General features: G+C 40.2%; 46 protein-coding genes, 1 pseudogene and 1 riboswitch (1 of these 48 only partly in view). Of the genes and pseudogenes, 4 read left to right on the top strand and 43 right to left on the bottom strand.

The genetic code is table 11. From position 1 onward, the window contains the following. Positions 1–124: 124 nt before the first annotated feature. The 7 genes from msrA to parE form a co-directional block, all read right to left on the bottom strand. On the bottom strand, positions 125–655 hold the full coding sequence (gene msrA, locus HUK45_RS04560) for a peptide-methionine (S)-S-oxide reductase MsrA (RefSeq protein WP_191911286.1): 531 nt from the start codon (positions 653–655) through the stop codon (positions 125–127). Positions 656–805: 150 nt separating this feature from the next. Further along, positions 806–1,798, bottom strand: a complete 993-nt coding sequence (locus tag HUK45_RS04555; protein ID WP_191911285.1) for an NAD(P)-dependent oxidoreductase — start codon at positions 1,796–1,798, stop codon at positions 806–808. Between the two features lie 3 nt (positions 1,799–1,801). Continuing rightward, entirely contained in the window at positions 1,802–2,986 is a 1,185-nt protein-coding gene (locus tag HUK45_RS04550) for an aminotransferase class I/II-fold pyridoxal phosphate-dependent enzyme (protein ID WP_191911284.1), read from the bottom strand. A gap of 302 nt (positions 2,987–3,288) precedes the next feature. After that, positions 3,289–3,786, bottom strand: a complete 498-nt coding sequence (locus HUK45_RS04545; protein WP_235971999.1) for a GNAT family N-acetyltransferase — start codon at positions 3,784–3,786, stop codon at positions 3,289–3,291. A 103-nt stretch (positions 3,787–3,889) separates the two neighbouring features. Further along, a complete protein-coding gene (locus HUK45_RS04540) occupies positions 3,890–4,825 on the bottom strand; it encodes a manganese-dependent inorganic pyrophosphatase (protein WP_191911282.1) in 936 nt (311 codons plus the stop codon). A gap of 147 nt (positions 4,826–4,972) precedes the next feature. Further along, a complete protein-coding gene (gene parC, locus HUK45_RS04535) occupies positions 4,973–7,444 on the bottom strand; it encodes a DNA topoisomerase IV subunit A (RefSeq protein ID WP_191911281.1) in 2,472 nt (823 codons plus the stop codon). A gap of 22 nt (positions 7,445–7,466) precedes the next feature. Then, positions 7,467–9,497, bottom strand: a complete 2,031-nt coding sequence (gene parE, locus HUK45_RS04530; RefSeq protein ID WP_191911280.1) for a DNA topoisomerase IV subunit B — start codon at positions 9,495–9,497, stop codon at positions 7,467–7,469. A 220-nt stretch (positions 9,498–9,717) separates the two neighbouring features. Here parE and plsY point away from each other — a divergent pair, with 220 nt between their 5' ends. Next, complete coding sequence (gene plsY / locus HUK45_RS04525) at positions 9,718–10,344, top strand: glycerol-3-phosphate 1-O-acyltransferase PlsY (protein WP_191911279.1); 627 nt, start codon at positions 9,718–9,720, stop codon at positions 10,342–10,344. A 47-nt stretch (positions 10,345–10,391) separates the two neighbouring features. Here plsY and HUK45_RS04520 read toward each other — a convergent pair whose 3' ends face one another. The 9 genes from HUK45_RS04520 to HUK45_RS04480 all read right to left on the bottom strand — a co-directional run bounded on the left by HUK45_RS04520 (position 10,392) and on the right by HUK45_RS04480 (position 18,885). Further along, complete coding sequence (locus tag HUK45_RS04520) at positions 10,392–11,270, bottom strand: aldose 1-epimerase family protein (protein WP_191911278.1); 879 nt, start codon at positions 11,268–11,270, stop codon at positions 10,392–10,394. A 116-nt stretch (positions 11,271–11,386) separates the two neighbouring features. Continuing rightward, positions 11,387–13,513: a type I DNA topoisomerase gene (gene topA, locus HUK45_RS04515; protein WP_191911277.1), complete on the bottom strand. Its 2,127-nt coding sequence runs from the start codon at positions 13,511–13,513 to the stop codon at positions 11,387–11,389. Positions 13,514–13,650: 137 nt separating this feature from the next. Beyond that, a complete protein-coding gene (dprA, locus tag HUK45_RS04510) occupies positions 13,651–14,517 on the bottom strand; it encodes a DNA-processing protein DprA (RefSeq protein WP_191911276.1) in 867 nt (288 codons plus the stop codon). A 46-nt stretch (positions 14,518–14,563) separates the two neighbouring features. Further along, entirely contained in the window at positions 14,564–15,337 is a 774-nt protein-coding gene (locus HUK45_RS04505; RefSeq protein ID WP_191911275.1) for a ribonuclease HII, read from the bottom strand. Further along, on the bottom strand, positions 15,330–16,202 hold the full coding sequence (gene ylqF, locus HUK45_RS04500) for a ribosome biogenesis GTPase YlqF (RefSeq protein WP_191911274.1): 873 nt from the start codon (positions 16,200–16,202) through the stop codon (positions 15,330–15,332). The genes HUK45_RS04505 and ylqF overlap by 8 nt, the downstream gene beginning before the upstream one ends. A gap of 12 nt (positions 16,203–16,214) precedes the next feature. Further along, positions 16,215–16,442 (bottom strand): YozE family protein, encoded by a 228-nt coding sequence (locus HUK45_RS04495; RefSeq protein WP_102168838.1) that lies wholly within the window; start codon positions 16,440–16,442, stop codon positions 16,215–16,217. A gap of 14 nt (positions 16,443–16,456) precedes the next feature. Beyond that, positions 16,457–17,047: a YpmS family protein gene (locus HUK45_RS04490; RefSeq protein WP_191911293.1), complete on the bottom strand. Its 591-nt coding sequence runs from the start codon at positions 17,045–17,047 to the stop codon at positions 16,457–16,459. 3 nt (positions 17,048–17,050) lie between these two features. Beyond that, positions 17,051–17,923, bottom strand: a complete 873-nt coding sequence (locus HUK45_RS04485; RefSeq protein WP_191911292.1) for an SGNH/GDSL hydrolase family protein — start codon at positions 17,921–17,923, stop codon at positions 17,051–17,053. Positions 17,924–18,042: 119 nt separating this feature from the next. After that, on the bottom strand, positions 18,043–18,885 hold the full coding sequence (locus HUK45_RS04480) for a DegV family protein (protein ID WP_191911273.1): 843 nt from the start codon (positions 18,883–18,885) through the stop codon (positions 18,043–18,045). A 182-nt stretch (positions 18,886–19,067) separates the two neighbouring features. Between HUK45_RS04480 and trhA the strand changes: the two genes are divergently transcribed. Further along, positions 19,068–19,706, top strand: a complete 639-nt coding sequence (gene trhA / locus HUK45_RS04475) for a PAQR family membrane homeostasis protein TrhA (RefSeq protein ID WP_191911272.1) — start codon at positions 19,068–19,070, stop codon at positions 19,704–19,706. Here trhA and HUK45_RS04470 read toward each other — a convergent pair. From HUK45_RS04470 to HUK45_RS04455, 4 genes are read right to left on the bottom strand one after another with little or no spacing between them, the layout of a single operon-like run. Next, complete coding sequence (locus tag HUK45_RS04470) at positions 19,695–20,183, bottom strand: dihydrofolate reductase (protein WP_191911271.1); 489 nt, start codon at positions 20,181–20,183, stop codon at positions 19,695–19,697. The two genes, trhA and HUK45_RS04470, sit on opposite strands and share 12 nt — an antisense overlap. 19 nt (positions 20,184–20,202) lie before the next feature. Beyond that, positions 20,203–21,165 carry a thymidylate synthase gene (locus HUK45_RS04465; protein WP_191911270.1) on the bottom strand — a complete coding sequence of 321 codons (963 nt, stop codon included), beginning with the start codon at positions 21,163–21,165 and terminating at the stop codon, positions 20,203–20,205. Positions 21,166–21,180: 15 nt separating this feature from the next. Further along, a complete protein-coding gene (locus tag HUK45_RS04460; RefSeq protein WP_191911269.1) occupies positions 21,181–23,091 on the bottom strand; it encodes an ABC-F family ATP-binding cassette domain-containing protein in 1,911 nt (636 codons plus the stop codon). Beyond that, a complete protein-coding gene (locus HUK45_RS04455) occupies positions 23,072–24,310 on the bottom strand; it encodes a CCA tRNA nucleotidyltransferase (protein WP_191911268.1) in 1,239 nt (412 codons plus the stop codon). Before HUK45_RS04455 ends, HUK45_RS04460 begins: the two co-directional genes overlap by 20 nt. Before the next feature lie 145 nt (positions 24,311–24,455). On the opposite strand from HUK45_RS04455, the gene HUK45_RS04450 reads away from it, so the two are divergent. Next, the gene (locus HUK45_RS04450; RefSeq protein ID WP_235971997.1) at positions 24,456–25,142 is read left to right on the top strand and encodes a phage integrase N-terminal SAM-like domain-containing protein; all 687 of its coding nucleotides are present in this window, start codon (positions 24,456–24,458) and stop codon (positions 25,140–25,142) included. 220 nt (positions 25,143–25,362) lie between these two features. On the opposite strand, the gene HUK45_RS04445 is transcribed toward HUK45_RS04450, so the two are convergent. The 19 genes from HUK45_RS04445 to dnaE all read right to left on the bottom strand — a co-directional run bounded on the left by HUK45_RS04445 (position 25,363) and on the right by dnaE (position 46,174). Further along, positions 25,363–27,282 carry a KxYKxGKxW signal peptide domain-containing protein gene (locus HUK45_RS04445; protein ID WP_191911267.1) on the bottom strand — a complete coding sequence of 640 codons (1,920 nt, stop codon included), beginning with the start codon at positions 27,280–27,282 and terminating at the stop codon, positions 25,363–25,365. Positions 27,283–27,415: 133 nt separating this feature from the next. Next, a complete protein-coding gene (locus tag HUK45_RS04440) occupies positions 27,416–28,681 on the bottom strand; it encodes a tetratricopeptide repeat protein (RefSeq protein WP_191911266.1) in 1,266 nt (421 codons plus the stop codon). Between the two features lie 138 nt (positions 28,682–28,819). After that, on the bottom strand, positions 28,820–29,095 hold the full coding sequence (locus tag HUK45_RS04435; protein WP_003717019.1) for an HU family DNA-binding protein: 276 nt from the start codon (positions 29,093–29,095) through the stop codon (positions 28,820–28,822). 203 nt (positions 29,096–29,298) lie between these two features. Then, a complete protein-coding gene (gene der, locus HUK45_RS04430) occupies positions 29,299–30,612 on the bottom strand; it encodes a ribosome biogenesis GTPase Der (protein ID WP_191911265.1) in 1,314 nt (437 codons plus the stop codon). 84 nt (positions 30,613–30,696) lie between these two features. Beyond that, the gene (gene rpsA, locus HUK45_RS04425) at positions 30,697–31,932 is read right to left on the bottom strand and encodes a 30S ribosomal protein S1 (protein WP_191911264.1); all 1,236 of its coding nucleotides are present in this window, start codon (positions 31,930–31,932) and stop codon (positions 30,697–30,699) included. An 88-nt stretch (positions 31,933–32,020) separates the two neighbouring features. After that, on the bottom strand, positions 32,021–32,692 hold the full coding sequence (gene cmk, locus HUK45_RS04420) for a (d)CMP kinase (RefSeq protein ID WP_191911263.1): 672 nt from the start codon (positions 32,690–32,692) through the stop codon (positions 32,021–32,023). A gap of 16 nt (positions 32,693–32,708) precedes the next feature. Further along, a complete protein-coding gene (locus HUK45_RS04415; protein ID WP_191911262.1) occupies positions 32,709–33,275 on the bottom strand; it encodes an SAG1386/EF1546 family surface-associated protein in 567 nt (188 codons plus the stop codon). 62 nt (positions 33,276–33,337) lie between these two features. After that, positions 33,338–34,804 carry a RecQ family ATP-dependent DNA helicase gene (locus HUK45_RS04410; protein WP_191911261.1) on the bottom strand — a complete coding sequence of 489 codons (1,467 nt, stop codon included), beginning with the start codon at positions 34,802–34,804 and terminating at the stop codon, positions 33,338–33,340. Continuing rightward, on the bottom strand, positions 34,797–35,042 hold the full coding sequence (locus tag HUK45_RS09785) for a hypothetical protein (RefSeq protein WP_413230820.1): 246 nt from the start codon (positions 35,040–35,042) through the stop codon (positions 34,797–34,799). Before HUK45_RS09785 ends, HUK45_RS04410 begins: the two co-directional genes overlap by 8 nt. Further along, positions 35,043–35,834 (bottom strand): YpbB family protein, encoded by a 792-nt coding sequence (locus tag HUK45_RS04405; protein WP_191911260.1) that lies wholly within the window; start codon positions 35,832–35,834, stop codon positions 35,043–35,045. A 149-nt stretch (positions 35,835–35,983) separates the two neighbouring features. After that, on the bottom strand, positions 35,984–36,565 hold the full coding sequence (locus tag HUK45_RS04400) for an ECF transporter S component (RefSeq protein WP_191911259.1): 582 nt from the start codon (positions 36,563–36,565) through the stop codon (positions 35,984–35,986). 118 nt (positions 36,566–36,683) lie between these two features. Further along, positions 36,684–36,801, bottom strand: a riboswitch (FMN riboswitch). A gap of 62 nt (positions 36,802–36,863) precedes the next feature. Further along, the gene (locus HUK45_RS04395; protein ID WP_191911258.1) at positions 36,864–37,586 is read right to left on the bottom strand and encodes a pseudouridine synthase; all 723 of its coding nucleotides are present in this window, start codon (positions 37,584–37,586) and stop codon (positions 36,864–36,866) included. Beyond that, positions 37,558–38,193: an SMC-Scp complex subunit ScpB gene (scpB, locus tag HUK45_RS04390; protein WP_191911257.1), complete on the bottom strand. Its 636-nt coding sequence runs from the start codon at positions 38,191–38,193 to the stop codon at positions 37,558–37,560. The genes HUK45_RS04395 and scpB overlap by 29 nt, the downstream gene beginning before the upstream one ends. Beyond that, positions 38,156–38,953, bottom strand: a complete 798-nt coding sequence (locus HUK45_RS04385) for a segregation and condensation protein A (protein WP_191911256.1) — start codon at positions 38,951–38,953, stop codon at positions 38,156–38,158. Before HUK45_RS04385 ends, scpB begins: the two co-directional genes overlap by 38 nt. Beyond that, the gene (locus HUK45_RS04380; protein WP_191911255.1) at positions 38,943–39,302 is read right to left on the bottom strand and encodes a reductase; all 360 of its coding nucleotides are present in this window, start codon (positions 39,300–39,302) and stop codon (positions 38,943–38,945) included. Before HUK45_RS04380 ends, HUK45_RS04385 begins: the two co-directional genes overlap by 11 nt. A gap of 20 nt (positions 39,303–39,322) precedes the next feature. Next, on the bottom strand, positions 39,323–40,201 hold the full coding sequence (locus tag HUK45_RS04375; RefSeq protein ID WP_191911254.1) for a tyrosine-type recombinase/integrase: 879 nt from the start codon (positions 40,199–40,201) through the stop codon (positions 39,323–39,325). Next, positions 40,185–41,078, bottom strand: a complete 894-nt coding sequence (locus HUK45_RS04370; protein ID WP_191911253.1) for a CvfB family protein — start codon at positions 41,076–41,078, stop codon at positions 40,185–40,187. The genes HUK45_RS04375 and HUK45_RS04370 overlap by 17 nt, the downstream gene beginning before the upstream one ends. Before the next feature lie 153 nt (positions 41,079–41,231). Then, the gene (pyk, locus tag HUK45_RS04365) at positions 41,232–42,653 is read right to left on the bottom strand and encodes a pyruvate kinase (RefSeq protein WP_191911252.1); all 1,422 of its coding nucleotides are present in this window, start codon (positions 42,651–42,653) and stop codon (positions 41,232–41,234) included. Positions 42,654–42,823: 170 nt separating this feature from the next. Further along, complete coding sequence (dnaE, locus tag HUK45_RS04360) at positions 42,824–46,174, bottom strand: DNA polymerase III subunit alpha (RefSeq protein ID WP_191911291.1); 3,351 nt, start codon at positions 46,172–46,174, stop codon at positions 42,824–42,826. 118 nt (positions 46,175–46,292) lie between these two features. Here dnaE and HUK45_RS04355 point away from each other — a divergent pair, with 118 nt between their 5' ends. After that, positions 46,293–46,499, top strand: coding sequence for a DUF2929 family protein (locus HUK45_RS04355; RefSeq protein WP_040531151.1), 207 nt, complete (start codon positions 46,293–46,295; stop codon positions 46,497–46,499). Positions 46,500–46,555: 56 nt separating this feature from the next. Here HUK45_RS04355 and HUK45_RS04350 read toward each other — a convergent pair whose 3' ends face one another. The 4 genes and pseudogenes from HUK45_RS04350 to pepT form a co-directional block, all read right to left on the bottom strand. Next, positions 46,556–47,353 (bottom strand): metal ABC transporter permease, encoded by a 798-nt coding sequence (locus HUK45_RS04350; protein ID WP_191911251.1) that lies wholly within the window; start codon positions 47,351–47,353, stop codon positions 46,556–46,558. Next, positions 47,353–48,021, bottom strand: a complete 669-nt coding sequence (locus HUK45_RS04345) for a metal ABC transporter ATP-binding protein (protein WP_191911250.1) — start codon at positions 48,019–48,021, stop codon at positions 47,353–47,355. Before HUK45_RS04345 ends, HUK45_RS04350 begins: the two co-directional genes overlap by 1 nt. 2 nt (positions 48,022–48,023) lie before the next feature. Beyond that, positions 48,024–48,938 (bottom strand): metal ABC transporter solute-binding protein, encoded by a 915-nt coding sequence (locus HUK45_RS04340; protein WP_191911249.1) that lies wholly within the window; start codon positions 48,936–48,938, stop codon positions 48,024–48,026. A 240-nt stretch (positions 48,939–49,178) separates the two neighbouring features. Continuing rightward, positions 49,179–49,871: pseudogene (gene pepT / locus HUK45_RS04335) on the bottom strand (peptidase T) (it continues 541 nt past the right edge of the window).

Here is a 49,871-nt window from a genome sequence, read left to right as displayed (position 1 = left end):
CGGGCTGGTCGGTGTCTTTTTCTTTTACTAACATATATTTTAAAGGAAAACGGAGTTAAATGAAATCCGAAGATTTCATCTAACTCCGCTTATTATTAGGGACTTATGTCACAGCCCCTTTTTATTAATCCTTGTTATTCCAATGTTGTTGCTTAAATTGTTCTCTACCACCAGCCTCTTGAAGAGCGTACCGTTCTGGATTCTTCTTATAGAAGTCTTGATGGTAATCCTCTGCAGGATAAAAAGGCTTAGCATCTTCAATTTGAGTAACAATCTTATCATTTCCAAATTGCCCACTAGCTTGAAGAGCAGCCTTTGATTTTTCGGCAATCTCACGTTGTTGAGGACTGTTAACAAAAATTACTGGTCGGTAATTGTCCCCACGATCCTGGAATTGCCCCATCGCATCAGTTGGGTCGGTTTGGTGCCAATAAATTGTTACCAGATCATCATACGAAATGACATCAGGATCAAAAGTAATCTTGACTGCTTCAGTATGTCCGGTCTTTCCTGAACAAACTTCTTCATAGGTTGGATTAGGGACCTGTCCTCCAGTATACCCGGAAACAACCGATTTAATTCCCGGATAAGTATCAAACGGCTGAACCATGCACCAAAAACACCCACCCGCAAAGATTGCTGTATCTAAACTCATCTATATCGACCTCTTTCGTAGTCTAGCAATATTTAATATATTAGCCCAGATTATAAATTGTAGGTATTCTAACATATATTTATTAGAATTAAAAACAAATGAGAAAAACAACCCGTCCTATTCTACAAAAGTGGCTATAACTTAATAAGATCAATTTACTTCATGCGGTGATTTTTCTCCTGCAAGAACCGTTAAAACATCTTCAAGAGCAAAATCAACCATATTTTTTACGGCCAAATTAGTAAAGAAAGCAATATGCGGGGTCAGAATTACATTATCCATTGAATGAAGTTCCGCAACCAATGGTACATCACCAAGGCCAGTTTGCTGACGATCAGTCATAACAACCTCATTTTCACCCTCAAAGGTATCTAAGGCAGCTGCGGCAATTTGCTTTGTTTTCAAGGCAACTACTAAATCAGCCATATTCACCACTGGGCCCCGACTAGCATTCACTAACCCAGCACTTGGTTTCATCAAGGCAAAATCCTTCGCAGTTATTAACCCAACCGAGGTCGGGTTCAGATCAACGTGTAATGATACTACATCTGAACGCCGTAAAAGTTCTTCTTCCGTAACGTATTCAACGGTTTCTTTCATTTCTTCTCGCGGTTTAGTATCAACTCCCAGAACCGTTGCCCCTAACGCCTTTAATAGCTTAGCTAACGTTCCGCCAATTCGACCAACACCAATGATTCCGATGGTTGCTGTATGAATTTCCAGTGCTTGCTCATCGCTAAACCACCGGTAATCATTAGCCGCTACCTGAGCATCAAACCGGTAAGCTTTCCGTAATAACCGGAAAATCTGCATTAGCGCATGTTCAGCAACACTTCTTGGTGAGTAAGCCGGAACATTTGTTACCGTTAGATTGTTGGCCCGTGCCTCATCAAGATCAATCATATCAAAACCAGCAGTTCGGGTCGCAATTTGTTTTAAACCATTCTCACGTAATTTAGCGTAGACCGATGTCGGCAGCTTACTTCGTTGTTGGATAACCAGGCCATCAACATCCTTTGTCAGACCAACGGCATCATCAATCAACTTTTCGGTAGTAATAATTTCAACATTATTTTCCTTGGCGAATTCCTTAATTGCTGCTTGTTCATCGTCCCGGACACTTGTCATTAAAATTTTGGTCATTGGTTAGTTCTCCTTTACAAATTGGCTAATTCGTTTAATTGCTTCCTTAATGTCCGTCATACTTGTTGCGTAACTAATCCTTAGGTAGCCACTACCACCAGCCCCGAAGTATGAACCAGGGATTACAGCCACTTTTCCTTGTTCAGCCAGTTCAGTAGCGAATTTTACGTCATCAGTTCCAAAACGTTCCGGTAATTTAGCAAAGACATAGAAAGCACCATTAGGATTAGTAATTTCAAAGCCGAGCTTGCGTAATGCCGGAACTAAGGTATCGCGACGCTGCTTGTAAGCCGTCTTCATTTCGAGGGTCGCTTGTTTTCCAGCTTCATTAGCAAATCCCTTAGCTGCCGCTGCCATCATTGGATCCGCAGCAGCGGTAACCATCATGGCATGAATGGCAGAGACTGGCTTCATTAATTCTTGTGGTCCCGCAATAAAGCCGACCCGGTACCCAGTCATTGCTTGTGACTTCGAAGCCCCATTTAAGACTAAGGTTTGTCCCGGAATAAATTCTGCGATCGAAGTATGCTGACCACTGTAGACTAACTCTGAGTATATTTCATCCGCGATGACAACCAAATCAGTTTGATCAATTGCGGCTGCCAACTGTTGGATTTGCCCACGAGTATAAGTAACACCGGTCGGGTTTGATGGGTAATTTAAGATAATTGCTTTGGCACGAGGATGTTCTGTGATTGCTTGACGAAGCTTTTCAGGTGTTAGAACAAATTGGTCATCACTAGTATCAATTTCAACGGGTTCTCCGCCAAGGATAGTCGTTACCGCCATGTATAGCGGAAAAGTTGGCGTAGTAATTAAAATTTCATCCCCTGGATTGACTAAGGCTGATAATGAAGCATAAATTCCTTCAGTTGCCCCAACCGTAACAGCTATCTCACTTGTTGGATCATAATCTAGTCCATACCGATCAGCCATAAATTTAGCGATTGCTTTCCGTAATTGGATCGATCCGCTACCCGGCGCATAGTGGGAATCATTATTCTCAATACTGTCAATTGCCGCCTTCTTCATCACCTCAGGAACGTTGAAATCAGGCTCCCCAAGCGTTAATTTAATGATCCCGGGAATTGCGCTAGCCTTGTAATCGAACTCCCGAATTCCCACTGGCTTTAATCGACCGAAATTTGTATTCAAGTTATTTAATAATTGTGACTTAGTTGCTGGCATAATTTTCCCTCCAAATAAAAAAGTCCTCGATGGTTACATCCACCCAGGACTATAATGACTAAGTCAGAATTAGTAGAGTCCCGGATGGTTTAAGGTTAACAACTATCCGGGAACGCACAATGAAGAGCACTGCTGGTTAGCGGATAATTAATCGCTAAACCTGAAGGCATACGCTTTAATATTTGATTGAACTAAAGCATTCATCATTATGCTCCTCCTTTAAGTAATTACTAATTATTTTAATCTTATTCTAATATTTGTCAACCTGTATTTCAGGTTAAGTTAGTTTTTTAGCTACTATTCTAGTCGAACCTTCTCCCCATTATTACGAGATCCCGCTGAACACCATCAAGTTCTGCTACTCGAGGCAACCTTCCCCATTCCGTAAAATTAAATGACTTGAATAATCCTAAGCTTGGCAAATTATGACCAAAAATATAGGCTACGATTGCTGTAATTCCCAGTTGAGGTAATTGACTAATCACAAAATTAATTGCTTGTGTTCCAAGCCCATGATGACGAACGGTTTTATCAATATAAATCGCTATTTTGCAGGTATGCTCATAGGCTGGTCGACCATAAAACGGTTCAAGTCCTACCCACCCCTCCACTCTTTGCTCATTATTTTTGATAACCCACAATGGATGAGTCTTGGTAAATGAATGGTACCACACTTCTCGGTCAGCAACGATCACTGGCTCTAAATCAGCTGTAGCAAGACGGGATGGGATGATCTGATTATAAATATCAACAATTCTTGGTAGATCCTCTTCATTTGCAAGTGAAAATTCGAATTCCATAAATAAAACTCCCATAATAAGAATAATTTAATACCTTATTATAGGAGTTTTTCACTTTATTACATTATTAAATTAAATGTTAATGATTAAAGAAATAAAGTCATTATCCTTCAAAAGCGTCTGTCAATGGAGGAACAACTTGCTTCTTCCGGGAAACAACACCTGGCAAGTTCATCCGCTTATTATCAAGCTTCTTCCCAAAGGCCTTTTCAACTGTATCAGTATGGTCACCAACAACAAAGAGGTCAGTATCACTATTTAAAATGTTAGTAACCATTAATACAAAGGTCTCGTAGCCATTTTGATCCATTAAGTTGTGCATTTCCTTTTCAAGATCAGCTTGACGGGAGAAAACGTCATCTAAGTCAACGGTATTAACTTGGCCGATTCGTAACTTAGTACCACCAAGTTCAAATGTCTTTGCATCACCATCGACAATTTCGTTATCCGTCTTCTTAGCAATGTTAGTGCCGGCCTTTAGCATGGCGATTCCATACTTTTCGTAGTCTTCAACACCAGCAACTCTTGCTAAGTACTTAACAGCTTCACGATCATGATCAGTTGTGGTTGGTGACTTCAAAAGCAATGTGTCTGAAATAATTGCTGAAAGCATCATCCCGGCAAGGTCTGCTGGAATATTAATGTGCTTTTCTTGGAATAATTCAGTGATAATAGTACTTACACAACCATATGGACGAGCAGTAATCCAAAGTGGTTGAGCAGTGTTAAAGTTAGCAATTCGGTGGTGATCAACCAAGTGAGTAACAGTAACCTTATCAAGATCGCTAACACTTTGTTGTGGTTCGTTATGGTCAACAAGCATAACCTTGTCAACTTCGTTTGCAACGGTCTTAACTACCCGAGGTGCCTTCATTCCAAAGTGATCTAAGGCATACTTTGTTTCGTCGTTAGGTTCACCAAGAGCAACAGCTTCAGTTTCGTAACCTAATTGATTTTGAAAGTATGAAAAAGCCATTGCAGCTGTAATCGCATCAGTATCTGGATTCTGATGACCAAAAACTAATTCTTTGTTACTCATTTAAAATTCCTCCTGTTTGTTTCGATATTGTCCGTAAGTACTAAGACATGAAACAATCTACAATTTCTATTCTATCATGGAAGCACCAGCTTGGTGAGATAATTATAAAATATCTCACCGAAAATAAAGAAAAGTAGAGAAAGCTTATTAATTCTCCTGACTTACTGGTTCTTCATTTAAGATATTAACTTGTTTACGCTTTAATTTTACAGGTGTTCCTTGGGTATCAGTATCAACAACAAATGTCCCGTTTGATTTAGCAGTTCCAAGGTGGTGATCATCTACTGCAACATCCTGGAAAGCAGGTCGATCAGTAATAATTTCAAGAATATCATGATTACCTGGATCATAAGCAAGAAAGTCAACAATTTTATGAGGATGGTTCTTAATTCTATGAATCACTAATTCTCCACGACGAGCACGAGCTCCGATTTCAATTTCAGAGCTTGCCATTTCCTTAAAGGCCCCACGTTGGGTAATCATTGCCAAGTTTTGCCCTTCAGAAACAAGAGTAAAGTCAGTGGCATAATCAGTATCTTTTAAATTTATTGCCCGAACCCCACCAGTTCGTAAACCAGTAACGGGAACATCAGCAACATCAAATCGAACTGCATACCCTTCATGACTAATCACAAGGAGTGACCGATTTTCATTTGCTGGCTCGTAATAATCAACACTTACTAACCTCGATTCGTCGCTCTTTAACTTAATCCCAGTCGTTGTTCGACTCTTATAACGACTCCCTGGCTTATAATCTGTAAATGCCGACTGTTTGATCTGACCATCGTTTGTTCCCATAATGATGGTTCCTGGTTGATCCAACTTATCAAAGACCATTGCTTTTATGATATGCTCGTTTTCTGCTAAACCAATCGTCTGTGAAATATGCTCTCCAGTATCCTTCCACCGGGCATCGGTAATTTCATGAACAGGTCGGTAAATAACATTTCCAAAATTGGTAAACATAAACAAGTGCGCTAAAGTATTTGTTTCTTGAATTAAAATCGGGTAATCATCTTCACGAAGGCCGTTTTCGTCTATTGGTGATGCCTTAAATGAGCGTACACTTGATCGCTTAATATATCCCGCGTGAGAAACCAAGAGAATAACGTCTTCTTTTGCTACCGTTACCTTAGTATCAACCTTTAACTTCTCTACATGACTTTCAATTTTTGTGCGTCGTGGGTTACCAAATTCCTTCTTAATTGCTAACATTTCTCTCCGGAGGACATTAGCTAATTCTTGATCATTTATTAGGATTAATTGGAATTCTTCAATTTGCTGGTTTAGCTTTTTCTGTTCATCCTTGAGCTCAGTAACATCAGTATTCGTTAACCGATAAAGTTGCAGAGTAACAATTGCTTCTGCTTGTTCTGCGGAGAATGCATACTGGCTAATCAGGTTTTCCTTAGCATCTTTTCGATTTTTACTCCCACGAATAGTCTTAATTACTTGATCTAAGATTGATAAAGCTTTAATCAATCCTTCAACAATGTGGAGACGATGTTGGGCCTTATTTAGGTTGAATTGTGTCCGTCGTCGAATAATTTGCTTCTGAAAGGAAAGATATGAGGTTAAAATTCGTTTTAACCCTACCCGCATTGGTCGCTGCTCATCAATTGCAACCATGTTGAAATTATAGTTAATTTGCAAATCAGTATTTTTAAGAAGGTAATTAAGGATCCCCTGAGCATTAGCACCACGCTTTAACTCGATGGCAATCCGCAAGCCACTACGATCCGTTTCGTCACGTGCTTCGGCAATTCCTTCCACCTTCTTAGCTAGACGAAGATCATTAATCCGCTTGACTAGTTGAGCCTTATTAACCTCATAAGGAATTTCGGTTACGTTAATTTGCTGGCGACCACCGCGAAGTGTTTCAATCTCAGTTCTAGCACGAACAACAATTCGCCCACGACCTGTTTGGTAAGCCTTTCGAATACCATCAATTCCCTGAATAATCCCTCCAGTTGGAAAGTCAGGACCCGGTATAAATTCCATTAGTTTCTCTAAACTAGCATCTGGATTATTTAGAAGGTAAACCAAAGCATCCAGTACTTCACCAAGGTTATGCGTTGGTATTTCTGTTGCGTATCCTGCTGAAATACCGGTAGCACCATTAACAAGAAGATTGGGAATTCGTGCTGGCAAGACTGTCGGTTCCTTTTCAGTGTCGTCAAAGTTTAACGTCATTTCAACGGTATCTTTATCAATGTCCTGAAGCATTAATCCAGCAATTTTGCTTAATCGTGCTTCCGTATACCTCATTGCCGCAGCTGGATCACCATCCATTGAACCATTATTCCCGTGCATTTCAATTAATGGTTCCCGGAGCTTCCAATCTTGACTTAGACGAACTAATGCTTCGTAAATTGAACTGTCTCCGTGGGGGTGGAAATTACCCATGACGTTACCGACAGACTTGGCTGATTTCCGGAATCCCTTATCGTAGGTATTTCCATCCTTATTCATTGCAAATAAGATCCGCCGTTGAACTGGTTTTAAGCCATCCCGAATATCAGGCAATGCCCGTTCTTGAATAATTGACTTTGAATAACGACCAAAACGATCCCCCATCAATTGTTCCAAGGTCATTTTTTCAATTTTACCGTCTCTCACTGTAATGTTCCTTTCTGCTTACCTAAAAAAGTGCCTCTTGGTTAAAAGTTTTTTTAGCTTTTATTGGTTGTCCATTATGACTTGATAAGTGTCCCTTATTCTCCACTAATTCATCCGATTCTTTATCGTCACTAAGAGTAAAGTGAACATTATCTTCAATCCATTCCCGCCGTGGCTCGACCTTATTCCCCATCAAAGTTGTTACCCGACGTTCAGCTAACTCGGCATCCTCAATTCGTACTTGAATCAATGTCCGTGTTTCAGGGTTCATTGTTGTTTCCCATAATTGATCGGCATTCATTTCACCAAGTCCCTTAAACCGTTGCAATTGGGCATTCTTCCCTGCTTTCTTGGTCAGTTCTGTCAATTCATCATTGGTCCATGCATAGGTGATCTTAGTTTTAGCACCCCGCCCTGTTTGTAAACGATATAACGGTGGCAAGGCGATATAAATTTTTCCGGCCTCAATCATTGGTCGCATATACTTGTAAAAGAATGTCAATAGCAAGATTTGAATATGTGCTCCATCATCATCAGCATCTGTCATGATAATAATTTTATCGTAGTTTGAATCGTCAACATTAAACTCAGAGCCAGCACCTGCACCAACTGTATAAATAATTGTGTTTAACTCTTCATTCTTTAACACATCATCAAGCTTAGCCTTTTCAGTATTTAAGACTTTTCCCCGTAACGGTAAAATGGCTTGGTATTTCCGGTCACGTCCCTGTTTAGCAGAGCCACCAGCAGAATCCCCTTCGACCAAGAATAGTTCATTCTTTTTAGCATTCTTTGATTGTGCTGGAGTTAGTTTTCCAGAAAGGTTTCGTTCTTTTCGACTCTTACGTTTGCCGCCACGAGCTTGGTTTCTTGCCTTTCGCGCTGCTTCACGAGCTTCACGGGCCTTGATTGACTTCCGAATCAGCATCTGGGCAAAATCGCCATTCTCCATTAATGCATAACCGAGCTGCTCGCCTACAATGGAATCCACAATTTTCCGTGCTTCTGGAGTTCCTAACTTATCTTTTGTCTGACCTTCAAATTGCAAAATTCGTTCAGGAATTCGAACAGAAACAACAGCAGTCAGTCCCTCACGAACATCACTTCCTTCAAGGTTCTTGTCCTTATCCTTCAGCAATCCAACCTTATGGGCGTACTCATTAAAAGTCTTGGTCCAAGCACTCCTAAACCCAGCCTCATGCGTTCCGCCATCTGGCGTGCGGACATTATTAACAAAGGAAAGCAATGATTCAGAGTAACCATCATTATATTGGGCAGCGACCTCGACCTCAACGCCATCCTGACTACCATCAAAGTATAAGACTTTACCTAAAGTATCTTTACCTTCATTCAAGTAAGTGACAAATTCTTGAATACCATCTTTATATTGAAAAATATCTTGCTTCTCATGATCCTGCCGCTTATCAGTTAGAACAATTTTAATTCCCTTTAACAGAAAGGCAGATTCTCGCAACCTATTTGCTAAGGTATTGTAATCATAAACAGTTGTCGTAAAGATGCTTGGATCAGGCTTGAAGGATACCGTTGTTCCGTTGCCGGCATTTGTATGACCGAGTTTTTTTAAGGTACCAATTGGCTGACCGCCATCCTTAAATTTTTCTTGATAGCGTTCATGATCACGGACAATCGTTAGAGTAAGGTTAGTTGATAAAGCATTAACTACTGAAGCACCAACCCCATGAAGTCCACCAGAAGTCTTATAACCATCTGATTGACCGAACTTACCACCAGCATGAAGAACCGTCATAATTACTTCAGGGGTCGGTTTCCCGGAAGCATGCATTCCGACTGGCATTCCCCGACCATGATCCTGAACCGTAATTGAATTGTCTTTTTCAATCGTAACGTTAATCTCGTCACCGTAACCAGATAATGCTTCATCAACTGCATTATCAACAATTTCGTATACGAGGTGGTGCAGTCCTCGTGAATCGGTAGATCCAATATACATCCCTGGTCGTTTCCGAACGGCCTCAAGTCCTTTTAAAACTTGAATTGACGATGCATCATACGTTTCTTTTTTTGTGGCCACAAAATGACCTCCCTTTTCATTTTGAACGTCTGTTCGATTTATATATTATACCGTAATTCGAACAGGATTGTAATAGTAATACTACAATCTTTAACAATAACGATAATACTTCATTTAATCCTTATTTTGCAAACTACAATTTTAAAATAGGTTCTCTAGTGGTTTCTAACAGGATTTCGTGCTATCTTTAGTGGGTAGCTATTTTTAAGGAGTAAATTGAATGATAATTAAAATAATTGGAATGGTGATTGTTGCCTATCTTTTAGGATCTATTCCATCAGGCTTGTGGATTGGTCAAACTTTTTACCACAAAGATATTCGAAAGCTTGGTAGTGGTAACATTGGAACCACGAATACCTTCCGTGAATTGGGGCCTAAAGCTGGAGTGGTGGTTCTCCTAATGGATGTCCTCAAGGGGACGCTAGCAGCTAGTCAGCCATATCTTTTAGGGGTTTCTCATTCGGTAAACCCGTTATTAATTGGGATTTTTGCCTCATTAGGACATACTTTTTCAATCTTTGACCATTTTCATGGTGGTAAAGCAGTTGCAACTAGTGCAGGGATTCTATTAGCATACAACCCACCACTATTTGCCCTTGCCTGTGCGATTTTTATCATTACTTTGTTGTTAACAAGCATGGCCAGCTGTGCCAGTATCGTTGGAATTACCTCAATATTTATCATTGCGCTTTGCGAGCACGATCTAATTCTTAGCTGCGTTGCTGGAATTTTAACTGCACTGGTTCTTTGGCGACATAAAAGTAATATTATTCGAATCATTACTGGCAAAGAATCCCTGGTAAGTTTTGGGCTTGTTTATTATCTAAAGAAAAAACATCATAAATAAAAAGCAGTTTGAGAACTCAAATTCTCGAACTGCTTTTATTTATAATCTTAAAATGGTTGGATGCTAAATTCGTACTTAGCATTATCTTGCGGTGCTAAACGATGCATCCCCTGTTTATGTAGCAATTTGCCATCTGCATTAACATTGTCCGCAATTCCCCACCATGGTTCTACACACACTAAATTAGCGTTAGTTGGGAATGGTGACCAAACCCCAACATGTTGGGTGCCAAGAGTATGAACATGAACGCCATGATTATTAGTTGGATCCGTTAAGGTTGCGGTAAACTTTGCACCACCCGTTTCAAAAATTACTGCATCGTTGTCAAATAGTTCATGACTAATTGTCATTGGCTTTTGCATGTCAATCATGATTGGGTTCTGTGAATCATTATAAGGTCCATTTAATACAACACGTGAATACTTTTCAGCGGGAGAAACACTAAGTTGAACCTGTTCGAAGGAACCTTGAGCGCTCAGTGGCATATTAAAACCAGGATGAGCACCAATTGCATAAATTAATGAATGATTACTATCAGGGTTAGTAACCGAGTAGCAAACATTTAATTGGTCATCAACTAGTTCATAAATTACACGGAGGTTAAAGGCAAACGGAAAGGCCTTTAATGTTTCTTCACTATCGGTCTGTTCAAGAGTAACCTGAGAAGAAGTCTGGTTGATAATCTTAAACTCACGATCCCGGGCAAAGCCATGTTGGGTTTGGTGGTATATCTTGCCGGCAAATTCATATTGATCATCTTTTAACCGACCGACGAATGGAAAAAGAATTGGTGCTTGACGTTTCCACGAAGCTGAATCTCCCTGCCACAGATATTCAATTCGGTTATCATTCCGCCGAATACTATGTAATTGGGCTCCTAGCTCAGCAATCTCAACAGTTAAATCATTGTTTTCTAGCTTAATCATAGTACCATTTCTCCTTAGTAAAAAGCTCTCTAACCGCATAATAGCAAATTAGAGGGTTCTTTTAAATTAGTAAAATAGTAAAATTTAGTAAAAATTATGAAAACGGTTTTACCATACTACTTTTGTGGTTCTTCTTCGTAGTCTCCATTCGGGCAAACGACCTGAGTACCACCCTTGATTTTCTTTTCGACAAGGAAATGACCATCTTTTGGACAGTTTCGTCCAATTGGCTTATCCCAAGAAACAAAGTCACAATCAGGATATCGTGAACAGCCGTAGAACACACGATTATTTTTCGACTTTCGTTCAACAACCGTTCCTTGACCACATTTTGGACAAGGAATTCCAGTATCCTTAACGATTGCTTTTGTGTTCCGACATTCAGGAAATCGTGAACAAGCATAAAACTTACCGTAGCGCCCCATTTTAACTACCATTGGAGCACCACAAATATCACAATCCATTCCAGCAAGTTCATCTTTCATTTCGATCTTAGAAACTTCACTCTCAGCGGTACTAACTTCCTTGGAGAATGGTTGATAGAAACTATCGACAACCCGAACCCAATTTTGCTTTCCCTCTTCAATTTGATCAAGTTTATCTTCAACATCAGCAGTAAACTTTGCATTAACAATGTCTGGAAACTGTTTTTCGATAATTGTATTGACGATTTCTCCTAATTCCGTTGGCTCAAAATGCCGTGAAACTAAGCGAACATAATAACGGCGCTGAATCGTGTCAAGTGTTGGTGCATAGGTTGAAGGACGACCAACACCGTTTTCTTCAAGTGTCTTAATCAAGGCAGCTTCAGTATACCGTGCAGGAGGTTGCGTGAAGTGCTGGGCAGGATCATCACTGACCATTTGAGCACTATCGCCTTCTTTTAGTTCAGGAAGTAAGTTATCCTTTTCTTTCCCCCGCTTGTAGACCTTCGTAAAGCCAGCAAACTTCACCTTTGAACCTGATGCCCGGAAATCAACGTTATTCTGTTGCAAGTTGACATTCATTGTATCAATAATTTCCGGTGTCATCTGACTAGCGACAAATCGTGACCAGATCAAACTATACAATTTATATTGATCATTAGTCAGATATGGCTTCATTTTGGCAGGCGCACGAAAAACAGACGTTGGACGGATAGCTTCGTGAGCATCTTGGGCCCCCTCAGGTAACTTACCCTTAATTGGCTTAACTGCAGCATATTCCCCGCCATATTCTTCATGAATAAACTTAGAGGCCTCATGCTTAGCAATTGATGCAATCCGAGTGGAATCAGTACGCATATAAGTGATCAAGCCGACAGGTGCTCCTTGCTTAATATCAATTCCTTCGTACAACATTTGAGCAGTCATCATTGTTTTTCGTGTACGGAAATTCAAACGACGGTTAGCATCCTGTTGCATCGTGGAAGTTGTAAACGGTGGCTGTGGTTGACGCTTACGCTCCCGTTTAGTCACCTTAGTAATTGCAAAGTCTTTATTCTTGTCAAGTTTACTTAAAACCTGTTGAACATCATTATTATTTTTTAAGCTAACTTTCTTGCCATTTTCGCCAAAAAATGTTGCCTTAAACTTTTCACGATTATGTTTAAATTCGGCATCAATTGTCCAATACTCTTCAGGCTTAAAATTCCTAATCTCGTTTTCTCGCTGGATAATTAAATTAAGGGCAACTGACTGAACACGACCAGCACTTAACCCCTTCTTAACCTTTTTCCATAAGATTGGACTAATGGAATAACCTACCAACCGATCAAGAACTCGTCGTGCTTGCTGGGCATCAACAAGATCCATGTTAATAGTTCGTGGCTCATTGAAGGCTTCCTTAACCGCATCCTTAGTGATTTCGTTAAATGTTACCCGATTTTTTTCAGAATCATCAAGCTTAAGAATATTTGAAACGTGCCAAGCAATTGCCTCTCCTTCACGATCAGGATCTGATGCAAGGTAGACTGCTTTTGCATTTTTAGCGTCTTTCCGTAATTCCTTAATCACGTCACCCTTACCCCGGATAGAAATATAATCAGGTTGATAGTCATTCTCAATATCAACCCCCATCCGACTCTTAGGTAAATCACGCACGTGACCTAAACTTGCTACTACCTTATAAGAGCGACCCAAAAACTTCCCAATTGTTTTGGCCTTTGATGGTGATTCAACAATCACTAATTTCTTTTTTGGTTTTGCGCGACGAGTTGTTTTTCGTTTACTCGTTGTCTTTTTCTTTGTAGTACTAGTTGCCATTATATTGGCTCCTTACTTCTATACTTTTAAATATCTTGCTTACTGATACTACTATTATTAATGCATTTATATAGTATCTGTCAAACTATATCCAATCGAATGTTGATTTTAATTAAAAAGGAGCCGAAATGCAAGGATTAATTCGTTAAAAGAAATTCGTCAAGGAGATCCTTTGCCGCTGTAATCGGTTTGGCTCCCGCCGCAATTAACTGATTACATCCCAATGATAGCGGAGCATCAATTCGTCCAGGAATTGCACAAACATTCCGATTTTCTTCTAAAGCAATATTTGCGGTAATTAGACTTCCGCTACGTTTCTTTGCTTCTACAACCAAGAGCGTTTCAGCAAGACCAGCGATAATTCTGTTACGTTCAGGGAAGTGCCAGGCTAATGGCTCCTCCCCTAACCCGTACTCAGAAATCACTAGCCCCTGCTCAGCAATCGCTTGCTGAAGATACTGATGATTTCGGGGATATACTTGATCTAATCCTGAACCAATAACACCAATTGTCTTTCCCTGATTTTTTAATGTAATCTCATGACTTAGACCGTCAACCCCTGCCGCTAGACCGCTTATGATTGTAATTCCCCGTTTTATAATCACTGGAAGAATCCCCTTTAACGCTGCTTCACCATAACTCGTCATCTGGCGAGCACCAACGACCGCTAAACCTTGTGTATTCAGAAGGCTAAGATCACCTTGATAAAATAGCACTAGTGGTGGACAGAAGATTTCATTTAGTTGTCGTGGATATTCACTATCCACAATCGTAATATATGACTGCTTCATATTTAATTGAATTTTCTCACGTAACTCAATACTGTCCCATTTTGTTAAAAGAGCATTTTGTGCACGAATACTAATACCAGCACGTTCAATTAACAAACTAAGATTATTAAATGACCGTGCTTTTTCCGCTGTTTGCCATAGTCGCCACCGGGAAACTGGGCTTAATCCCGGACAAAGGCTTAGTTTTAATAAAAATTCTCGAACTTGTAACATAAAAATTCCCCCTACTATTACAGTACGGAGAATTTTCAATTTACTATTATTTTAAATATTCCGGAACTGGATTAAATGAACGGCGGTGAATTGGGGTCGCCCCTAATTTACGTAAACCAGCTAAATGCTTTTTTGTCCCGTATCCCATATTTTCAGCAAAGTCATACCCAGGATAAACCTGATCATAATCGCGCATCAGATGATCTCGATACTCCTTAGCTACAATACTAGCTGCTGCTACACTAATTGATTTTTGATCTCCCTTAATTAAAGTTGTTTGGGGAATATCAAGTGCCGGTAAAGGAACAGCATCAACAATTAAGTGTTCGGGCTGATGATGTAATTGACGAACGCTTGTCATCATCGCGTCTTGCGTTGCTGCATAGATATTTAACTGATCGATTTTTGGCGAATCATTAACCGCAATGCTAACTTCAACTGCTTCGTTAACAATTTGCAGGTAAAGGTTTTCTCGCTCATGGCGGGTTAACTGTTTCGAGTCAGTGACCCCGATCAAATCAAAGTCTGGACTTAAAATAACAGCACACGTTACAACCGGCCCTGCTAATGGACCACGACCGACTTCATCCATTCCAGCAACATATTGGCATCCTTGCTGCCAATACTGTTTTTCAAATTTAAACCGGTGATGAAATGCAGCTAATGCTTTTTGATGGCGTTCTTCTCGTCGCTGCCACTGCTGAAGGGCATTTTGGACTCCCTTTCGCGGATCCTGAGCTAGTTCTAGTAATAATGGCGAATTCGAATCATGCACTGTTTGAAGGGCTTGTTTGACCTCCGCAATCGTTTGCTTACTCATTAATGCCATCCTCATTTAAATCAGCTGGAACCTCCATCGTAATGGGGCCTAACTTTCCCTTCCGTAATTCAAAGATTAACCGTTCACTAGCTCGATCATAGTCATCACGAAAGCCCATCTTTTCCGTAATTCTTAATAATAAATCTGGATTAGAAACACTTTCATCTAAGTCGGCATCCGTTAATCGGTACCGTTTCTTTAATTCTTCAGGTTGTTGGCAACGAAGATAGTCAAGGGCAAATAAGGCAACATCGTCTTTAGCGTAAAGACTATCTTTAATTGCCCCTGACAAAGCAAGCATTGTTCCTTGCTTCTGACTGGCAAATTTATGCCAAAGAACTCCGGGTGTATCTAGCAATTCCAACTCAGCTGATGAACGTAGCCACTGTTGACCAGTTGTAACTCCTGGACGGTTTCCTGTTACAGCAACGTTCTTTTTGACCAGGTGGTTTAATAGGGTTGATTTTCCAACATTGGGAACCCCCACGCACATTGCCCGAATAGGCCGCTTTTTTAATCCCTTGGCTGCCTCTTCTGCTAGCTTATCATGAAGGATCTCCTTACTCTTAGCGGTAACAATTTTACTAACATTTTGTTGACGAGAATCAAGTGCTACTACTGGCTGGTTATGTTCCTTAAAGTAAGTTAGCCATTCACCTAACCGTTTAGGATCCGCAAGATCCGTTTTAGTCATAATTAATAAACGCGGCTTATCACCTGCTGCTAACGCTATTTCTGGATTCTGTGAGGAATAAGGAACCCGGGCATCAACTAGTTCAAAGACAATATCAACTAAGGACATTTGTTCACGAATTTGCCGAAGCGCCTTCGCCATATGTCCAGGGAACCATTGAATTGTAACCATTTACCTTACCTCCTAATTCATTGCATCGCGATATTGTTGCCATGCGGTATCAAAGATTGTCATTGACGGTAAATAATCCGCATTTTCTTCTAGGTACTTTGAAATTTCGTCAAAATCTGTTGACTGCTTTGGAAAAGCTGAATCATAGAATGCATTATTAGCAAACTGTTCAACTTCATCCGCATCCGTAGGCTTTCTCTGAGTCATTAAATAGTGATAAAAGCTTTCACGAACTGCCATCTAATCCCCTCCTTTTATTTTTCAGGAACAGTAATTAGAAATTTAAACTGACCATCCTGCATATTAATTTCTTGCGCCGAATACTTTAATTGCCGATTCCTACTATAACGATTTAAATCTAGTAAAACAGTCTTTTTCTTTGGATTAATAGAAACCCACTTAGGAATATTATAATTTTTGGCAATATATCCCATCACAAATTTAATCGGAATATTGAGGCGACCAACGCTTAATCCTTTAGCACGCAAAAGAATGTTTCCCTGACTTGTCCGTTCAGGAATAAAATTAATTGCGAACCGAACCTTAGTACCAAGGAACTTAGTATCCCCGACTAAAGTTGCGTATTTTTCACCAACAATAAACTTATATTTAATTTTATTATCCTTTAAAAAATTATCCAAATAGTTTGCTGATAAGGCATTTACTTGTTTGCGGTTTAACTCCACCATTAATGATGAATCATTAGCCTTGGTGGTTTGCGACAATTCTGCTTGTGGTGCTGGTGCGGTTGCTCGCTGAAGAATAACACCACAGCTAATCACAATTAATAATACTAAAGTAATAAATGCCCATTTCCACCAGTTAATCTGTTTTTTACTATTTATTAACTATTTCCTCACATATTCCCAACTATCATACTTAACCATGCTCTTAAACAATTGACTTGCCATGTGCTGATATCCTAAATTATTCGGATGAAAATTATCTTCAGTCGAAATGTATTCGTTCAGATTACGGTCTTTGTTACTCATGATCGATAACAGTTGTGATTGCTGAACCTTTCCATGGTTCACCTTTTCTTCCTGTTGAATCAATTGTTGTCGTTGAGCCTTTGTTTGGTATTGGCCATATGACATTACCTTATAAATACTAACAAAATGCATTTTTGAATATTTCTTTGTGACACTTCGAGTTGCCTGATTCCACTGATTGATTGAGTCGTTAATTGCAGCTACATCTGGGAAGTATGTATAAACCGGGTTATAAATACCCATTACAAAGATCGGTGCATGTTTATTCTCTTTTCTTACGGCTGTAAATAGTTGGTTTAATTTATTCTCATATATCCCCTGTGCTTGATTAATGCTCGACTGGATTTTGGCTTGTGATTGCATCATAATGTCCTTTTCCAGTGTTTGCATTAAATCATTACCACCAACAGTCATTATGATTACATCAGCGTTTCTTAAATCTTTCCGCATCTCTGCCTGCTTATTTAGCCGAGCAAGGATCTGGTCAGAACGATCACCACTTATACCGTAGTTAGCGGTCGAAACACTAGTTTTCTTATACTTATCCTGAATTTTCTGCTTTATAATGCCTACATAGCCGCCATTTTTCTTCTCATCACCCTGTCCATAGGTAAGCGAATCACCGACTGCTACCAACTTCACGTGACGCTTTTCTACACGTTTAACTTGTTGTTCCTGTCTTACAGATGGTTGAATAAAATGCTGATAACCATACCATCCACCAACCATAAGAAGAGCAACCAACAAGGCGCCCCATAACCACTTTATTTTTTTTCATTATTATTTCACCCTTTACCAAAAAAAGCGGCATATTGACTATGACCGCTTCCGAAATGTTTAAATTTAAACTATTCAGTATAGTAAAGCAAACAACAAGCTCCTAAACCTGTATGTGTGGCGATAATCGGCACGGTTTCCCGAACTACGATATCGAGATTAGGTTCAAATTCCTTAATCTTCGTTAAAAGACGGTTGACTTCACTATCCCCTTCAACATGAGAAATACCAGCGCCCATAACTTTAGGGCCATTTTTCATTTCATCTAAAATTCGATTCCACTCTTTATGAAGGGCCTTCTTTCCCCGACCCTTCATAATAATATGGATCTGGCCGCCATAAACTTGAAGCATTAATTTAATGTTTAATAAATTAGAGAGAGCCCCCGCAAATTTGCTGACACGACCACCAGCAACCAAATTGTCTAAGTTATCAATTGCCAAATAAAGCTTAGAATGTGCAAGAACATACTTCATTCGTTCGATCGCATCCTCAACAGAGCCACCATTTTCAATTACTTTAGCCGCCTCAATGATCTGGAAAGCCATTCCCCGGTCGGTTGTCTGGGAGTCGTAAACAGTAACCTTAGTCTTCGTCATTCCAGCAGCTTGTTCAGCTGCATGAACAGTTCCACTAATAGATTCCATCATGTTGACACATAGAACCTCACTACCGTCTTCACCAAGTTTGTTAAACGCATCAACAAACCGTCCAATTGGTGGTTGGGATGTTTTAGGCAATGATTTAGCGTTTTTCATTAATTCTGGGAACTGGTCATTAGTAATTGTTTCCCGTTCCACATATACAGTTCCATCAATCATTACCGTTAATGGAACAACAGTAATGTCATACTTCTTTATTTCTTCTTCTGTTAATCCTGCAGAGGAATCACAAACGATCTTAATCTTTCCCATGAAAATTCACTCTTCCTAGAAAATGTTATGTTATAATGATCTAGTCTTAAAAACTAGATGGCAAAGTTTCATGAACCATTATGCGATATAAATTTGCGCTGGTCAACTTGTTTATTTATTATTTAAGTATAGCAAAAGTAGCGGTAAAATTCATTGCTACATTACACGAAAGGGGTAGAAAAATGGAAAAAAGCAGAGAAACAAAGCATTCAGTAATTATTGAAATTGGAAATGCAATTACCCATGGGATTGGTCTCGCCCTTGCAGTTGCTGGTTTAGTACTCCTAATACTTAAGGCCGTGCATACGGGTAGCCCAATGAGAATCGTTACTTTTACAATATATGGAAGTACCCTCGTATTATTTTATCTTTTCTCTACACTTTATCATTCGCTCTACTTTACCAAAGCACGACGAATTTTCCAAATCTTTGATCATGATTTTATCTATATCCTAATTGCTGGGACATATACTCCTTATTGTCTTGTAAGTATTAAGGGTTGGCAAGGCTGGACCCTATTTGGAGTTATTTGGGCGCTGGCAATTATAGGCGTTGTTTACAAAAGTATTTGGTTAAGGAAAAAAAGTCACTGGTCAACTCTCTTATACGTCCTGATGGGCTGGTTATGTATTGTCGCCTTTTGGCCGCTTTGGGATGCCTTAGGTCCAGTGGGGTTTGGCTTGCTCTTTGCGGGTGGCTTAACCTTTACAATCGGCGCACTATTTTACAGTCGGCCAACACAGTACACTCACCTTATTTGGCATATCTTTGTATTAGGAGGAACTACCTTTATGTTCTTTTCAATCCTTTTATTTGTTTAACTCCCAGGTTTCAAACCAACAACTAGTCTGACCATCTTCATTAACTTCATCACGGTTAATCAAATGCCATTGATCATAACTGATCGATGGCATTTTTACGTCACCGTTATAATGACCATTAATGATTGTTCGCTCAAGTTTATTTACTAACGGCATCATTAAGGAGAAAATTCGTGCACCACCAATTACATATACCTGATTATCCGGTAACGCATCAATCAGCTGGTCGAGAGTTTCAACATCATGGACAACCGTAACCTGGTCATTAGCAATTGATTGATGTGTTAACACAATATTCTGCCGGTGTGGTAACGGCTGACCAATCGAATTATAGTTTTTCCTTCCCATAATAATTGGGTGATTAGCTGTTAATTTGCGAAAATGTTTTAAGTCTGCTGAAACATGCCAAGGCAGCTGATTGTCCTTCCCAATCCAACCATCAAGATCCTCAGCCCAAATAAAATTAACTTCACGCATTTTTTTGTCTCCCCTTAATTTAAACTGCAACTGGTGCCTTAATAGCTGGTTCGTGAGTGTAGTTTTCTAATTTAATATCACTCATCTGGTATTCGTCAATCGGCTTAGGTTCATCCGGTAAGATTAATTTAGGCGCCTTATGTGGCGTTCGTGATAATTGTTCCTTGATCTGTGAAAGATGATTCAAATAAATATGAGCATCCCCCAAAGTATGAACAAAATCACCTACCTGCAGCCCGCATTGATGAGCAATCATGTGCGTTAACAATGCATAACTAGCGATATTAAATGGCACTCCAAGAAAGATATCGGCGCTTCGTTGGTATAGTTGGCAACTTAACTTCCCGTCATTCACATAAAACTGGAACATCGTATGGCAAGGAGGTAAGGCCATTGATGGAACATCTTCCGGGTTCCAGGCAGAAACAATCATCCGCCGCGAATCCGGAGTCGTCTTTATTTGATGAATCACATTAGCAATCTGATCAATTGTTTGCCCATTGCTAGTTTTCCAGTGACGCCACTGACTACCATAAACTAATCCCAAGTCACCATATTTCTTAGCAAAATCATCATCGTTAACAATCCGGTCACAAAAATCACGTTTTTCTTTTAAATAGACCTTCTTAAACTCAGGATCCTGAAGCCAGCGATGACCAAAATCCGTCATATCTGGACCATGATACTCATCACTCTCTACCCATTTTTTAAATGCCCATTCATCCCAAATATGATTTTTGTGTTTTAAAAGGAATTGAATGTTAGTATCTCCCCGAAGAAACCATAACAATTCACTTTTTATTAAGCCAAACGGAACCTTCTTGGTTGTAAGTAGTGGAAATCCTTTTTCAAGATTAAACCGCATTTGATAGCCAAAAACAGATCTTGTTCCCGTGCCGGTACGATCACCCTTAGTGTGACCATGCTCCAACACATATTGCGCTAAATTTAAATATTGTTGTTCATTTTCATTGATTGTCATTACGTATCCTCACTGTTAGTCAATGTAGTTACTTAAATATTCCCACCGCGCTGTTTTATTGTCAATTTCTTTTTTGACCTGATCTAGCTCCTTTTGCAATTCAGCTAGTTTTTGATAATTGGCAGACTGTTCGGTCATCTGTTTCTCAATTGACTTACGCTTATTATCAAGTTGATCAAGATCATCGTCAATATGATCCCATTCCAACTTTTCCGCATACGTTAGCTTAGTTTTTTTCTTTTCGCTTGAACTTGACATTGGCTGTTGACGCTTGGCAGTTTGTTGCTTTTTTGCAGCTCGTTTTTGTTGTTGCTCCTCTTCAGCCTGCTTTTTAGCATCAGTAAGGTAATCAGTAAAACGTCCAGTATAACGTTGAATATCACCATTACCGTGGAAAATTAACAAGTCATCAGCTACTTTGTCCAAGAAATAGCGATCATGAGAAACTGTAATAACAGTTCCCGCAAAGTTATCCAGATAATCTTCTAAAACCGTTAATGTTCCAATATCAAGATCGTTAGTTGGTTCGTCAAGAAGAAGGACGTTGGGCTGCTGCATAAGGATTTTCAGCAAGTACAGACGGCGTTTCTCACCACCTGAAAGCTTTCTAATCAACGTTCCGTGCATGAAGCGGGGGAATAAAAATCGCTCAAGAAGCTGGGTAACACTGAGCTTATTGCCGTCCTTATCGGTAACATTTTCAGCAATTTCACTCAGGAAACTAATCATTCGTTTATCATCATCAATTCCCTCAGTTTGCTGAGTGTAATAAGCAAGCTTTACCGTTTCACCAATTTTGAGCACCCCACTATCTAATGGCACCCGTTGTGCAATCACATTCAACAGGCTGGTCTTCCCTGCACCGTTTTCACCAGTAATTCCAATTCGGTCACCCGCCTGAACTAACCAATCAAAATTATGGAGAATTCGATGATCACCCAGAGTCAAATCGGCATTTTTAAATTTAATTACATCTTTACCAAGCCGTTGCGAGCCTAAATTGATTGAAATATCTTCGTCAGTTTTTAGATTACCAACCTTATCTTCAAGCTCATGGAAACGATTAATCCGTCCCTTTTGCTTGGTTGATCGGGCCTTAGCACCGGTTCGCATCCATGCTAATTCCTTCTTGTATAGTTGCTGATTCTTTTTCTCGGTATCCTTAGCTAATTCTACCCGTTCTGCCTTTTGCCGAACAAAGTCTTGATAATTACCATCATAATGATAAAGGTGACCAAATGACAATTCCCAGATGTGGTTAGTAACTTGGTCGAGAAAGTACCGATCGTGAGTTACCAAAAGGACTGCTCCCTTATAAGAAGCAAGAAAGTCTTGAAGCCAAACTACTGAATCAAGGTCTAAGTGGTTGGTTGGTTCATCTAAAAGCAATAAATCTGGGTGTTGAATTAATACCTGTGCTAGCCCTACTCGCTTCTGCTGACCACCAGATAATTCACTAACCTTTTGACTAACGTTCTTAATTTTTAATTGGGTAAGGATCGTTTTAACCCGGCTATCAGCTTCCCATGCATCCTCTTGATCCATCTTTGCTTGTAACTTCGTGTATTGATCCATTGCTTGAGGATCTTCGGGATGATTACTAAAACGATCAAGTGCAAGTTCATATTCCCGAATAGTTTGAAAAACAGGCTGATCGCCTTCAAATATTGCATCCATAATCGTTTTGGTTGGGTCAAGCGCTGGCTGTTGTTGCAGATACCCAATCGTGTAGTCATTTGGTGTAGTGATCGAGCCGCTTTCCGGACTCGTCCGCTTACTGATAACGTTAAGGAGACTGGTCTTCCCACTCCCGTTAACACCGATTAAACCAATTCGATCGTTTTCATTAATTATAAAGGAGACATTATCAAACAGGGTTTTCTCACCATAAGTACTGGTTAATCCCTCAGCTTGCATTGTTTGCATCTCGTTTTATCCCTCTTTTTTTAATTTTTTCTGCTTCATTAATTAAGTTTTCCCTATCATTAGGCAATTCACCGTTAACAACTTGTACTGTTAGCTTTTTAATGATCTTTCCTAGTAATGGACCAGGCTTTATCCCTGCATCATTAATTAGAATTCCCCCATTAACAGCCAGTTCTTTACCGCTTTTAATGGGTAATGAGTCGTACTGCTTCATTAATTGTTCATCAGGAATTGCCCAGCCATATAATTTAGCAACTTGATTAGCATCCTGGACAGCTTTTTTCCCAGCCTTAAATAAGGTTAGCGGTGATAAATCACTAGTTCTTAATCCAGCAATCACTGGAAGCATCTTCTTCACATTGGTGATCAGTTCGTTAGAAGTCTTCCACCGGCGAAGAAACTTACCACTCTCTTGTAAACTCAAGCCAAGTTGGGTCACAAGTGTAGCCCATGCCTGCTCATTGTTTTGAAGTTGCCAATTATTTAATAATAACAGACCACTTAATTTTTCCTTTTGTCCAGATAATCCTGGACAATATTGATAAAGACCCGTTTGCAGAAACTCATTCAGGCCTGCTACCGGATTTTGTCCTAGTAATAATTTCTCGAATTCGACTCGAATCCGTTCAACCGCAATTTTGTCCAACAGAGGTGCATTCTGCTTAATCCCATCAAGGGTCTTTGTAGCAATTACGAAATCCAATTTACTAGCAAAGCGAACAGCGCGCATCATCCGCAATGCGTCTTCATGGAATCGCTCATTAGGATCCCCGACAGCCTTGATTAAATGATGTTTTAGGTCGTCTAAACCATTAAAAAGATCAATTACCTCACCATTTTCCTTCAACGCGAGTGCATTAATCGTAAAATCACGCCGTTTAAGATCCTCGCTTAACGACCGAACAAAGGTTACCTTATCAGGACGCCGAAAATCTTGGTAGCCAGATTCGGTTCGAAATGTTGTGGTTTCATATCCCGTCCCATGATCAAGAATCATCACCGTGCCATGTTCGATCCCAGTATCAACGGTGCGGTTAAAAATCGCTTTAATTTCACTTGGATAAGCACTGGTAGCAATATCAATATCATGGATTGAATCGCCTAAGATCGTGTCACGAACGCAACCACCCACAAAATAGGCTTCGAATCCTGCTTCCTCAATTTTTTGGAGTACTGGTCGTGTAGGTTCAAAGATTGGTGGTAAGTGTTTGATGATCATTTAATCAAGTCCTTCATTTTTTAGTCAACCTCGATTATAGCAAATCTAGCAAGGGCGTGTGAACTGTTGTGGGTTCTTTTCTTTTGAGTGATTTTGGTTTAAAATGTTAGTTAAAGTAAATATCTGCTTATCAAGGAGACGAAACATGAATTACCCATACCAAGACCGTTTTCAATTATTCTTAAATCAACAGGGACTGGCACCACTAACAATTAAGACCTACGATGCTACCCTAACTCATTTCTTCACTTTTCTCATGGACAATCGACCAGAATTTGCTACTAGTCCTCAGCTAATTAACCTTACCGAAACCGACGTTCGTGCCTTCCTGACTGCCCTAAAAGAAAATGAAAAGATTACCCTTAGCACTTACAACAAGAACCTTTCCCACCTGAATCGTTATTTTCGTTACCTTTTTACTCATAAGTTAATCAAGATTTACCCAACCCTGACAATCCACGGGAAAGCAACTAGCAATAATAAGCGGTTAACAACTAAGTGGCTTGAAAAGCTTCCTGAAATTCTCCAGGATAACCAAATTCACTTTTACACTCGCCTAACAATTTTTCTCTCCAGTCGCGGATACACGGTTAGTGAATTCCTTGCTCCCGGTTTTGAAAACGTTTGGCAAAAGCTTAGTCCTGCTAATGAAACCGAGAAGAAATTCATCAGTAACTTTAATTTCTTCATTAAGCCCTTACAAGAACTCCAACATTCTCCCCAAATCTTTCTTAAGCAGCGGTTCTCACCGGATAATCCCGGACTTTCAAATGCTGGTCTGCATAAATACCTGCGTCAAGATGAAGGTTATCTTGCCTTTACTTTAGCCTAGCCCCAAAATTTCTCCATCAGGCATACATTCTCTACGAACTCAACAATCATCCAAAGCTTTCTCCTGCCCAATTGATGGAGAAATTACGGTTGGACCCAGCTTCACTACTGTATTATCAAAAGCAACTGATTAACCATAATAAATAAAGTCCCCTAACACTCCGTTTCCTGACATTTCTGTCATTCGGATTGAAAGTTAAGGGACTTTTATTTACTTGAAATTAGAATTGTTTCTTTTTAACTACTCCTAAGCCAAAGATAGCTGTAAGGGCGCCTAATGCAATTAATGATATTGAGTTATCATTTCCAGTTTGTGGAAGACTATTTTTCTTTTGGCTTTGGTTTGAACTTGGGTTACTTGCTTGTGAGCTATTAGGTGCAACAAATGCTACTTGAGCTGGTTTATCACCTAATCCACTCTTGATATCTGCCGCACCAAAACTAACCTTGTCATCATTTATTGACTGAGCTACACCTGAACTAGTATTTAATTGAGTGGCACTGCTGTCGCTTTGTTTAGCCGCACTTAAACTAGCACTGTTGTCACTTGACTTAGCTGCACTCGAGCTGGCACTACTGTCACTTGGTTTAGCTGCACTCGAACTGGAACTGCTATCACTCGGTTTAGCTGCACTCGAACTAGCACTGCTATCACTTGGCTTGGCCGCACTCGAACTAGCACTGCTGTCACTTGGCTTAGCTGCACTCGAACTAGCACTACTGTCACTTGGTTTAGCTGCACTCGAACTAGCACTGCTATCACTTGGCTTGGCCGCACTCGAGCTGGCACTGCTATCACTTGGCTTAGCTGCACTCGAACTAGCACTGCTATCACTTGGCTTGGCCGCACTCGAACTAGCACTGCTATCACTTGGCTTGGCCGCACTCGAGCTGGCACTGCTATCACTTGGCTTAGCTGCACTCGAACTAGCACTGCTATCACTTGGCTTGGCCGCACTCGAGCTGGCACTGCTGTCACTTGGCTTAGCTGCACTCGAGCTGGCACTACTGTCACTTGGTTTAGCTGCACTCGAACTGGCACTGCTGTCGCTTGGCTTGGCCGCACTCGAACTAGCACTGCTATCACTTGGTTTTGCTGCACTCGAACCAGCACTGCTATCGCTTGACTGTAATTTTGCTAGCTCAGCTTTTAATGCTGTTAACTTAAAATTGGCTTGTGCTAAGGCATTGCTGGCCTGATTAACTGCTTGAGTTGCATTATCATTGTTTCTAGCAGCTTGTGTATAATCATCATTAATTTTATTTAACTTTGCACTATATTGGTTCAAAAAGGCAACTGCTTTATTGTACTTATTTTGATCCTCTGGGGATAGGTACGATGGATCAAAAGTATACCATCCGCCTAGGTTTGCCCAATTCTCAGTATGTAAAGGTGAATCCCTAAATTTTCTCCATTTAGTAAGAGCGGCTTGAGAGTCAGCTGATGCCTTTTCGTAAGCCTTGTTTCCTTGTTTCACTAAGGGGATCATTTCTTGATATTTTGCATTGTATTTCTCCCTCTCCTTAGTGAGTTCTTCAATAGTAGCTTGATCCTGATCAGAAAAATGTCCCCTACGATTATCATATATTTGTTGTATTTTATTATAAGCATCTAACCATTTATTATAATATTGTTCTTGCAACTTTTCCGGTTCTGAAGTCAATAAATCGTTAGCTTCACTCCTCAATCGGTCATAATCTGCAAATAATTGAGTATCTGTTTTATTATATAGATCTATCGTTGTGGGCGCGTAATTTTTATATTGTCTTACATATCGCTGATTTCTTGCCCAATCTCCACCGATTTTCATAAGCTCTTTACTAGCTTCTTCCTGGGCAGTTTTAGCATTATTATAGTCATTCTGCTTTTGCTGAACTTCAGTCTGAGCTTGCTTAATTTGTTGCTCTAACTCAGCCTGCTTTGAAGCATTATCAATTGACTGATTATTGGTTTGAGCGTCACTCACGGTCAAAGGTTGGTCATTCTGGATTTGGGCCACTGTCGAATTAGTATTTTGTTCATCATTTGCTGCATGAACTGGTGAACTAGCATATAATCCAGTAGCGGTAATTGCAGCTGTCAATATTGTTGCGGTTACCCAATTTTTCCCGGACTTATATAATTTCTTATGTTCTTTCATTATTAACTCCTCCTAATACCTGTCGTTAGGACAGATCTTACTACCCCCCCCTCATAAAAAATCAAGTGTTTTTATACAACAAAAGCAACTAATGATTATTAAGCATCTTAATCATTAGTTGCTTTTGTTTATTTTAATAATCCTCTTCGTACTGTTCCAGTAACTCTTGCATTTCATCATCTGTTGGCACGAGCTTTAGATAATGCTTCAATTCTTCAACCATTTGTTCAGTATCACCAGCCTCACGGTAAAAGTTCACTAATTCCTTTAGAAAAGTTGGATTTTCACTATAAGTAACTGCCGCTTCCCGGTAGTACTTGCTAGCAAGGTCAAATTTTTCCAAGCGCTGGTATGAACAAGCGAGGTTCCAGTAAATCTGCGGATCAACTTCATCCTCTTCAATTAGCGGTTCTAGCAGTTTCACGTTAGCTTCATCATTATGCGTATGCAAAAGAAAATTGCTATACTCTAAAGTAATTGTTAAGTTATCAGGATCCAACTCATGAGCCTTCTTCAAGTACTCATCCATCAGCTTATTGTTCCCCAGGTGGCTAGTTACGTCAGCCGCTTGTGCATATAAACGCGCATTGTACTGATCGACAGCCAACCCTTCTTGAAGCGTTTTCAGTGCCTGCTGATACTTATTTTCCTTAACATATGCTTTGGCTAACTCAGGGTAAACAGAAGCGTATTGAGAATCATCCTTGATTAAGTCATTGAATGTTTTAATTGCATCGGTCGTCTTGCCTAACTCTAATTCTGTCAGGCCGGTTTGAAAGCGAATATCACTGGTTCGGTACTCTGGACTAACCTGATTTAGGTAGCCAAGTGCCTGCTTAAATTGACCACTTTGCGCATAACAAATTCCCAAGCGACCCGCAATATTGACCTTTGCAAACTCTGTATAACCGTTTCGGATTAACTCAAAATAATATTGAATGGCCTCATCAAACCGACTAGTCATGAAATAGAATTCACCAAGGGCAAACTGAACTGCTGGCTCATCAGAAGCAATCCGATAGGCCGCCTTCAGTTTCTCTTCCGTAACTTCATATTCGTTTTCGGTCTGATACAAATCAGCTGCCACAAGTAACGATTGCAAGTAAGCATCCGAATCAGACTGGACTTGAGCTAAATATGCTAAAGCTTCGTCATTGTGACCCTCACTAACCGCGATTTCCGCCAAATTAACCCGTAACTCATCTTCATTCGGGTATTTAGCTAACAAATGGAGGTAAGCCTGCCGTGCTTGGTGCAGAAATCCCATTCCATAAAGTTCCTCTGCTAAGCTAAAGACCATATCATCACTGTCCTTAGCCAGGGCTTCAGTGAAGGATTGTTGGGCAGCTGACATTTGTCCAGCCTGGATCTGTTCTAACATTTTTTCAGAATAAGTCATTATTTTCCTCCTCTACTATCCCCACATCACATTAATTATCTTAGCATAGTTAGGTCAAAAACAGTTATTAGCCGCACTAAAAAAGGACCGTGAGCATGACGTTCACAGTCCTTTAAATGTTTATCAAGTAATCCAAAATTACTTAACAGCATCCTTCAAAGCTTTACCAGGCTTAAATGCTGGTACCTTGCTTGCAGGGATTTGGATTTCTTGACCAGTTTGTGGGTTACGACCCTTACGAGCAGCACGTTGACGTACTTCAAAGTTACCGAAGCCGATCAATTGAACCTTTTCACCCTTAGCTAATGATGCTTGGATTGAGCTAAATACTGCATCAACAGCAGCAGTAGCATCCTTCTTAGTTAAACCAGTTGCAGTTGCAACATTACTTACTAATTCTGCTTTGTTAGCCATTGAATTTCACCTCCAACATTTAACGTAACCAGAATTGATTACATCAATGAATGAATGTTAATTTTGAGTGGTCCAAAATTAACGAAACATACGAAGAACTCGTATAATTTCATTGTTAAGATTAGCATAGTGAAACCTTGATGACAAGCGGTTTATAGGCTTTTTCACCCTTTTTTCAGAAATTTATAACCAAATTGAATGATTTACTGACGCTTTCGCTTAATAATTCGGATTGGTGTCCCCGTAAAATCAAACGCCCGGCGAATTTGATTCTCTAAGTAACGCTGGTATGAAAAATGCATTAAGTCCGGATCATTGACGAAAATAACGAATGTTGGCGGCTGAATAGCAACCTGAGTACCATAATATACTCGTAACCGCCGCCCATTTTGAGTTGGCGTTGGGTTAGCAGCTAATGCATCCATCAGAACATCATTAAGAACAGCTGATTGAATTCGTCGACGACTATGATCGTAAACCTCTTCAATCATCGTTGGCAATTGGTTTAGCCGTTGTTTAGTCTTAGCGGAAACAAAGATAATTGGCGCATAGCTTAAGTATTGGAATTCATTCCGAATTAAAGTTGTAAAATCAGTCATTGTCCGGTGGTCTTTATTCTTGATTGTATCCCACTTATTAACAACGATAATAACTCCACAGCCTGCTTCGTGAGCATAACCAGCAATATGCTTATCGAGCTCGCGAATTCCTTCTTCAGCATTTAGGACCACTAAAACAACGTCACTATCATCAATTGCCCGCATTGACCGCATCAATGAGTAACGTTCAGTATTTTCATAGATTTTACCCTTTTTCCGGATCCCGGCCGTATCAATCATTGTAAATTCACGACCATCCTTAGCCGTAAAGCGAGTATTAATGGCGTCCCGTGTCGTCCCAGCAACATTTGAGACAATTACCCGATTTTCACCTAGAATAGCATTAACTAATGAAGACTTTCCAACATTCGGCCGACCAATTAAACTAAAGTGAATCGTCCCATCATCTTCATTATCAGCTGTCTCAGGGAAATGATTAATCACCGCGTCAAGTAAATCACCGACACCAACACCGTGAACTCCAGAAACTGGATAAGGCTCCCCTAAACCTAATGAGTAAAAATCGTAAATATCACTTCGCCGTTCTGGATTATCAACTTTATTAACAGCCAAGACAACTGGTTTATCTGAACGATATAAAATTTTAGCAACCTGTTCATCAGCATCAGTAACACCATTTTGAATATCCACAACCAGAACGATGACATCTGCCTCATCAATCGCTACTTCTGCCTGTTGACGAATTTGTGTAAGAAGCGGTTGATCAGAAATCTCAATTCCACCAGTATCAATTAGGTTAAAATTTTTGCCTAGCCACTCAGCATGGGCATAAATTCGATCTCGGGTAACTCCCGGTGTATCTTCAACAATAGAAATCCGTTCACCAGCGATTCGGTTAAATAATGTTGACTTTCCGACATTGGGACGACCAACAATCGCAACAACTGGATTTGCCATTTTTACACCTTCCTTCTTTTATTTGAAATAAAAAGAGTATGACAAAATGCCATACCCCTTTCTAAGTTAAATATGTGGTCTCGATTACTTCAAGCCCTTTAATTGATCACCAATTAAATCACCCATTGAGAAGCCACTTTCTTCTTCAGGGGCGTTGTTCATGAAGTTACGGTTATTGTTACGACGAGGACGACGACGACCACGGTTTTCGTTACCGTTGTTTTCTTCATCCTTTGGACGTTCTTCAAGAGCCTTCATGGATAAACCAAGACGTTGATGTTCAGGATCAACGTTTAAGACCTTAACCTTAACTTCTTGACCAGGCTTCAATACATCAGCTGGTGTAGCAATGTGCTTGTGAGAGATTTGGGAAATGTGTACCAAACCTTCAACACCAGGGAAGACTTCAACGAAAGCACCAAAACTGGTTAACTTCTTTACAGTACCAGTAAGGACACTGCCTTCTGGAGCCTTTTCTTCAATGTCATCCCATGGTCCAGGCAATGTTTGCTTGATTGAAAGTGAAATCCGTTCACGTTCAGGATCAACATTTAAGACCTTAACCTTAACTTCTTGACCTGCTTCCAATACATCTGAAGGCTTGTCAACATGATCATAAGAAATTTCAGAAACGTGAACCAAGCCATCAACACCACCGAGGTCGATGAAGGCACCGAAGTTAGTCATCCGAGCAACCTTACCTTCTACAACATCGCCTGGTTGAAGCTTAGCAAAGATTTCCTTAGCTGCTTCTTCATGTTGAGCTTGAACAATTTCCTTGTGAGAAAGGATAAGACGGTTTTCACTAGGTTCGATTTCGATAATCTTGAATTCAAGTTCTTGACCCTTAAATTGGTTCAAGTCTTCTACGTAGTGATCAGTAATCATTGAAGCAGGGACGAAGCCACGTACTCCGGCATCAACTACTAAGCCACCCTTAACAGCTTGGGTAACCTTAGCAGTAATGTGTTCACCAGCATCGAACTTCTTTTGAACGTCATCCCAAACCTTACGTGCTTCAAGACGACGGTGTGAAAGTAAGTAGCTACCATTTTCCTTATCGTTACCGATCTTAGAGATAACTACTAAATCAAGTTCGTCACCGACTTTAACTGCGTCATTGATGTCTTCAACTGGCTTGGTTGATAATTCCTTAGCAGGGACGACACCTTCAACCCCTGCATCTTTAATACCAACGATAGCTTGGCGATCATCATCAATTGCCAATACTTCACCCTTAACAACATCACCCACTTTTACAGTTTCAATGCTATCAAGAGCTTCTAACATATCGTTTTTGTTTTCGTTGTTTTCAGCCATTAAAAAAAATCCTCCTTGCGACAATCAACTCTAAAAACTATTTTACTAGATGAGCGCTCACATTTCCAGTAATTATGCTAAATGTTTTTCAGTTTTTTTTAATTATTTTACTAATCTCAGCAACAACTTCATCAATTGTTAAATTAGTTGTGTCTAATCGAACTGCGTCACTAGCTTGAGTTAGCGGTGAAACCTTCCGCGTTGAATCTTTCTGATCACGTAATTCGATTGCTCGCTGTAACTCTTCAAGACTTGTGGTCGTAATCCCTTTTTGCTTATTTTCTAAATAACGGCGCCGCGCCCGCTCATGGGCAGTTGCTACCATAAAAATTTTGACTGGGGCATGAGGCAAAACAGTTGTTCCAATATCGCGACCATCCATTACAATTCCGCCTTCAGCTGCAATTTGCCGTTGCTGTTTGGTCATTTCCTGACGCACAGTTGGGATCGCAGCAACTGCCGAAACATTTTTGGCAACTTTAGGAAGTCGGATATCGCGTGTTACTTCCTGCCCATTAATAAATACTCGCTGTTCTGGTTCCGCTGGTTGAAAAGTAATCTTGATCTGCTTTGCTAGTTCACTAATCTTTTCGGTATCAGTCATTACTAATCCTTGTTGTAAAGCCGCAAGGGTAACCGCCCGATACATTGCTCCCGTATCACAATAAACATACCCGAACTTCTTTGCGACTTTCTTCGCAACGGTGCTTTTACCTGCCGAAGCTGGCCCATCAATTGCAACTTGTAATCCAATCGTCATTCAATTCACTCCTCATTTACCGAACTCTTAACTGTTGTCCCGGCCTTAAATGTGCATTCGGGGTTAAACCATTTAACCGCATTAATTCATTAACAGAAATTCCGTTCTGTGCTGCAACACGATATAAGCTACCGTTACGAGGAACAGTAGCATAGCGAATCATACTTGATGATTGGCTCGCCGATGAGAAAGAACTTGTATTAACCGATGAAGAACTACTCATACTTGTTACCGAGCTCGCGTTAGTCTTACTAGACGAACTCAGAGAATTGTGTCTCTTTGAACTGGCTTCCCGTTTCTTTGGCTGGGCTTTTTTTTTAGTTGATCGTGACTGCGCTAACCGTTCAGTTCTTACCGGATGATTCATCGTTTGCTTATGGTTAACCCAGTATATCAACGGAATAGCCGCTAAAATAATTATTAAAACGATCAAGATAGTGGTAATAGTAGAATTATGTTCTCTCTGCCGACGATGTTCGGTTCGTGACAGATGACCATCACTACCTAAATCTTCACTATCAGCAAACTTCTTATCCCATAGCTTGTCGTTAGCCTCACGACTTTCTTCCCGTCGTTCACTCATGGTTGCCCCTCCTTTTTTATAAAATTAACATTCTGATTGTAGCGCAAATAATCATAGAATGTCTAGTTTTCTTTATTATGATTAATATTAAATAACTGATAAAGTCGTTCTTGCCAATTTAGTTTTACTGTTGGTTGTGTATGCTTAGTTAACCCATCATCGCTTTTTTCAAACTGTTGAAGCAATGTTTCGTCGGTAATGTCACAACATGGCACTTGGGGTTTAGCTAACTGTTCACCAAAGTATTCTAAAATCATTTGTCGGCGGCACAATTTAGTATTATTAATGTACCTTGCCATCCAATTTAAATGCTTTTTCAGACTTGCTTGTCTGTTTCTAAATGCTTTTATAATTGTCTCACCATCATAACCGTGACGAAGGTAGAAAGTAAATAATTCTCGATTATCTCCCAAAGCACTACTAGGCTGACGTTTCTCTCTTACAGCATTTAATAATTCCTTATCAGGAAGTTCAATATAATTTAGCGTGCGTTGAATCTGTTCATCGCCTGGAGAATAGAGAAGCAATGCTAGACTTGGTTTACCATCACGACCTGCTCGGCCAACCTCTTGAACATAGCTTTCTAGATTCGCTGGTTCATGAAAATGAATGACAAAGCGAATATCTTCCTTATCAATCCCCATCCCAAAAGCACTAGTGGCACAAATTAGCTGAATCTGATTCTCCATAAACTGTTGCTGCAGACGGTAGCGGTCTATTGAGGCAATTCCCGCATGGTAAGCAGCCACTGTCTTATTGGTTTTCTGGTTTAACGTTTCAGCAAACTGCGTAGCTAATTTACGACTTGCAAAATAAATTATTCCGGAGCCTGCTAACCGATTAACTAAATCAATTAGATACTGTTCCTTCTCGTTAACGGAGATGAAACGTTCTACTGCATAATAAATATTGGACCGATTTACAGAACGAATTACTTGAGTAACTGTCTCTCCTTTCAACCCCATCTTTTGAATAATATTCTGACGCACTTCCGGAGTCGCCGTGGCCGTCAGTAAAAGTGTCGTTGGTGAACCGAGGTTCCTCCTTATTGAACTAAGTAAGAGGTATTCTGGGCGAAAGTCAGGACCCCACTGTGAAATACAATGGGCTTCGTCAACAACAAACAACGTAATACGAACTTCTTTTAACTTGTTAATAATCTCAGGATTGGCAAGCGATTCTGGTGAAGTAAAGATAAATTTAAACGAAGAAAGACGCTGTAAGGCTTGGTGCCGGCTTTTACCTGTCAGCTGACCATTTATCATTAGAACCCGTTTTTCGCCAGAACGATGAAGTCGATCAACCTGATCCTGCATCAAGGAAATTAACGGTGACACAATCAAGACTGTCCCGGGTAATAAATATCCCGGCATTTGGTAAAGCAATGATTTCCCGCCACCAGTCGGCAGAATAGCCAAGGTATCCTGATGATTAAGAACTGCTTTAATCGTTTCTCGTTGACCGTCACGAAAGGCAGTGAAGCCAAATTGTTCATTTAGTTTTGTTAACAGTTGTTGATCACTAATCATTTACTCTCTCCTCATACAATTGATAGAGCCGGAAGTAATAGAACGCCGCTGGTCCGCCTGGAACAATTTCTGGATCAAATTGCCAGTCTTCTATTTTTCCTTGATAGTGCTCAGCTAGTTGATTCCGAACACTTACCGGCAAAGCTCGATCCCAATCAATCGATTCAGGATAAACGATTGCAGCTTCTAATAGGTGTTCACGAACAGTGTTAGTCTTGATTTTCCTTTTTTGAGCAATTTAACTAATCGAAATTCCTTGTTGATATAACATTAATGTTTGGTTAGCACTTTGGCTTAACAGACTTTTTGCTAGTAAATCCGTTAATAAGCAATTCAAAACGCCGTGATAGCTATTAGCAAATGCAGCAATTGCTAGTAAGGCATCCTGTTTAATAATTGGTAGTTGGTAACCGGGAAGCTCTAACTGTTCACTAAGCTGCATATCGTTTTTGCCAGTAATTCCGTGACCAATGAGGGAATAAAAGAAATATTTCGCTAGTCGCTCATCAGCACTTTCCAACGAATCGCCAAATAATTCAAGCTCTTGTATCAGATCGCTAATTATATTTCCTCGCCAGCTAAGAAGCCACTGTTTTACAATTTGCTGTTCACGATATTCATTCACTATCGGAGCATAATAACGATTGTGGTATGACAATTCAGAGACAACTTGTATGCCGAGCAATAACCGTTGTTCAATTCGTTGCGTGTTAGCTAACCAGTACCAATCATAAAAATGGGGTTGATACTGTTCACCTGCCAGTTCCTCTTGTCTCAGGACTCCTAAAGTAGTTAACAGCACCTGCCCGTCAAGATTCTGCTGAATTAAGTTAGCCTTAATTAATTCTGCAACTGCGTTTTCAACCTGCTTTCGTTCTAATGAGCGATCTGCCCCCGTCCAATTAAGAATACCGTACTGTTTAGCCCAGAAGAGGGTTGATACTGTTCGCCGGCTCTTTAACGTATTTTCAATTACCCTGATCCGTCGTGGCTGATGTTCATCAAAGAATTTTAACAAGAAGTTGTTCATTTTTTCACTCTCCACTCTAATTAATTATAACGAAAAGCAGTGAAAATGATCTGAATTAAAATTAGATTATCTTTAAAAGAAACAAAAAGACCGGTCTCTAATGTCCATCTTAATGGAACACTAAACACCGATCTTAAAGTCTTTAATTATTAATGCTCAAGCTGCTTTTGACTAAGCCAAGATTTTAAGCGAACAGCCACTAATGCGAAGACGGCTGAAACAAGAACTCCCTTAATCAAATTAAATGGAATAACTGCCACCGCGATTAATTCCGGAATTGGCAAGGTTGACTTCCAATTCCACAGCGCCATGTATAGCGGTGTTAGTACCCACCAATTTAATAGCGCCATCACTACAACTAAAGTAACTGTTGACGAAATACTTCCTAACCATAATTGACGCTTGAATGACCACGACTTGTGCTTCCATGCCCAGCAGAATGGTAACAGCAAGGCTAATGATGAAAGAAAGTTACCAAGAATCCCAACTAATTCCCCAGCAGAAAAGCCGCGTGTCATTGCATGAATTAGGCACTTCAGGAAAGCAATCATTACCCCAGCAGCAGGACCGTAGATAAACCCGCCAATCAATACTGGCAAATCAGAAAAATCCATTTTAAGATAAGGGGCCACTGGTAAAATGGGAAATTCAAACAACATTAAAATAAACGCCAACGCACTTAGTGAACAAACACCCACCATTTGGTGAATTTTTTGATGAGATGTAACCATCAATAACAACCTCTTATTGAGATTGTCTTCAAAATTACCTAAACATAAAATAAATACACGTTACCTAATCTGTCCGTCGGCAACGTGCATTTTATAATTCATGTTTAAATAAGTGTAGTAGAATCTTCTGCATACCAGACTATACTGTCGGCTCTGGAATCTGACCAGATCAACCATAAAGATGGGTTGCGGGCTATACCGCCGGTCGGGAATTTCACCCCGCCTTGAAGACAATTTCTATTAAATTTTTACACTTATATTTTACAAGTAATTTTTCAAACTGTCAATGCTTGACATTCTATTTACTGATCCGCTTTAAAAGCTTAACCTCGTCCTGTTTTAACTCCCTAAACTCGCCAGACTGCAAGCCGTGGAGATCTAGTGGTCCATAGGTTTCCCGGTGAAGTTTTATTACAGGATGCTGAATTGCATCAAACATTAGCTTAACTTGGTGATAACGTCCCTCATGGATTGTTAATTTGACTAAACTAGTCTGCTTTTTATGGTCAGTTTCAATTAACCGACTCTTTGCCTTTTTAGTTAAGCGACCATTAACCTCAACACCTATTCGCAATTGCTTCAAATCATTATTATTAATGATTCCCCGCACCTTTGCAATATAAGTTTTCTCTACTTCAAATTTAGGATGCATTAGGCGGTTAGCAAGCTCACCATCATTAGTTAATAGTAAAATGCCGGTAGTATCATAGTCTAACCTTCCCACTGGGTAGACCCGTTCCTCTACTCCTTCCTCTTTTAAAATATCCACAACCGTTCGCCGCCCCTTATCATCATGAGCACTCGTAATTACAGAGCGGGGCTTATTTAACAAGTAGTAGACATGAGCTTCTTGATGTAGTGGAACACCATCAACTACAACTTCATCGTGTTCGCCAACCTTAATTCCCATTTCTGTCACGGTCTTTCCATTAACTTGAACGTGACCGCTAGCAATTAATTTTTCTGAGGCTCGACGCGATGCTACTCCTGCTTCAGCCATTACTTTTTGTAGACGTTCCATTTTCTTCCTCCTGTTGTTTCTGTCGTGCCTGTAACGCTTCCAAGAATAGGTCACCATTATTCATGTCATCTAAATCAAGATCTTCTTGTTTAGCTAGTGGGGGTAAATCCTTCAACGAAGATAAGCCAAAATAATCCAAAAAGCTATCCGTTGTTACATATAAAAATGGCCTTCCGGGAGCATCCAATCGTCCATGGGTATCAATCAGTCCCCGAACCATTAATTTCTGAAGCGATCCTGAACTCTGAACGCCACGAATATCATCAATCTCCAAACGAGTAATTGGTTGACGGTAAGCGACAATTGCCAAGACCTCCAGCAATGCTCGTGTTAGTGGGATTGTCAGTGGTACCTCAAAATAGTGCTTAATAACCAGCGACAACTCGTGTTTAGTTGCTAACCGATATGTATCGCCACTATTTAACAATACCAGTGCTGAACCAGTATCATTTTCATACTTCGTTTTTAACTGTTGAAGCAATCCAAGTACAGCCGGCTTCATAAAACCGGAAATCTTTGATAAGTCGCCTAACGTAATTCCTTCATCCCCACTAATGAAAAGAAGCCCCTCAATTTTGGCTAGGTTTGTTGGCTCGATATTGTTCACTCTTTGATCCCTCCACTAAAATAATTGGCCCGAATAGCTCGTCCTGGTGAACGGCAATCGCCTGATGCTTAGTTAGCTCTAATACTGCTAAAAAGGTTGTTACTAGTTCATCACGGGTACATTGACCAGCAAACAAATCATTAAACCTCGTTGCTGCTTGACTAACGGTTGCAAAGACCTGGCTCATCCGTTGAGTAACACTAATCTTTTCCGCTGCTACCGTTTCGTGAACCGGTGCGGCTAATTGACGGCGCCTAAGAACATCTGCAAATGCTCGTTGAAGCTGTCCAAGGGTAACTCCAGGTTCAACATGCTGGGCAATCATCTCAGCAGGAACATGCATTGCCGGTCTGGTATACTCAGCTTGCCGAAAATCAGCTTTGTCTTTCAAATGAGATGCCGCTTTTTGGTAACGTTGATATTCCAGTAGCTGTTCGACCAGTTCTTGCCGTGGATCCGCCACTTCTTCGCTTGGTTCCGCTACTTCTACTTCTGGTTGTGGTAATAACAAGCGACTTTTTATATTCATTAACGTTGCTGCCATCACAAAATAATCACCAGCTACTTCAAGTTGGTGACTCTTCATTGCCCGTAAATAATCAAAGTATTGTTGAGTAATCTGCTCAATTTGGATGTCATAAATATCCATCTTCGACTGACGAATTAGGTGTAAAAGAAGATCGAGCGGCCCTTCAAAGCTACCAATTTTTAAAGTAGGCTGAAAAGGGTACCGCGGGATCACTTCCTGATCATTTTTCATTATTTCGCTCCCAGTTTGATATTAGCGGTTGTGTTTTTAACGTTCCCATTAATCGACGATTCTGGTATTGCTCGTGAATTGCAGTTAGTAACGCATAAACATTTTTCCCAGAACGATCAGTCGGTGTAAAAGAAAGATGGCGAGCCAAAACGTACGCTTCCCCTACCTCTATAACAATAATCCCGATAAAGTGATTATCATCGGTATCTTTCCATAAGTATATCTGGTAATTTTTATCTAAAGAAAACTTAATTGCACTTGCTAGCTGATCATAATCCCGTAATTCTGGAAGAAAGGATAGGAGACCCATTGCAATTTTCTCATAGTCTTTTCGATATTTAACTAGCATACTTTCCCCTTCTGATTAATTCAAGCTCGTGGATGGCAACGACGATAAATCGCCACAAGTTCTTGTGTATTAAAGCGAATATACGACTCAAAACTTTCACGACCGGTTTCTCGACCAAGCAACGTCTGAACTGCTTGCCAACTAGCACCATTTTTCAATAAGTCAGCAGTAAAAGTATGGCGAAGCGTCTGTAATGTGATTTTCTTTGATAGACCGGATTTTCGAACAATCTCCTTAAAGTTTTTCCAAACTCCCTGTCGCGTCATTTTCCCGCCACGAGCATTTAAAAAAACGTAGTCACTTGAAACACCTGCAGTTGCTTTAAGGTATTTTGCCAACCATTCCCTAGCCATTTTGCCAAGAGGAACAATTCGTTGTTGACGAGGGTTATCTTGAATTTGCAGAATTTGTAGATCAAAATGGACCTGCGAACGCCTTAAATTTATTAGTTCGCTAACCAGCATCCCCGTTCCATACATTAACTCCAGCAACGTCCGATCACGTAAGCCAGTAACTGTAGTTGTGTCAGGGATCGCAAACAACTGCTCAATTTCCTGCTGGGATAACGTTACGGGAGTCTTTCTTACTGCAACTTCTTCAAGGTCGATATAGTCCATTGGATTTGCCTGAACCTCATGCCGACGTAAAAGGTAGCGATAAAGTTGTCGAAGGCTTGAGATCGTCCGATTAATTGTGGTACTAGCACGCTCTTCACGTTTCATCTCAGCAATAACGTTAATTACTGCATACTGATCTACTTCATGCCATGTATTAATACCACTAGCGGTAAAAAAAGCCGCACATCGTTCTAAATCATGACGGTAGCTTTCTCCCGTATTTCGTGAACGACCCTTTTGAGTCATTAAATAATCAATAAAGTGATCAATTGTTTCCTGCATTATCATTTTTCTTTTCTAGGAGAACTAATTGTCCTTCTTCTTCCGTTACTAAATCGGCCTTTAAAAGGTGCCCAATTGCTCGCTTAAATTGTCCTTTACTAATGCCAAAAACTTCCCGAATTACACCCGGATCCGTTTTATCAGTATATGGTAAGCGGTGGTTTGGGTTATGCTCCAGCATTGCAAGGAGCATTTTAGCATCCTCACTAATTGCCTGGTAAGCTCGCGGCTTGAGTGAGAGGTTCAACCCACCGTGAGAAGAAAGACCAATCACCCGAGCTTTTACTCGTTGACCAAGCCGCGGCTCCTGATCACGTTCACTTGGATGAATGTAACCAAGATGGTAACCGTCAGTTAATACAAAAGTACCACTCATTTTTAGCCGATAAACAGTTGCATAAGTATCCCGATTTAACAGTCGTTTATTAGGGGCAGTCGAAATAGCCTGGTAAATTTGCTCATCTGCCAATTTGCCCCAAATCCGGTCCTTATCATCCACCTGGAGAGCGAGGAGAAGCCGATCACCCGGTTGTGGCCAAAGGTGCTTTAATGATGGCAGATCATCTAATGAAACTGCAATATCCTTATTTGGTAAACCAATATCAACAAATACTCCTAGGTCTCGACGGACACTAACTACAGTTCCGTAATCATAATGGTCTACCTGAACAGTTGGAATATGCTTACACGTCATTTGTAGTTGGTGATCTTCGTTTTCATAGACAAATCCCCGAACTTGCCCACCGATATGCAAAACCTGAGGGCTCTCGTCCTTCGGTAACCGGTATTGTCCATTGTGGTCAGGTTGGACAAAGTAATCCTTTTCGTTTTCATCAATCATTACTGCCGTAACAACTTTTCCTAATGCTGAATTCATCAACTAATCTCACTTTCATTAATCCGATTTCATTTTACTAATAAATAATTTTACACGGCTCTAACTAATTTTACTAGTACTATGGGAAACAAAAAAGAAGCTGAGAATTCCTCTCAACTTCTTTCATTATTCTGATAACTTTATAAGACTTAATTAGTCAATAGTCTTAATCCGCATCATGTTAGTAGCACCCTTAACACCCAAAGGTACACCGGCAACAACGATAATCTTGTCACCCTTCTTAGCAAAGCCAAGTTCAACAGCCTTCTTGGCAGCCAAGTCAAACATCTTATCGGTGTTGCTCATTTCATCAACAACGTATGGTTGAACACCCCAGTTGATCATAAGTCCGCGTTCTACTCGTTCGTTAGGTGTAAGAGCAACGATATCAGCATTAGGACGGTACTTAGAAATCATCTTAGCAGTGTAACCAGATGCAGTGTAAGCAACAATGGTGTGAATATCTAAGTCCTTAGCTGCGTTAGCAACAGCAGAACCAATAGTTTCGGTAACGTCTGACTTATCCCAATCAAACTTTTCAGTACCAAATTCCCAAAGGTGGTTTTCAGCCTTAATGTCAATAGCGTTCATCATAGCAACTGACTTAACAGGGTAGTCACCGTTAGCACTTTCACCAGAAAGCATGGTTGCATCAGTACCATCAAAGACAGCATTAGCAACGTCAGATACTTCGGCACGAGTTGGCCGTGGGTTTTCTTGCATTGAATCAAGCATTTGGGTAGCAGTAATTACTGGCTTACCTAATTCGTTGCAACGCTTAATCATGTGCTTTTGAACAATTGGCACATTTTCAGCAGGAATTTCAACACCCATGTCACCACGAGGAACCATCAAACCATCAGAAACTTCAATGATTTCTTCAAAATTATCGATACCTTCTTGTGATTCAATCTTAGGGAAGATTTGAACGTCTTCCATGTTCTTTTCCTTAAGGAGTTCACGGATATCAAGAACATCTTGTGCCTTACGAACGAATGAAGCTGAGATGTAATTAATCTTGTTATCCAAACCGAAGCGGATGTCACTGCTATCCTTTTCAGTAATTCCTGGTAAGTTGATAGAAACGCCAGGAGCGTTAACACCCTTCCGAGAACCAAGTACACCATGGTTAAGAACATGGCAAACAAGTTCCTTGTGTTCTTCATCCTTTTCGTCGATCAGCATGTCAATCAAACCATCATCGAAGAGGACGTGGCCACCAACATGAGTATCATCGTAAAGGCCTGGGTAAGTAACGGCAATCTTGTCATGAGTACCTTCAATTGAAGGATCCATAGAAATACGAACTTTGTCGCCGATTTCGTAGGTAATCTTACCTTCCTTTTGAACAGTTGTCCGAATTTCAGCACCCTTGGTATCAAGCATCAAACCAACGTGCTTACCAGTAATTTCTTCGGCCTTCTTAACGTTTTCCATCCGACCCAAGTGTTCTGGGTGGTCACCGTGTGAGAAGTTAAACCGGAAAATATTTGCACCAGCATTAATCAACTTAACAATGGTGTCAACATCTGTACTTGCAGGACCAAGTGTACTTACAATCTTGGTTTTCTTCATAAATGAATCTCTCCTTTGCATTTATGCATCAACTGCGGTTTGCAATCGCATACCTCATTTGCACAGCCTTATGATAGCACTTTTTAAAATCTGTGTCTGTACTTTTTTGTGAAAAGATATCAAGAAAACGCTATCATTTAATAAATCTCATTAACTCTTAATTTTTTAACTCATTGAGGGCTTCGCTTAAGAACCACATTATCCTTACCAAGGATTTTCACCAGTCCCTGACGCGTTTCAACTTGCGAATTCAACCACCGTGATTGTGGTTGCATCTTTTTTTGATCATTTTCTGGATAATAAATAATCACTGGAATAGGGCCCCGATGAGATGTCATAAACCGATAAAGTCGTTGGAGAACCTGCTGATTATCATTTTCTGGCATAATTCGCAAAAACCACCGCTGTTGGGTGTGCCGTTGTCGTTGACGCAATTCATTAGCGTCTCGAATCTGATCGACAATTACCTGAAGACCATGGCCCTCACGTTGCTCCGTATGTCCGTTAATCATTACTACCTGGTTGCTATTCAGTAATGATTGATATCGGGTATATTGTCGTGGAAAGACCGTGGCCTCGATTTCGCCAGTCTGATCTGTCCCTGATAGGAATGCCATTTGACGGTGATCCTTTTTAGTATGAATTGTTTTAACCCGGTTAATTAACATTAATATTGTAACAGTTTGGCCGGGACGAAGCTGACTTGCCGGCTGAACCCGGTACTTAATTGCTAGATCTTGATACTGGGTCACTGGGTGTCCTGAAAGATAGACCCCCAAATATTCATTTTCCCTTGCCAAGCGCTCTGTTAATGGATACTCTTGACGGGCAGTAATTGTAGACTGCAATTCCGGATCTGTTTCTAATTCATTGGTGCTACTAAATAATTGAATCCCGGAAATTAACATTGGTAATGCATCAATCATTTCAGCACGATTATAGCCGAGATCATCGAATGCACCCGCATAAATCAGCGGTGCAATTAATTCCGGTTTTTGCCATTTGCTAGCTAAGCGGGAAATGAAATTACGAATATCCTTATAGGGACCATTTTGTTGTCGTTCCTGTAGAATTTCACGAATAAAGTCGCGCCGAAGCCCCTTAATAGCGGTCAAGCCGAAAAATAATTGATTCTGGTGCAGCGAAAACTGCTGCTGACTTTCATTAATCCGAGGGCCAACTAGCTCAACACCAGAACGACGGGCATCCTGAACATGCATCTTTAATTTTTCAACGTTCGGTTCAGCATTCATCAACGCAGTAAAGAATTCAGCAGGATAATTAGCTTTTAGGTAAGCCATTTGGAAAGCCATCTTTGAGTATGCAACCGCATGTGACCGATTAAAACCATAGTTTGCGAACTGGTCAATGTAGTCAAAAACCCGTTTTGCCAAGTCCGCTGAGTAACCATTTGCTTGGGCGCCCTTCATGAATTTAGTCCGCATCCCCTCCATTGTCGCACGCTTTTTCTTACTCATCGCACGACGCAGCAGATCGGCTTCACCCAAACTAAATCCCGCCATTACCGACGCCAGTTGCATTACTTGCTCTTGGTAGACTAAGATGCCATACGTTGCTCCTAGGATTGGCTCTAGTGATGAATCAGGTAACTGATAACTCTCTTTCCCCTGTTTACGCGCAATAAAGTGAGGAATATTTTCAAGCGGACCAGGTCGATAAAGCGCGTTGACCGCAACAATATCTTCAAAACTGTCAGGATGAAGATTAACTAATACTTCCCTAATTCCCGCTGACTCAAATTGAAATACACCATCAGTTAAGCCTTTTTGGAAAAGAGCCAACGTTTTAGAATCTGCTAATGAGATCTTTGAAAGATCAAACTGTGGATTTCGCTGACGGATTAATTTCAAGCTATTATCCATTATTGAAAGGTTGCGTAAACCTAGGAAATCCATTTTTAATAGTCCTAATGCTTCCACGGTGTCCTTGGGGAATTGAGTCATCAATAACCCTTCACTTCCGTTCTGCAGAGGGACAATTTCATGAAGCGGCTTCTCAGATAAAACAATTCCCGCCGCATGAATTGAGTAATGACGAGGAAGGCCTTCCAGTTTTTGTGCTACTCGGTATAGTAACCGATATTCTGGGTGATCATTCAAAAGGTTGCGTAACCGCTGGGATTCTTTCAAGCTTCCTGCCAGACTAATGTGTAACCCATGGGGAAGTGCCCCCGTTAATTCATTGATTGCGTAACGATTTAATCCAAAAACCCGACTCACATCACGAATAACCTGCTTAGCGGCTAGCGTCCCAAAAGTAATAATTTGAGCTACCCGACTGTGTCCATACTTTTGGTGGACATATTCAAGAACCTCGCTCCGTCGATTATCTGGGATATCAAGATCAATATCCGGCATTTGAGCTCGTTCAGGATTAAGAAAACGTTCAAACAGAAGATTATATTGCAGCGGATCAATATCAGTTATTGCTAAAGCATAGGCTACTAATGATCCTGCGGCTGATCCCCTTCCTGGATCTGTTGTAATTTTTGTCCGGTGAGCAAACCGCATTACGTCCCAAACGATCAGGAAATAGTCATCAAATCCCATTTCGTGAATTACTTTTAGTTCTTTAGCTAACCGCTGTTGGTAGTCAGTTAATTTTAGCCCTGGCGCAATCTGCCGTTTTTTTAGTCCTTCAATGCACAAATAATGAAGATATTCAGCAGAAGATTTCCCGGTTGGCGTATCAAAGTGCGGAAGAATTGGCTGCTTAAATTCAAAGTCAATATTACACTTTGTTGCAATTTCAACCGTTCTTTCAGCCGCTTGCTCAAGATTAGCTGCTTGGTAGGCCGTTAAAATATCTGACTGGGGTTGAAGGTAGTTCTTTCCAAGTTCTTTAGCTTTTACTTCAACGTTTTCCAACTGAGTATTAGCATCAATCGCCTGGAGGACTTTACTGGCAAATAGATCATCGGCATTCAAATATTCAACTGTGCCGACCCCTACTAATGGTAAAGAATGACCTGCTGCTAGTTGGGTCAATGTTGAGCGCTGAATTTGGTCTAATTGGGGATTAATTCCTAAAAGGAGACTATCCTGGTCAGTACTCTCATGAAGAAGATTAACGACTGCATCCTCAGCTTTTAACCAGCTAAAAACTGTCGATTGTGGCGGAATAATAACATATAGTGATGAAAGAAACGGTTTGATTTGTTCAAAAGTTAACGGAAGCGTATCGCGATCGCTTGTTTGTTGACGAGTGGAAAGCTCCATTAAATTTTGGTAACCTGAACGATTTTTCGCTAAAAATAGTAATTCTAAGTTTGTCCCGTCAACATTGTTTAACGTAATCGTTAATTGCAAGCCGATTATTGGCTTAATGCCTGCTTCTTTAGCAGCGTTATAAAAATCAATTGCCCCGTATAATACGTTCTTATCGGTCAATGCAATTGCAGAGTAACCGCGTTCTTTTGCGGTTGTGACTAGTTCAGCAATGCGAATCGGGCTTCTTAACAGGGAAAAGCTACTTTTTACTTGGAGCGGTACAAAATCCACCTTCATTCATCCCCCTTTCTTTAAGAAATTATAACAAATGTCGTTAAATTATGCTGTGAAAGGCTAGCGAGATTATTTAGTAAGTGTTAAAATTATTTTAATTGAGATGGACAAGGAGATGTTCCGAGTGAAACTATTAGAAGCAAACATCGGTGCTGGTGTCATTGCTCTCATTTTAGGTGAGATCTTAGCTTACATTGATAGTCAACTAGAAACAATGACCCCAGATTACCTACTCACTGGTATTTTGGCCGTTGTATTCGGTTTAGTTGCCGCTAACTGTGTATACTTCATCACACGAAAAGCTGATCCATCAAAAAACTAATTCCTAAAAGAACTAATAAAAAGAACCAGGGAAGTTAACTTCCCTGGTTCTTTTTATTATGCCGCCCCGCTAAGTTTTTGCTTAGTTAAAGCGCAACAATAAATCATAACTTCAATCACGGCAATAAAGAAACTAACTGGCCAATTGGTTAAATAGCCAAGAAACAATCCCAGCCAAGTTCCTAAAAGGGAAAAGAGGATCGCCAGGCCAATCATTCTAGTAACTCCATGAGTGAAATATTTAGCACTAGCTGCTGGAAGAGTTAATAGAATAAAAATCAATAGTGAACCAACTATCTGCGCTGCCACACTCACACTCAACGCTAAAATGATTAAGAAAATAACTGAATATAGTGTAGCATTAAGGCCACTTACCCGCGCACCAATCGCATCAAACGAGGTGAACTTCAACTGTCGATAAGTAATAAAGATTACCATCAGGACAACGATTGATAACCAAATCAATTGCTGGACTTCACCCAAATTAATCCCGACAACACTCCCAAATAGAATATTAGTCGCTGAACTAGCATTTTTACTGCTTAGAGAAAGGAATAGGATCCCTAAGCCAATAAAAAGAGCGGAAACCGCACTCGTTACTGCTTCACGGCGCGATTCTTTAATACTCATTTGACCAACCAGAATTGAACTAAGCATTGTGAAAAGGATCATTCCATTTAAGACCGGCCAGCCAATAAAGACAGCAAATGCGCCCCCGGCAAAACCGATTTCCGACAAAGTATGAGTCAAAAAGGAAAGGTTCCTGGCAACAACAAAAACACCGACAAAACCACTAACTATTGCAATAAAGGTACTAGCAACAAAGGCATGGCGCATAAAACTAAGCGTTAACATTACTCAGCCTCCTTTTCCGGGTGAGGAAGTTCATTAATTGGACCTGTCAAATAGCCATCCCCGGTCATTTGAAGGAAACGAGTTCCGTAGTGCTGAGCTAATTCCCAATCGTGGGTAACAAACATTACGCTCAACCCCTGTTGTTGAAAGCGAGTAACAAGATCCAATAATTCATACTTCATTTCATTATCCAAACTAGCTGTTGACTCATCAAGAATTAATAATCCAGGTTTGGGCAGCAACGCTTGAGCTAAATATGCCCGCTGCTTTTCGCCACCAGACGCTAACCCCAACGGTCGGTCAGCAATCTTTTGTAAGTTAGTTTGACTAATTATTTCGTCCACCCGTTGGCGTTCACTTATTCTCAACCACGGGAGAAAACTATGGCGAACGTTTAACGCAATGAAATCACGAATTGAAAGCGGGTATTCCTGATCAATATTACGGAATTGCGGAACATAGCCAATTTTGGTTTGCGGACTAATTATTATTTCACCTTTTTGTGGTTTAATAAAGCCTAGCATTGAGCGAACAAGGGTTGTTTTACCAACTCCATTTTCCCCGATAACTACCAAAAAATCTCCCTGGTTAATATTAAAGCTCAAGTTATCGATCACTTGATGATTACCATAGGCAACCGTTAAATCATTAACTGTAACAATTGACATTTTTACTTTTCTCCCTGCTGAATTCGTGAAAGATTCCGGTACTGTGAAAGCATCCACTCCTGATAATTTTTCGCACCATTTGGTTTAGTCTCCGTTACCTTAAGCACCGGAACATGGTTTTCACGGGCTAACTTTACTAATCCATTAACAACATGATCACTAGTTTGATAATTCTCAACAAAAAAAGCGATCTCATGGTTCTTTATTGCAGATTGTAATTGTTGAATATCGTGTGGCGATGGATCATTACCATCTTCAATCGCTTTTTCAAAATGCTGATCCACTATCTGATAACCAAGCGCAGCTAATGAATAATCAAAGACCGGCTCACTAACCGCAACCTTATTATTTCCCGGATTAACGTTTGCCTTAATTTTCGCGATTTCTTGATCTAATGGCTTCAAAGAATCGATATACTTTTGGGCATTTCTCTGATAGTAATCACGGTGAGCTGGATCGAGTTTACTATATTGATTAGCTAATTGTTTGGCTAATCTTTTCATCGTTGCTGGTTCATACCATAGATGCTCATTATCACCTGAATGTTTTCCCATTAGTTGACCAACATTAATCACTTTTCGGGCCTGACGATGACTACTAGATTTAACAATCTTGTTCAACCACTCATCATAACCTAAGCCATTCTCGACCACCACATTGGCAGTTCCTACTTGCTTTGCCTGAGCAGTTCCTGGCTGGTAGTCATGAGGATCAACAGAGGCATTATCAATGATTGATGTTACCTTACCGTACTTTCCGGCAACCTGCTGAGCTGCTTCCCCATAAAAATTAAGACTAGTAACTACTTGGATTGGCTTTTTATCAACATTGTGCGTTTTAAACGGGATACAAGATAAGACTAAAACGACTAGTAATAGACTAACTAGACACCCCACACCGATAAAATATCTCTTCATTGTTTCTCCCTTTAAGAGTAATAATTACTATTAAGAACAATTGATATCTTACCGAACTATTCGTTTAAATGCAAGGTTAAACTGAATAATTAATAAAAAAGGATTGACTCCGGTTGAATATCGGAATCAATCCATTAATTAAGATTTAATAAAATGTCTACACTTCAGTTTTACCGATTACTGAAGCCCATTATTTATGTTAATGTGTTAGCCGTCATTTTAATTTTCAACGAATATTCATTAGTTCAAACTATTTAATTCATTAATCTTAAGAAGAACATCTAGTGCCTTTTCCATTGTTTGCAGGGAAACATATTCGAAACGACTGTGCATATTTTCTCCACCAGCAAACAGGTTTGGTGTTGGCAAGCCCTTATAAGACATCAGTACCACCACGAACTGGATAGATTACTGGCTTAATATCCAAGTCTTCCATCGCCTTTTTGGCAATTTCAACTGACTCCATCTTCCCCTTTAAAGCATCCTTGAGGTTATAGTACTGATTGTACAAGTTCATATTGATTCGCTTACTGCCTAACTCAGTATTCAAACCATCAACGATCCGTTCTAATAAATGCTTCCGTTCTTCAAAAGTTTCTCGATCATGATCACGGATAAGGTAAACCATGCGTGCATGATCAACGCTGCCGTCAAATTTATAGAGGTGGAAGAACCCTTCACGACCCTCTGTTCTTTCAGCCCGTTCATGCGCTGGCAAACTATTGTGGAGATCGATTGCAACCTGGATGGCATTAACCATCGTTCCCTTAGCAACTCCGGTATGAACATCCTTCCCAGAAATTTCAATTTCCGCTTGGGCAGCGTTAAAGGTTTCATACTCTAATTCGCCTAATGGACCGCCATCAACAGTATAAGCAAAGTCAGCGCCAAAATCATCAACGTCAAAGTGGTCAGCACCCGTACCAATTTCTT

Source organism: Limosilactobacillus urinaemulieris, assembly GCF_014838745.1.
In the GTDB taxonomy this organism is placed as follows: Bacteria; Bacillota; Bacilli; order Lactobacillales; family Lactobacillaceae; genus Limosilactobacillus; species Limosilactobacillus urinaemulieris.
This window is presented reverse-complemented; position numbering and strand designations above follow the sequence as displayed.

Excerpts from the sequence above, each read along its gene's own strand:
- msrA (WP_191911286.1), bottom strand. The coding sequence starts at position 655 with ATGAGTTTAGATACAGCAATCTTTGCGGGTGGGTGTTTTTGGTGCATG.
- HUK45_RS04555 (WP_191911285.1), bottom strand. The coding sequence starts at position 1,798 with ATGACCAAAATTTTAATGACAAGTGTCCGGGACGATGAACAAGCAGCA.
- HUK45_RS04550 (WP_191911284.1), bottom strand. The coding sequence starts at position 2,986 with ATGCCAGCAACTAAGTCACAATTATTAAATAACTTGAATACAAATTTC.
- HUK45_RS04545 (WP_235971999.1), bottom strand. The coding sequence starts at position 3,786 with ATGGAATTCGAATTTTCACTTGCAAATGAAGAGGATCTACCAAGAATT.
- HUK45_RS04540 (WP_191911282.1), bottom strand. The coding sequence starts at position 4,825 with ATGAGTAACAAAGAATTAGTTTTTGGTCATCAGAATCCAGATACTGAT.
- plsY (WP_191911279.1), top strand. The coding sequence starts at position 9,718 with ATGATAATTAAAATAATTGGAATGGTGATTGTTGCCTATCTTTTAGGA.
- HUK45_RS04520 (WP_191911278.1), bottom strand. The coding sequence starts at position 11,270 with ATGATTAAGCTAGAAAACAATGATTTAACTGTTGAGATTGCTGAGCTA.
- topA (WP_191911277.1), bottom strand. The coding sequence starts at position 13,513 with ATGGCAACTAGTACTACAAAGAAAAAGACAACGAGTAAACGAAAAACA.
- dprA (WP_191911276.1), bottom strand. The coding sequence starts at position 14,517 with ATGTTACAAGTTCGAGAATTTTTATTAAAACTAAGCCTTTGTCCGGGA.
- HUK45_RS04505 (WP_191911275.1), bottom strand. The coding sequence starts at position 15,337 with ATGAGTAAGCAAACGATTGCGGAGGTCAAACAAGCCCTTCAAACAGTG.
- ylqF (WP_191911274.1), bottom strand. The coding sequence starts at position 16,202 with ATGGTTACAATTCAATGGTTCCCTGGACATATGGCGAAGGCGCTTCGG.
- HUK45_RS04495 (WP_102168838.1), bottom strand. The coding sequence starts at position 16,442 with ATGGCAGTTCGTGAAAGCTTTTATCACTATTTAATGACTCAGAGAAAG.
- HUK45_RS04485 (WP_191911292.1), bottom strand. The coding sequence starts at position 17,923 with ATGGTTGGTGGATGGTATGGTTATCAGCATTTTATTCAACCATCTGTA.
- HUK45_RS04480 (WP_191911273.1), bottom strand. The coding sequence starts at position 18,885 with ATGGGAAAGATTAAGATCGTTTGTGATTCCTCTGCAGGATTAACAGAA.
- trhA (WP_191911272.1), top strand. The coding sequence starts at position 19,068 with ATGGAAAAAAGCAGAGAAACAAAGCATTCAGTAATTATTGAAATTGGA.
- HUK45_RS04470 (WP_191911271.1), bottom strand. The coding sequence starts at position 20,183 with ATGCGTGAAGTTAATTTTATTTGGGCTGAGGATCTTGATGGTTGGATT.
- HUK45_RS04465 (WP_191911270.1), bottom strand. The coding sequence starts at position 21,165 with ATGACAATCAATGAAAATGAACAACAATATTTAAATTTAGCGCAATAT.
- HUK45_RS04460 (WP_191911269.1), bottom strand. The coding sequence starts at position 23,091 with ATGCAAACAATGCAAGCTGAGGGATTAACCAGTACTTATGGTGAGAAA.
- HUK45_RS04455 (WP_191911268.1), bottom strand. The coding sequence starts at position 24,310 with ATGATCATCAAACACTTACCACCAATCTTTGAACCTACACGACCAGTA.
- HUK45_RS04450 (WP_235971997.1), top strand. The coding sequence starts at position 24,456 with ATGAATTACCCATACCAAGACCGTTTTCAATTATTCTTAAATCAACAG.
- HUK45_RS04445 (WP_191911267.1), bottom strand. The coding sequence starts at position 27,282 with ATGAAAGAACATAAGAAATTATATAAGTCCGGGAAAAATTGGGTAACC.
- HUK45_RS04440 (WP_191911266.1), bottom strand. The coding sequence starts at position 28,681 with ATGACTTATTCTGAAAAAATGTTAGAACAGATCCAGGCTGGACAAATG.
- HUK45_RS04435 (WP_003717019.1), bottom strand. The coding sequence starts at position 29,095 with ATGGCTAACAAAGCAGAATTAGTAAGTAATGTTGCAACTGCAACTGGT.
- der (WP_191911265.1), bottom strand. The coding sequence starts at position 30,612 with ATGGCAAATCCAGTTGTTGCGATTGTTGGTCGTCCCAATGTCGGAAAG.
- rpsA (WP_191911264.1), bottom strand. The coding sequence starts at position 31,932 with ATGGCTGAAAACAACGAAAACAAAAACGATATGTTAGAAGCTCTTGAT.
- cmk (WP_191911263.1), bottom strand. The coding sequence starts at position 32,692 with ATGACGATTGGATTACAAGTTGCAATTGATGGGCCAGCTTCGGCAGGT.
- HUK45_RS04415 (WP_191911262.1), bottom strand. The coding sequence starts at position 33,275 with ATGAGTGAACGACGGGAAGAAAGTCGTGAGGCTAACGACAAGCTATGG.
- HUK45_RS04410 (WP_191911261.1), bottom strand. The coding sequence starts at position 34,804 with ATGATTAGTGATCAACAACTGTTAACAAAACTAAATGAACAATTTGGC.
- HUK45_RS04405 (WP_191911260.1), bottom strand. The coding sequence starts at position 35,834 with ATGAACAACTTCTTGTTAAAATTCTTTGATGAACATCAGCCACGACGG.
- HUK45_RS04400 (WP_191911259.1), bottom strand. The coding sequence starts at position 36,565 with ATGGTTACATCTCATCAAAAAATTCACCAAATGGTGGGTGTTTGTTCA.
- HUK45_RS04395 (WP_191911258.1), bottom strand. The coding sequence starts at position 37,586 with ATGGAACGTCTACAAAAAGTAATGGCTGAAGCAGGAGTAGCATCGCGT.
- HUK45_RS04385 (WP_191911256.1), bottom strand. The coding sequence starts at position 38,953 with ATGAAAAATGATCAGGAAGTGATCCCGCGGTACCCTTTTCAGCCTACT.
- HUK45_RS04380 (WP_191911255.1), bottom strand. The coding sequence starts at position 39,302 with ATGCTAGTTAAATATCGAAAAGACTATGAGAAAATTGCAATGGGTCTC.
- HUK45_RS04375 (WP_191911254.1), bottom strand. The coding sequence starts at position 40,201 with ATGCAGGAAACAATTGATCACTTTATTGATTATTTAATGACTCAAAAG.
- HUK45_RS04370 (WP_191911253.1), bottom strand. The coding sequence starts at position 41,078 with ATGAATTCAGCATTAGGAAAAGTTGTTACGGCAGTAATGATTGATGAA.
- pyk (WP_191911252.1), bottom strand. The coding sequence starts at position 42,653 with ATGAAGAAAACCAAGATTGTAAGTACACTTGGTCCTGCAAGTACAGAT.
- HUK45_RS04355 (WP_040531151.1), top strand. The coding sequence starts at position 46,293 with ATGTTCCGAGTGAAACTATTAGAAGCAAACATCGGTGCTGGTGTCATT.
- HUK45_RS04350 (WP_191911251.1), bottom strand. The coding sequence starts at position 47,353 with ATGTTAACGCTTAGTTTTATGCGCCATGCCTTTGTTGCTAGTACCTTT.
- HUK45_RS04345 (WP_191911250.1), bottom strand. The coding sequence starts at position 48,021 with ATGTCAATTGTTACAGTTAATGATTTAACGGTTGCCTATGGTAATCAT.
- HUK45_RS04340 (WP_191911249.1), bottom strand. The coding sequence starts at position 48,938 with ATGAAGAGATATTTTATCGGTGTGGGGTGTCTAGTTAGTCTATTACTA.